The following is a 57,671-nucleotide window of genomic DNA, read 5'->3' as shown; positions in this document are numbered from 1 at the left end:
AGCACCGCAGCCAACAACAGCATTGGAATCTTGCCAAATCGCAGCAAGTCCCCACCAATAACACCGGGTAAGCTGTGGCGCTCGTTGCCAATCATGACGCCGTTCGCTCCGCGATACGCAACACCGAACTACGCGCTCGTGGGTTTTCATTCACTTCGGCTTCACCAGGAATCAGCTTGCCCAGCGTTTTCAGTTCACGTCCGCCTAAAGCTTTAAGCTGCGACTCGGTCATCGGAATCCCTGCTGGCACCTGCGGACCGCGGCTCTGATCGCGCATAAAGCGCTTCACTAAGCGATCCTCCAGTGAGTGGAAGCTGATAATCGACAATCTGCCGCCGGATGCGAGAACCGATAATGCCCCTTTCAGCGCAGTATCAATCTCTTCCAGCTCGCTGTTGATCCAGATACGAATCGCCTGGAAAGTACGCGTTGCCGGATGCTTAAATTTGTCTTTGACGGGCATCGCGGCGGCAATCACCGTAGCCAGCTCTTTGGTGCGCGTCATCGGCTGTTCGCGGTTGCGCTCAACGATGGCGCGCGCAATACGCTTACCGAAACGCTCTTCACCGTAGGTTTTGATCACGAAAGCAATATCCGCCTCTTCCGCACTCATCAGCCATTCAGCGGCTGATTGCCCGCGCGTTGGGTCCATACGCATATCCAGCGGCCCATCACGCATAAAGGAGAAGCCGCGCTCGGCATCATCCAGCTGCGGTGAAGAGACGCCCAGATCGAGAAGAACGCCATCGATCTTGCCGGTCAGCCCGCGCTCTTCGACGTATTCCGCTAATGCCGAAAACGGCCCGTGGACGATCGAGAAACGCGGATCGTTTATCTCAGCGGCTGCGGCTATCGCTTGCGGATCGCGATCAATCGCTATCAGTTGCCCTTTCTCGCCAAGCTGAGAAAGGATTAAGCGCGAGTGACCGCCGCGACCAAAAGTGCCATCGATATAAATGCCGTCTTCCCTGATATTAAGGCCGTTTACCGCCTCATCCAGCAGCACTGTGGTGTGTTTGAAATTTTCCTGCATAGCTATAGCGACAAATCCTGCAACCGCTCAGATAAAGGCTCCTGAGCCGACTGTTCTGTGTCAATATCATCCTTAACTTGTTGATACCAGGTCTGTTCATCCCACAGCTCAAACTTGTTGAACTGTCCAACCAGCATCACTTCTTTGGTCAGGCCGGCGTGTTGGCGTAACGTGTTCGCCAACAACAAACGACCCGCATTATCCATCTGGCATTCACTGGCATGTCCTAACAGCAGTCGCTGCACGCGACGCTCGGCTGGATTCATGCTGGATAAGCGAGACAGCTTTTTCTCAATGATTTCCCATTCGGGCAGGGTATAAAGCAGTAGGCATGGCTGGTGGAGGTCAATGGTGCATACCATTTGCCCCTGAGACTCTGCGACAAGCAATTCACGATAGCGCGTTGGTACTGCTAATCGCCCTTTGCTGTCGAGATTGACTAACGTTGCTCCACGGAACATGCCAGCCTCACCCCTCAATCACCCGTTTTCACCACTTTATCCCACTTTTTACCACGAAACGAGTTTACGGAGCCGATGAAATCCTTGTCAAGCCGCAACGGCAAGTGAATATCACTATTTACATCGGGTGAAATTAATCAGAGAGGGAATTAATCGACATGGATTTGCAAAATAAAAAATTAACCTGATGAATAATTGAATAAAAATTTTCGCACAATGAAAAATGGTGAAAAATAAAGCGCTTTTAAGCAGAATTATATTTGCCCTGCAAACTGCGACGACGGCGGCATTTTAGGGGATTTCTGAAAGGAAGCCCAGCATCATCGCGCCAGCTCTGCCAAGACACGCTGCTGAAGATGTAAACAGTTAAGAAAAGTCAGCAGGGTTAAATTGTTAGCTGGAGTGGCGATTATTTACGCTTATTTACGCCGTAAGGTTTGCAGGAAATAGCTGCAGATTAAATTAACACTGGGCAGTGAACTGCCCAGCATTTCATTTAACGCGGCGGCTTAATTGTCCGCGGCGGAATAAATTACGACGAATGCGGGTTAAACCCGGTTTCGGTTTACGCGGTTCATCCAGCGAGGCCAAAACCAGTTCCAGCACGCGCTCAGCCACGTCGCGATGACGCTGACCCACCGCCAGCACCGGACACTCAAGGAAGTCCAGCAATTCGTGGTCGCCAAAAGTGGCAATCGCCAGATCGGTTGGCAAGCGGCCATCACGCTTCAAGGTAACGTCCATTACGCCCTGCAGCAGCCCAAACGACGTTGTAAACAGCGCCTCCGGCATCGGATGATCGTCGAGGTACTTCTCAAACAGCGTGGCAGCGGCGGCACGATCAAAACTGTTGCAGTAGATATAATCAATGGGCCGCTCGTCGTCTTTCCACGCATCGCGGAAGCCGAGTTCACGCAGGAAACTCACCGACAATTCCGGCAGCGCCCCAAGGAACAGCACGTTTTTCACCGATAGCTGACGCAATTCAGCCGCCAATGCCTGCGCATCATCCTGATCGGCACCCACCACGCTGGTAAAGTGTTCACGATCCAGCGCACGGTCCAGCGCGATAATCGGTAAGGGATCGTTGATCCAACGCTGATAGAACGGATGCTCTGGCGGCAGTGAAGTCGAAACGATGATGGCATCAACCTGACGCTGCAACAGATGCTCGATGCAGCGCATTTCATTGTCCGGCTGATCTTCCGAGCAGGCAATGAGTAGCTGATAACCGCGCTGACGCGCCTGACGTTCCAGATAGTTGGCAATGCGCGTGTAGCTGGTGTTTTCCAAATCAGGGATCACCAGACCAATTGAACGCGTGCGTCCGGCACGCAGCCCTGCCGCGACGGCATTCGGGTGATAGTTGTGTTCACGCACCACCGCCATCACTTTCTCGACGGTTTTCTCGCTGACACGATACTGCCGCGCTTTGCCATTGATTACATAGCTGGCCGTGGTGCGCGACACGCCTGCCAGGCGCGCAATTTCATCCAGTTTCACGGTGACACCTTAATTCTGATAAGCCAGCGCTGGCGAAAATATCCGCAGAGTAGCTATGGGTAAAACATTTGTAACATCTAACCGCAGAACACTACGCCGAGCAACCGCTTTTCTCTCTCATCCTGGATAAGCGCATAAAATAAAAAAACCCGGCTTTTCGCCGGGTTAGAATCAGATAAAATCGTTACTTAAGGTGATTAACGCATTACGCGATCGCCACGCGACACACCCACGATTCCTGAACGAGCTACTTCAACAATTTCTGCTACGTCGCGAACGGTGTTAAGAAACGCGTCGAGTTTATCACTGGTGCCTGCCAGCTGAACCGTGTAAAGCGTTGGCGTGACATCGATAATCTGACCACGGAAAATTTCCGCACTGCGCTTCACTTCTTCACGGCCGTAACCGCTGGCCTGGATTTTCACCAGCATGATTTCACGCTCAACGTAAGCGCCCTGCCCCAGCTCGCTGACACGTAACACGTCCACCAGCTTGTGCAACTGCTTCTCGATCTGCTCCAGCACTTTCTCATCGCCGACCGTTTGAATCGTCATGCGTGACAAGGTCGGATCATCGGTTGGCGCGACAGTAAGGCTTTCGATGTTGTAACCACGTTGAGAGAACAGTCCCACTACGCGGGACAATGCGCCGGATTCGTTTTCCAGCAGAACCGATAAAATACGACGCATAATTAAGTCCTCTCCGTTTTGCTCAACCACATCTCATCCATCGAACCACCACGAATTTGCATCGGGTAAACGTGCTCGCTGCCGTCAATATTCACATCCACAAACACCAGACGGCCTTTCGCCAGCGTATCTAGTGCCAGCTGCAGCTTCTCTTCCAGTTCCGCAGGATGCGCAATGGAGATCCCCACATGACCATAAGCTTCGGCCAGACGCACGAAGTCAGGCAGCGATTGCATGTAAGACTGCGAGTGGCGACCGGAGTAAATCATGTCCTGCCACTGCTTAACCATGCCGAGGAAGCCGTTGTTGAGGTTCAATACCAGCACCGGTAAATCGTACTGCAGCGCGGTCGATAGCTCCTGAATGTTCATCTGGATACTGCCATCGCCGGTCACGCAAATAACCGTTTCATCCGGCAGAGCCATCTTCACACCCAGCGCAGCAGGCAAGCCGAAGCCCATGGTGCCCAAGCCGCCGGAGTTGATCCAGCGACGCGGCTTGTCGAACTGGTAATAAAGTGCGGCAAACATCTGATGCTGACCGACGTCAGAGGTGACGTAAGCTTCGCCTTTGGTCAAACGACAGATGGTTTCGATGACAGCCTGCGGCTTGATTTTGTCAGTGGTGCGATCGAATTCCAGACACTTGCGGCCACGCCAGCCTTCAATGGTCTGCCACCAGTCGCGCAGGCTATCAAGCTCCTGCTTCGCATCGCTTTGCGCCAGCAGCTCTAACATCTGCGCCAGCGTCTGCTTCGCATCGCCGACAATCGGAATGTCCGCGCTGACGGTTTTGGAGATCGACGTCGGATCGACATCGATATGCATAATGGTGGCGTTCGGGCAGTACTTCGCCAGATTGTTGGTGGTGCGGTCGTCGAAGCGCACACCAATACCGAAAATCAGATCGGCATTGTGCATGGTCATGTTGGCTTCGTAAGTGCCGTGCATACCCAGCATGCCGATGCACTGACGATGCGTGCCAGGGAACACGCCCAGGCCCATCAGCGAGGTTGTCACCGGAATATTCAGTTGCTCAGCCAGCTGCAGCAATTCTGCTTCGCAGCCCGACATAATCGCCCCGCCGCCGGCGTAAATCACCGGCTTGTGCGCAGCCAGTAACGTTTGCAGCGCGCGCTTGATCTGTCCTTTGTGGCCCTGAATGGTCGGATTGTATGAGCGCATGCTCACCGTTTCCGGCCAGACGTACGGCAGTTTGTTCGCTGGGTTCAGGATATCTTTTGGTAGATCGATAACCACCGGCCCAGGGCGACCGCTGGCAGCCAGCCAGAAGGCCTTTTTCAGCACGGTTGGGATCTCTTCGGCGTTTTTCACCAGGAAGCTGTGCTTCACCACCGGGCGAGAGATACCGACCATGTCGCACTCCTGGAACGCATCGTAACCAATCAGTGACGAAGGCACCTGACCCGACAGAATCACCATCGGGATTGAATCCATGTAGGCGGTTGCAATACCGGTAATCGCGTTGGTGGCGCCCGGACCGGAAGTCACCAGCACCACACCCACTTCACCGGTAGCACGCGCAAGGCCATCGGCCATGTGTACCGCGCCTTGTTCATGGCGGACCAATACGTGGTCAATACCACCGACCGTTTGCAGCGCATCGTAAATATCGAGCACCGCTCCGCCCGGATAACCGAATACCTGCTTAACGCCCTGATCGATTAACGAACGGACGACCATTTCGGCTCCTGACAACATCTCCATTTTCTGCCTCCAGGCTTGAGGGACTGAATCCACTGACGTTCGCGTTTCCCGCACGCCACTGATATCCGGCCCCCGATCGCCAATTAAGATCAAAACCTTATGTTTATGCTCAGAAGGCGGCGTTCTTTCCGCCTTCCAGGTACAGGGAATCTACTTGAGTTAATTATATGAGAGTAGGTCGATTACCATAACCGCAGACAACCCGGCCTGCAAACGCCAGGACGCCGCGTCGCGCCCGAACCGGCAATAAAGGCACTGATGCGTGATTATTGCCTGCGAGGATTAAACTAATGCTTCGTCATAACCACAGAGGAAAATGCTGGTTTAGAGATTATTTGCAGCGTGTTCTAAGAAATATGATTTTCATATTGCCTGACCACTCAGTCCACAATCTTTTGTGATAATTACTTTCTGGCGTGATTATCTATAAAACGGTCTAATCACATCATATTCTTCTTAACAACAAGCTTAATCTTGTTTTACCAGCAATGTGTATTGTTGACATAAGACAATAATTATCAATAAGTTAAAATAAATTCTATTTTCTAAACGATTTTTTAAGTGGATGGAATCACTTATCCTGTTACTAATTAATGCCATTGCTCTGCGCAGCTGAATAATCACAGCACATCGCCCTTTTTACCTCTCAGAAATACCCTTGCACTTAAGGTTGACTTCACACGTCAATTCCAGTACCAATATGTGCATCCAAAAATTTACGAGGTTTGAATCATGTTTCATTCTTTCCGCCTACTCGGTCTACTACTAAACGCATCCAGTTTGCGCGGTAGACTCGTGGGCGGAATCAATAACTGATTCGAACCTGCTGAAGTTTAAGAAACCCGCGCCAATGCGCGGGTTTTTTTATGCTCGTAGCACCGGCAAAAATGCATAAGGAAGATTACGATGAGCCAGCAAGTTATTATTTTCGATACCACTCTGCGTGATGGCGAACAGGCTTTACAGGCCAGCCTGAGTGTTAAAGAAAAACTGCAAATCGCTCTGGCGTTGGAACGTATGGGCGTGGATGTGATGGAAGTGGGCTTCCCCGTTTCCTCTCCAGGCGATTTTGAATCCGTACAAACCATCGCTCGTACCATTAAAAACAGCCGCGTCTGCGGACTGGCACGCTGCGTTGAGAAGGACATTGACGCCGCATACGAATCGCTGCGTGTGGCTGAAGCGTTCCGTATTCACACCTTCATCGCGACTTCGCCGATGCACATCGCCACCAAATTGCGCAGCACGCTGCCGGAAGTGATTGAACGCGCGGTGCACATGATCAAACGCGCCCGCAACTACACCGACGACGTTGAGTTCTCCTGTGAAGATGGCGGTCGTACGCCAATCGACGATTTGTGTCGCATGGTTGAAGCCGCGATTAATGCCGGTGCAACCACCATCAACATCCCGGACACCGTCGGCTACACCTTGCCAGGCGAATACGCCAACATCATTGGCCAATTGGTGGCTCGCGTTCCTAACATCGATAAAGCCATCTTGTCCGTTCATACCCATGACGATTTGGGTATGGCGACCGGCAACGCCATCGCCGCAGTATTGGCCGGTGCGCGTCAGGTTGAAGGTACGCTGAACGGTTTAGGCGAGCGCGCCGGTAACTGTGCGCTGGAAGAAGTGATCATGGCGATCAAAACCCGCCAGCAGATCATGAACGTCCACACCAACATTAATCATCAGGAAATCTACCGCACCAGCCAAACCGTGAGCCAAATCTGCAACATGCCGATTCCAGCCAACAAAGCGGTGGTCGGTTCTAACGCCTTCGCCCACTCTTCCGGTATTCACCAGGATGGCGTGCTGAAGAACCGCGAAAACTACGAAATCCTGACGCCAGAATCTATCGGCCTGCACAAAATCCAGCTGAACCTGACTTCCCGTTCTGGCCGCGCAGCGGTGAAACACCGCATGGAAGAGATGGGCTACAAAGAGTCTGATTACAACCTCGACACCTTGTACGACGCCTTCCTGAAGCTGGCCGACAAGAAAGGTCAAGTCTTCGACTACGACCTGGAAGCGTTGGCCTTCATCAACAAGCAGAACGAAGAGCCAGAATATTTCCAGCTGAACGAATTCAACGTGCAGACCGGCTCCAGCGTGACAGCAACGGCTTCCGTGCAGTTGGGCTGCGGTGAAGAGACCAAAGCGGACGCCGCAACCGGTAACGGTCCGGTTGATGCGGTTTATCAGGCGATCAACCGCATCACCGGCTTTGAAGCCGAACTGATCAACTACAAGTTGACGGCAAAAGGCCACGGCGAGAACGCGCTGGGTCAGGTCGATATCGTGGTCAACTACAACGGTCGTAAATTCCACGGCGTTGGCCTGGCGACCGATATCGTCGAATCATCGGCGAAAGCGATGGTGAACGCGTTGAACAACATTTGGCGTGCTAAGCAGGTGGAAAAAGAACTGCAGCGTAAATTTAAAGATCAGAAGGAAACGGTGTAACTATGTCTAAGTCTTCTCATATCGCGGTATTGCCAGGCGACGGAATTGGTCCGGAAGTGATGGCGCAGGCCATGAAAGTTCTCGATGCAATTCGTACGCGTTTCGACATGCGTATCACCACCAGCGAATATGATGTTGGCGGTATCGCCATCGATCGTCATGGCGAACCGCTGCCACCGGCTACCGTTACCGGCGCAGAGCAAGCGGATGCGATTCTGTTTGGCTCGGTAGGTGGCCCGAAATGGGAACATCTGCCGCCTGCGCAACAACCTGAGCGTGGCGCGCTGTTGCCGCTGCGTAAGCACTTCAAGCTGTTCAGCAACTTGCGCCCTGCGGCACTGTATAAAGGTCTGGAAGCGTTCTGCCCGCTGCGCAGCGATATCGCCGAGCGCGGTTTCGACATCCTGTGCGTGCGTGAATTGACCGGCGGCATCTACTTCGGTCAGCCGAAAGGCCGCGAAGGCAGCGGCCCACATGAGCGCGCGTTCGATACTGAGGTTTATCACCGTTTCGAAATCGAGCGCATCGCGCGTATCGCCTTTGAATCAGCGCGTAAACGCCGCAACATCGTCACCTCAATCGACAAAGCCAACGTGTTGCAGACTTCCGTGATGTGGCGCGAGATTGTCAACGAAGTGGCAAAAGATTATCCGGATGTGCAGTTGAGCCACATGTACATCGATAACGCCACCATGCAGCTGATTAAAGATCCATCACAGTTTGACGTGCTGCTGTGTTCTAACCTGTTTGGCGACATCCTGTCAGACGAATGCGCGATGATTACCGGTTCGATGGGCTTGCTGCCTTCTGCCAGCCTGAACGAAGAAGGTTTTGGCCTGTTTGAGCCAGCGGGCGGTTCCGCACCGGATATCGCCGGTCAGAACATTGCCAACCCGATTGCGCAGATTCTGTCGCTGTCACTGCTGCTGCGTTACAGCCTGAATGCGGATGAAGCAGCCGCAAGCATTGAACGCGCTGTCAGCCGCGCGTTGGAAGCGGGTTATCGTACCCGTGATTTGGCCGGTGACGGCAAGGCCGTGAGCACAGATGAGATGGGCAGCATCATTGCCGGTTTCATCGCCGAGGAAAAATAATAAAATGAAAAGCTTATACCAGAAGTTATTTGATGCACATGTCGTCCACGAAACGCCTAACGAAACCCCGTTGCTCTACATCGATCGCCATCTGATCCATGAAGTGACGTCACCTCAGGCCTTTGATGGCCTGCGCGCGCACGGCCGCAAAGTGCGCCAGCCGTCGAAAACCTTCGCCACCATGGATCACAACGTTTCGACGCAGACCAAAGATATTAACGCGTCTGGCGAGATGGCGCGTATTCAGATGCAAGAGCTGATCAAGAACTGTGCTGAGTTCGGCATTCAGCTGTATGACCTGAATCACCCATTCCAGGGCATCGTGCACGTGATTGGGCCAGAGCAAGGCATGACCTTGCCGGGCATGACCATTGTGTGCGGCGATTCCCACACCGCTACCCATGGCGCGTTTGGTTCACTGGCTTTCGGTATCGGTACTTCCGAAGTTGAGCATGTGTTTGCCACGCAAACCCTGAAACAGGGCCGAGCGAAAACCATGAAGATAGAAGTGCTGGGCGAAGCTGCGCCGGGTATTACTGCCAAAGACATCGTGTTGGCGATCATCGGTAAAACCGGCAGCGCTGGCGGTACCGGTCACGTTGTCGAATTCTGTGGCCCAGCGATCGAAGCGCTGAGCATGGAAGGCCGCATGACGCTGTGTAACATGGCGATTGAAATGGGTGCCAAAGCGGGCCTGGTTGCGCCGGATGACACCACTTTCGCTTACCTCAAAGACAAGCAGTTCGCGCCGAAGGGCGAGCAGTGGGAACAAGCGGTCGCTTACTGGCGCACGCTGAAGTCCGACAGCGATGCCAAATTTGACAGCATCGTCACGCTGCACGCCGAAGATATCGCCCCGCAAGTGACCTGGGGCACCAATCCAGGCCAGGTAATGGCGGTCGATCAAGCGATCCCGAACCCACAATCCTTTGCCGACCCGGTCGAGCGCGCTTCTGCAGAGAAAGCGCTGGCGTATATGGATCTGCAGCCAGGCATCAAACTGACTGACGTGGCGATCGATAAAGTGTTTATCGGTTCCTGCACCAACTCACGTATTGAAGATCTGCGCGCCGCTGCCGCGATTGCCAAAGGCCGCAAAGTGGCGCCGGGCGTGGTAGCGATGGTGGTGCCGGGTTCCGGTCCGGTGAAAGCACAAGCCGAAGCCGAAGGCCTGGACAAAATCTTCCTCGAAGCCGGTTTTGAATGGCGTTTGCCGGGTTGCTCGATGTGTCTGGCAATGAACAATGACCGCCTGAATCCAGGCGAACGTTGCGCATCAACCAGCAACCGTAACTTTGAAGGCCGTCAGGGCCGCGGTGGACGTACGCACCTGGTGAGCCCGGCGATGGCCGCTGCGGCTGCCGTGACCGGTCGTTTTGCCGATATTCGTGAATTGACTCAGGGAGCGTAAACCATGGCGAACAAATTTACTCAACACAGCGGAATTGTGGCGCCATTGGATGCGGCCAACGTCGACACTGATGCCATCATTCCTAAGCAGTTCCTGCAGAAAGTGACGCGCACCGGTTTTGGCGCGCACCTGTTCCACGACTGGCGTTTTGAAGATGATGCGGGCACTGTGCCAACGGCCAGCTTTGTGCTGAACAAACCCGAGTTCAAAGGCACCAGTATTTTGCTGGCGCGTGAGAACTTTGGCTGCGGCTCATCGCGCGAGCATGCGCCGTGGGCGCTGACCGATTTCGGTTTCCACGTGGTGATCGCGCCAAGCTTCGCCGACATCTTCTATGGCAACAGCTTTAACAACCAGCTGCTGCCGGTGAAGTTGAGCGATGAAGAAGTGGATGAGATGTTCAAACTGGTTGCCGCGCAGCCGGGCGTGAGCTTCACCGTGGATCTGGAAGCGCAAACTGTTACGGCAGGCGATAAGACGTATAGCTTCGAAATCGACAGCTTCCGCCGTCACTGCATGATCAACGGTCTCGACAGCATTGGCCTGACGCTGCAACACGAAGCGTCAATCTCCAGCTACGAAACCAATCAGCCCGCGTTCTTACGCTAAGGCAACAAGGGCGACGTGATGTCGCCCTTCTCCTTTATACATCCCGCACGCGCGACGCCAATCCCAAGGCCAGCACCGCCAGCCCCAACGCCAGCCAGTAAACCGACTCATGACCAAAGCGCTCGCTCATGGTGCCCTGAATGATGCCGGCGATAATCATGCCGGTGGAAATCGAGGTGGTGAACAGCGTCGTCGCCGCACCCGCGCGGCCCGGCATTAAATCCTGGAACCACAACATGCCAATTCCGGCGATGATGCCGATAAAGGCAGCGTTAAACAGTTGCAACACCATCAACGCAGTACGCGACTGGAACATCACCAATCCGAGATAAAACACAATCGCCGCCACCAGCGCCAGCAGCATCAGTTTGCGTTTGCCGGTGCGCCGCGCGTAATGCCCGGCCAGTAGCATGATTGGAATCTCCAGCCCGGCGGCGGTGCCCATTAGCAGTCCCGCCAGCTTCTCCGGCAGGCCAAGCGTGGCGCTGATATACAGCGGCATATCAATGATATACATGGTGTTGCACGCCCACATGGTGACGGAGGCGATAAACAGCAACCGCACCTGGCTGTCTTTCCACGGGCTCAGCTGCGTCAGCACCGCTTCAGGCGATGCCACCACGCGCGGCACCGACGGCAAGGTGCGCCAGATCAGCAGCATGCTCAGCAGGAAAATCCCCGCCGCCACGCAAAACAGCGTCACAAAGCCGTAGTTGAGTGCCAGCGCAAACGACAGCGGCGGCCCAATCACCCACGCCAGCGACAGCTGCGCGCGCATCACCGAGCTGAACATCACCACTTCACGCGCCGACTGATCGGCATATTCGCGCGCGAGCGCAAACACCTGCGGAATCGACACGCTGGCCAGCGCCGACAAAAACACGCCCAGCGTCACCAGCGTTAAATAGTGGCGATTGAAGGCAAACAGCAGCGCATTCAGCGTCGCCATCAGGCAGCAAAACAGAATCAGGTTGCGGCGATCACCCTGGTTATCGGAGCGTTTCGCCATCAGCAGGCTAATCACAATCCCGGCGATCGCATTGATGGTAAAGAACAAGCCGACCCAGAACGGACTTACCTGCACTTCACGCGTCAGAAACAGGCTCAGCGTCGGCGCCTGCAGCGCACCGGCCACGCCAGTCATAAACGACACCGCCATAAACGAGAGATAGACCGGATTGATGCGACGTTGACGCGTTAACAGCGATTTCATGCAGAAATCCCTTTGCGAATAAAAAAATAGGTAGAGAAATGAGGGTAGAAGATTCTACAGCAAAACGAAAAAAGCCAGCAGATAAAGCGCTGCTGGCGGTGAAAATGCACCCTACTCAGAAAGAGGTTCCACGTCGGTGGAACCGCTGGCAGAGCGCCATTCATTGCTGAATGCCTCCCGCTCTTCCATTGCCGGGCAGTATGCCTCTAATATGAGGCAGGAAAAACTGAGCGATTCTGACAAGGAGTTCCCCTTTTATGTCCTCTTCACGTTTGCAGCAGCAATTCATCCGCTTATGGCAAAGCTGTCAGGGGCAGGATCAGGAAACCACGCTCAACGAGCTGGCCGATCTGCTGCACTGCTCGCGTCGCCATATGCGCAACCTGCTCAATGCCATGCAGAGCGAAGGCTGGCTGATTTGGCAGGCGGAAGCGGGACGCGGCAAGCGCTCGATGCTGAGTTTCTGCTATACCGGCCTGGCGCTTCAGCAGCAGCGTGCTGAGGATCTACTTGAGCAGGATCGCATCGAACAGTTAGTGCAACTGGTGGGCGATAAAAATCAGGTGCGCCAGATGATCGCGGCACATTTAGGTCGTAGCTTCCGCCAGGGCAAACATATCCTGCGCGTGCTCTATTATCGCCCGCTGCCCAATCTGCTGCCCGGTTCACCGCTGCGCCGTTCGGAAACCCATCTGGCGCGGCAAATTTTCAACGGCCTGATGCGCATAAATGAGGAAAAGGGGGAAATCGAACCGGATATCGCCCATCACTGGCAGCAAACCTCGCCGCTGCAGTGGCGCTTCTTCCTGCGCCCGGCGATACGTTTTCATCATGGCCGTGAACTGGAAATGGCGGATGTGATTGCTTCGCTGGAACGCGTGCGCAGCCAGCCGCTGTTTTCTCACATCAGTAAACTGGATTCGCCCGCGCCCTGGACGCTGGATATCCATCTGAGCCAGCCGGACGATTGGTTACCGTGGCTGCTGGCCAGCGTCAGCGCGATGATTCTGCCGCGCGAATGGCCAACACTGCGCCAGTTTGCGCGACAGCCAATTGGCACCGGCCCGTACAGCGTGGTGCGCAATCAGCAAACGCAGCTGAAGATCGCCGCCTTCGATGATTACTTTGGCTATCGCGCGCTGATTGACGATGTGTCGATTTGGGTGCTGCCGGAGATCAGTGATGAATTGGTGTATGCTGGAGTCAAACTGCAGGGCGAAACCGCCGACGAAAAATCGGAAGAGAGCCGTCTGGAGGAAGGCTGCTACTTTCTGCTTTACGATCAGCGCTCCGAGCTGGGCCGCGATGCGCATTTTCGCCGCTGGGTGAGTTATCTGTTTAATCCGATCGCCTTATTGAATCATGCTGGCGTCGGCTATCAGCGTTACTGGTTCCCCGCTTATGGCTTGCTGCCGCGCTGGCACCATCGCCGCGATCTCACGTCCGCCGACAAGCCAGCAGGTTTAACCCAGCTGACGCTGAGCTGGTACAGCCATCACGTTGAGCATGAAGGTATCGCCAACGCGCTGCGACCGCTGCTGGCGCAGCAAGGTGTTGAGCTGATCACCCGCGTTGTGAGCTACGAAGAGTGGTTCGAGGGCGAAGGTGAAAGTGACATCTGGCTCGGCAGCGTTAACTTTACCCTGCCGCTCGAGTACGCGCTGTTCGCCCAACTGTTTGAGCTGCCGTTGATGCATCACTGCATCCCCATTGACTGGCAAGCCGATGCCGCACGCTGGCGGCAGAAAAATTTACCATTGGCAGAATGGAGCAAACAGCTAATCGACAGCGACTATCTGCATCCGCTGTTCCATCACTGGCTGCTGCTGGAAGGACAGCGCAGTATGCGCGGCGTGCGCCTCAATACGCTTGGCTGGTTTGACTTCAAATCGGCCTGGTTTGCGCCCCCGGAGCTGTGATGCGCAGCAAAATCTGTAGGGTCGCCATTTATGGTGACCAGGTGCGCAACTCGGATACGTTAAGACTTCCATCCAGTGATCCTTTCGCGCTGTCATATAAATGTCTAGAATGAGCCGTTCTCAACGGGGTGCCTTGAAATCAGGGCTGAGAGAAACCCGTCGAACCTGATCCGGCTAATACCGGCGTAGGGATTTGAGATGCCTCACTCCTCAGATCCTTTGCGACTCGACCTTATCTTCTCCTCAAGGAGCGCAAAGTGTTAAACAAAGTTCTGCCTGTGTTGATGCTGGTTGCGGCACCGGCTTTCGCTGCCAAACCGGTTCTCACCGTTTACACCTACGATTCGTTTTCTGCCGATTGGGGCCCCGGTCCGGCGGTAAAAAAAGCCTTTGAAGCGCAGTGCGGCTGCGAACTGAAGTACGTAGCGCTGGAAGATGGCGTATCGCTGCTCAATCGTGTGCGCATGGAAGGCAAAAACAGCAAAGCCGATGTGGTGCTGGGGCTGGATAACAATCTGGTGCAGGCAGCGGAGAAAACCGGGCTGTTTGCCAAAAGCAGCGTTGATACCAAACCATTAACGTTGCCAGATGGCTGGCACAGCGACACCTTCATTCCGTTCGATTATGGCTATTTCGCCTTCGTCTACGATAAAAACAAACTGAAGAATCCGCCGAAGAGCCTGAAAGAACTGGTCGAAAGCCCGGAAAAATGGCGCGTGATTTATGAAGATCCGCGCACCAGCACGCCAGGTCTTGGCCTGCTGCTGTGGATGCAAAAAGTTTATGGCGACAACGCGCCTGAAGCGTGGCAGAAGCTGGCACAAAAAACCGTTACCGTCACCAAAGGCTGGAGTGAAGCTTACGGCCTGTTCCTGAAGGGCGAAGGCGATCTGGTGTTGAGCTACACCACTTCTCCGGCTTATCACATTATCGAAGAGAAGAAAGAGAACTACGCTGCGGCCGAATTTAGCGAAGGCCACTATTTGCAGGTGGAAGTGGCCGCGCAGCTCGCCAGCAGCAAACAGCCTAGGCTGGCGCAGCAGTTCATGCAGTTTATGGTTTCTCCGGCTTTCCAGCAGAACATTCCCACTGGCAACTGGATGTATCCGGTGATCAAAAGCGATCTGCCAGCCGGTTATCAAGCTTTGCAGGTGCCCGCCAAGGCGTTGCAATACACGCCAGCCGAAGTGGCCGACCATCGCGCCGCGTGGATCAGCGCATGGCAAAGCGCCGTTAGCCGTTAATGTCCGGCTGGTTAATTCCCGGTAGCGCCGTCGCGCTGTTGCTGTGCGCGGTGGCGCTGCTGGCGTTTGGCGCATTGGTGATGGTTGCGCCGGCCACCGACTGGCGCGCGCTGCTCAACGACAGTTATCTGCATCATGTGCTGCTGTTCTCGTTCGAGCAGGCGCTACTGTCGGCGTTGCTCTCAGTGCTGCCCGCAATCTTGCTGGCGCGCGCGCTCTATCGCCGCCGTTTTCCCGGTCGCAACCTGTTGCTGCGCCTGTGCGCCATGACGCTGGTGCTGCCGGTGCTGGTGGCGGTATTTGGCTTGCTCAGCGTGTACGGTCGCAGCGGCTGGCTGGCGCAACTGTGCGCGGCCATTGGCTTTGACTACCACTTTTCGCCGTATGGCCTGCAGGGCATTCTGCTGGCGCACGTCTTCTTTAACCTGCCGCTGGCGACGCGCCTGCTGTTACAGGCGCTGGAGAGTATTCCCGGCGAGCAGCGGCAAGTCGCCGCCCAGCTCGGCCTGCGCGGCTGGAATCTGTTTCGCTGGCTGGAATGGCCGTGGCTGCGCCGTCAGATTCTGCCAACGGCGGCGCTGATCTTTATGCTCTGCTTCGCCAGCTTCGCCACGGTGCTGGCACTGGGCGGCGGACCGCAGGCCACTACGCTGGAACTGGCGATCTATCAGGCGCTGAATTTCGACTACGATCCGGGCCGCGCGGCGCTGCTGGCGCTGTTACAGCTGGGTTGTTGCTTGCTGCTGGTGTTGCTGAGCCAGCGCTTCAGTAAAGCCATTCCCACCGGCAGCCAGAGCATTCGCGGCTGGCGCGATCCGCAGGATTCATGGCAGGCGCGCATCAGCGATACTGTATTGATTGGCCTGGCGCTGCTGCTGCTGTTACCGCCGCTGGCGGCGGTAATCGTCGATGGTTTGCGCGGCGGCGTCGCCGGTGCACTGCAACAAGCGGCGCTGTGGCAAGCCACCTTTACCTCGCTGCGCATCGCTATCGGTGCTGGCCTGCTTTGCGTGGTGCTGACCATGATGCTGCTGTGGAGCAGCCGCGAACTGCGACAGCGCCAGAACATGATAGCGGCGCAGGCGATGGAGATGAGCGGCATGCTGATTCTGGCGATGCCGGGCATTGTGCTGGCGAGCGGTTTCTTCCTGCTGTTCAACGCCACCGTAGGTCTGCCGCAGCGCGCCGATGGTTTGGTGATCTTCACTAACGCCCTGATCGCCATCCCATACGCCATGAAAGTGCTGGAGAATCCGATGCGCGATATCAGCGCCCGTTACAGCCAGCTTTGCGCTTCACTCGGCATCTCCGGTTTCAACCGCTTGCGACTGATTGAGCTGCGCGCGCTGAAACGTCCCATTGCTCAGGCGCTGGCGTTTGCCTGCGTGCTGTCGATTGGCGATTTCGGCGTGGTCGCGCTGTTTGGCAGCGCCGATTTCCGCACGCTGCCTTTCTATCTATTCCAGCAGATTGGCGCCTATCGCGGTGCGGACGGCGCCGTCACCGCATTGCTATTGCTGCTCCTCTGCTTGTTACTCTTTACTCTGATGGAAAAATTACCGGGTCGCCATGCTGACACTGAATAACCTCACTTACCTTTATCAGCATCTGCCGATGCGCTTCAGTTTTGCGGCGCAGGCAGGTGAACGTTTGGCGATCCTCGGTCCGAGCGGCGCGGGGAAAAGTACCTTGCTGAGTCTGATTGGCGGCTTTTTGCCAATCAATCAAGGCGCGCTGGTGATGAACGGCATCGATCATACTCACAGCGTGCCGTCGGCGCGTCCGGTTTCCATGCTGTTCCAGGAGAACAACCTTTTTCCGCATCTCACGGTGCAGCAAAACATGGCGTTGGGTTTACATCCGGGCCTAAAGCTGACGCGTGAACAGCAGCAGCAAGTCGTGGATATCGCCGAGCAAACTGGCCTGCAGGCAATGCTGACGCGTTTGCCTGGCGAGCTTTCCGGCGGCCAGCGTCAGCGCGTGGCACTGGCGCGTTGCCTGTTGCGCAATCAGCCAATTTTGCTGCTGGACGAACCCTTCTCAGCGCTGGATCCGGCGCTGCGCAACGAGATGCTGCAGCTGGTTCGTTCGGTATGCGAAAGCCGCAACATCACCTTGTTGATGGTGTCCCACAGTCTGGAAGATGCTCAGCAAATTGCGCCGCGCAGTTTGGTGATCGTCGATGGGCGCATCTATTGGGATGGCAGTACTGAAAGTTTGGTGCGTGGTGAAAGTGAGGCGGCCGCCATCCTTGGCGTGACATCGCGTTAAGCGAAGAAGACTTTCCATAGCAGGTGGCGGAAGATCGGCATCATTGGATGGAACTGGATCGCAATAAACGCGCCCAGGCCAATTGCCGCCATTAGCGGAGCCAGCCAGCGCAGGCGCGCAGTCGGCAGATATTTCGTTGCCCAATCGACGGTTTTTCCGCTGCGCCACCAGCGCCACAGTAGCCAGCCACCGATCCACAGCAGCAGCGCCACCAGCAACAGCAACCACTTAAAGCTGCCGCCCTGCGCGGCCTGCGGCACGTCAATCGCCACGCCCGCCAGAATGCCCGGCATCAAATAAGCGGGTGGCCAGAGAATACAGCCAATCAGGTTAGGCGGCAGGAACTTGCGTACCGGCAGTTCCAGCATGCCGGCCGCCAGCGGAATCAGCGGACGCGTCGGCCCAACAAAACGCCCTACCAAAATGGTAAGCATGCTGTGCTGATGCAGCGCATGTTCAGTTTTATCGAGCAAGCCTTTGTATTTTTGTATGTATTTCCAACGATGCAGCGGCCCCTGAAACTTCCAGCCGATGCCATACGAAACCCAATCCCCGATCAGGCAGCCAGCAAAACCTGCCGCCCACGCCGGGTAAAGCCCAATTTGTCCACTGCCGACCAGCGCCCCAAGGCTGGCCATTAATACCGTGCCCGGCAACAGCAATCCCACGAAGGCCAGCGACTCAAGGAAAGTCACCAGCGCAACGGCGATCAGCGCGTACTCCAGCGATTGCGAAAACAGGTGTTGAATCCAGGCTTCCATAAATATCCTCTGCGGAATATAGAGGCTGGATTGTCCAGAGCCATTGCGCCACCGTCAAGGCAAGAATTGTAGAACGATGTTGACAAAGTGGTGACAATTTCGCCTGCAGGGACACTGTATAAACATCCATGTTATACTTCATGCAATTCATTCTCTGGAGTTCACGTGACCGATCCACGCGCAGGTTTTCTGCTTACCCGACATTGGCGAGATACGCCGACCGGCAGCGAAGTGGTGCTATGGCTGGCAACCGACAGCGGCCCGCAGCGGCTGGTGCTGCCTGCTCAGGAATCCGTGGCGTTTGTTCCAGAGGAGTTTCGCACGCAAACCGAAGCGCTGATCCGCGATGAGCGACACACACGCCTGCAAACGCTGGCGCTGAAGGATTTCCGCCGCCGCCCGGTGTTTGGCCTCTATTGTCGCAGCAATCGCCAGCTGCAAAATCTGGAAAAGCGCCTGCGTGAAAACGGTATTCCGGTGTATGAAGCGGATATTCGTCCACCCGAACGCTATTTGATGGAGCGCTTTATCACTGCGCCGGTGTGGTTTAGCGGTGAAACGCGCGGCGACAGCGTTGTCAACGCGCGCCTGAAGCCGCATCCTGATTACCGTCCGCAGCTGCAATGGGTATCGCTGGATATCGAAACGACCCAGCACGGCGAGCTGTACTGCATCGGGCTGGAAGGCTGCGGTCAGCGCCAGGTATATATGCTTGGACCGCCCAATGGCGATGCCAGCACACTCGATTTTGAGCTGATCTATGTCGATAGCCGCCCGCAGCTGCTTGAGCAGCTCAACGCATGGTTTGAGCGGCATGAACCAGATGTGATTATCGGCTGGAACGTGGTGCAGTTCGACTTGCGCGTATTGCAGAAACACGCCGATCGCTACGGCATTCCGCTGCGTTTAGGACGTCAGAAGCAGGCGCTGGAGTGGGGCGAGCACGGCTTCAAACCCGGCGTGTTCTTCGCACAGGCAACGGGCCGCTTGATTATTGATGGCATCGACGCGCTCAAATCTGCCTTCTGGGATTTCCCCTCTTTCAGCCTGGAAGCGGTGTCGCGCCAGCTGCTGGGCGAAGGCAAAGCCATCGACAATCCGTGGGATCGCATGGAGGAGATCAACTGGCGCTTTGCTAACGATAAGCCGGCGCTGGCGAAATATAACCTCAAAGATTGCGAGCTGGTGACGCGCATTTTCCAGCACACGGCCATCATGCCGTTCCTGCTGGAACGCGCCACGGTGAACGGTTTAGCGGTGGATCGTCACGGCGGTTCGGTGGCGGCCTTCGGCCATCTCTACATCCCGCGTATGCACCGCGCCGGTTTCGTGGCGCCGAATCTCGGCGAAGTGGCGCCGGAAGCCAGCCCCGGCGGCTACGTGATGGATTCGCGGCCCGGCCTGTACGATTCGGTGCTGGTGCTGGATTACAAAAGCCTCTATCCCTCAATTATTCGCACCTTCCTCATCGATCCCGTTGGGCTGGTTGAAGGCCTGGCGCATCCGGATGACGCCGATTCCGTGCCTGGCTTCCGCAACGCGCGCTTCTCCCGCCAAACGCACTGCTTACCGGCGATTGTGGAACAGATTTGGCAAGGCCGTGAAGCTGCCAAGCGCGACAACAACAAACCGCTGTCGCAGGCGCTGAAAATCATCATGAATGCTTTTTATGGCGTGCTCGGCACCAGCGCCTGTCGCTTCTTCGATCCGCGCCTCGCGTCATCCATTACCCTGCGCGGCCACGCTATCATGCAACAAACGCGCGAACTGATTGAAGCGGAAGGCTTTAATGTGATTTACGGCGATACCGATTCCACCTTCGTCTGGCTGAAAGGCGCGCGCAGTGAAGCGGAGGCGACGGCGATTGGTCGTCACTTGGCTGAACAGGTTAATGGCTGGTGGCAGCAGCACCTGCAATCGACTTATGGGCTGGATAGCGCGCTGGAGCTGGAGTATGAAACCCACTTCAGCCGTTTTCTGATGCCGACCATTCGCGGCGCCGAACAGGGCAGTAAAAAGCGTTATGCCGGCATGATTCGCAGCGATAGCGGCGAGCGGCTGGTATTTAAAGGCCTCGAATCGGTGCGCACCGACTGGACGCCGCTGGCGCAGCAGTTCCAGCAAAATCTCTACGGCCGCATTTTCCGTGGCGAGCCGTGGCAGGATTACATTCGCGAAACGGTGGCGCAGCTGCTGGCCGGTGAACTCGACGATCAGCTGGTGTATAAAAAACGCCTGCGCCGTGCGCTGAAAGATTACGAGCGTAATGTGCCGCCACACGTGCGCGCTGCTCGCCTCGCCGACGAGCATAACCGTAAGCTGCAGCGCCCGTTGCAGTATCAAAATGGCGGCTCTATTCGCTATGTAATGGCAACAGCCGGCCCTGAACCGCTTGAGGCGCGGAATACGCCTCTCGACTACGATCATTACGTCACCAAACAGCTGCAACCGGTGGCTGACGGCATTTTACCGTTCGTCGGTGATGACTTTGCTACACTGATTACTGGGCAGCTGGGGCTTTTTTGACAGGTGACGAATGCCTTGCCATCCAGTACCATAGCGCCCTTCCTGATTCTCACCGCACACACAATCTGACCAAACACCCGTTTGGCGGTTGGGTATTGCCTGAGTACAGGTGAACTTCTTTATGGCATGTCAGAGAGTCGAGCAAAAAATATATGGTTTTTACACTGGGTCAGCGCTGGATTAGTGATACGGAAAGTGAACTGGGATTGGGCACGGTGGTCGCGATCGATACGCGCATGATCACCATGCTTTTTCCGGCAACCGGCGAAAACCGCCTGTATGCCCGAAATGATTCTCCGGTTACTCGTGTGATTTTCAATCCGGGTGACACCATCACCAGCTACGAAGGCTGGCAGATGTGCGTCGATGAAGTCCGCAACGAAAACGATTTAATGACTTACATCGGCACGCGTCTCGACACCGAAGAAACCGGCGTCGTCATGCGCGAAGTGATGCTGGACAGCAAGCTGGTGTTCAGCAAGCCGCAGGATCGCCTGTTCGCCGGTCAGCTCGACCGCATGGACCGCTTTGCGCTGCGTTTCCGCGCACGTAAATATCACAGCGAGCAATACCGCCTGCCGATCAGCGGCCTGCGCGGTATGCGCACCAACCTGATTCCGCATCAGCTGCATATCGCCCACGATGTTGGCCGTCGTCACGCGCCGCGCGTATTGCTGGCGGATGAGGTGGGCTTGGGTAAAACCATTGAAGCCGGGATGATCATCCAGCAACAGCTGTTGGCCGGTCGTGCCGAGCGCGTGCTGATTGTGGTGCCGGAAACGCTGCAACATCAGTGGCTGGTGGAAATGCTGCGTCGCTTCAACCTGCGCTTTGCGCTGTTTGATGACGATCGCTACACCGAAGCGCAGCACGACAGCGACAACGCCTTTGAAACCGAGCAGCTGATTATCTGTTCGCTCGATTTTGTGCGCCGTAACAAGCAGCGTCTTGAACTGCTGGCCGATGCCGAGTGGGATCTGCTGGTGGTCGATGAAGCGCACCATCTGGCATGGAGCGAAGACGCACCGAGCCGAGAATATCAGGTTATCGAGCAGCTGGCAGAGAAAACTGCGGGCGTACTGCTGCTGACTGCAACGCCAGAGCAACTGGGCTTAGAGAGCCACTTTGCGCGTCTGCGCCTGCTTGACCCGAACCGTTTCCACGATTTCGGCCAGTTTGTCGAAGAGCAGCAACATTATCGTCCGGTGGCCGATGCGGTGAGCTCGCTGCTGGCCGATCACGCCATCAGCAAAGATGAGATGAACCTGATTAACGATCTGATCGGTGAACAGGATATCGAGCCGCTGCTGCAGGTGGCGAACAGCGATCGCGATGGCAAAGAAGACGCGCGTAAAGAGCTGGTCTCAATGCTGATGGATCGCCACGGCACCAGCCGCGTACTGTTCCGTAATACCCGTAACGGTGTGAAAGGCTTCCCGAAACGTGAGCTGCACCAGATTCGTCTGCCGCTGCCCGCGCAGTATCAAACCGCGATTAAAGTCTCCGGCATCATGGGCACACGCAAAAGCGCAGAAGAGCGCGCGCGTGACATGCTGTATCCCGAGCAGATTTATCAGGAATTTGAAGGCGATAGCGGCACGTGGTGGAACTTCGATCCGCGCGTTGAGTGGCTGATGGGTTACCTCACCAGCAACCGCAAAGAGAAGGTGCTGGTGATCTGCGCCAAAGCGGCGACCGCGCTGCAGCTGGAACAGGTCTTACGTGAGCGCGAAGGCATCCGCGCCGCCGTGTTCCACGAAGGTTTGTCGATTATCGAACGCGACCGCGCAGCGGCCTTCTTCGCCTCCGAAGAGGATGGCGCGCAGGTGTTACTGTGTTCCGAAATCGGTTCTGAAGGCCGTAACTTCCAGTTTGCCAGCCGTTTGGTGATGTTCGATCTACCGTTCAATCCGGATCTGCTGGAGCAGCGTATCGGTCGTCTCGATCGTATCGGCCAGATGCATGACATCCAGATTCTGGTGCCGTGGCTGGAGAAAACCGCGCAGGCGGTGCTGCTGCGTTGGTATCACGAAGGGCTGGATGCGTTTGAACACACCTGCCCAACCGGCCGCGCCATTTATGACAAAGAGTACAATCAGCTGATTGAATATCTTGCCGCGCCGGAAAATCCGCAGGGACTCGATGAGTTCGTCAGCGAAAGCCGCAAGCAGCACGATGCGCTGAAATCGCAGCTGGAACAGGGCCGCGATCGCCTGCTGGAACTGAACTCCAACGGCGGAGATGCGGCTCAGGAACTGGCGAATGCCATCGGCGAGCAGGACAACAATACCGATCTGGTTAACTTCGCGCTGAACCTGTTCGATATCGTCGGTATCAATCAGGAAGACCGCAGCGATAGCCTGATCGTGCTGACGCCATCCGATCACATGCTGGTGCCTGATTTCCCTGGCCTGCCGGAAGAGGGTTGCACCGTGACCTTTAACCGCAACCAGGCGCTGTCGCGCGAAGATACTCAGTTTATTACCTGGGAACATCCGCTGATTCTCAACGGTCTTGACCTGATTCTTTCGGGCGATACTGGCAGCTGTGCGCTGTCGCTGCTGAAGAACAAGGCGCTGCCGGTCGGTACGCTGCTGGTCGAGATGATCTATGTGGTTGAAGCACAAGCGCCGAAAAGCCTGCAGCTTACCCGCTTCCTGCCGCCAACGCCGGTGCGTTTGCTGATGGATCGTGCGGGCAATAATCTGGCGGGCAAAGTGGAGTTCGAAAGCTTTAACCGTCAGCTGAATGCGGTGAATCGCCATACCGGCAGCAAGCTGGTGAATGCAGTGCAGCAAGATGTGCATGAGATTCTGACCCAGGCGGAGAAAGCGATCGTGCCGGAAGCGCAGGCGATTATCGCGGCAGCGAAAGTGGAAGCCGAAGAGAAGCTCGGCGCTGAGCTGTCACGTCTCGAAGCGCTGCGCGCGGTTAACCCCAACATCCGTGATGATGAGGTTGAAGCGCTGGAAAGCAATCGCGAACAGGTATTGGAAAGCCTGGGCGATGCCGGCTGGCGTCTTGATGCGCTGCGCCTGATCGTTGTCACGCACCAATAATGTTCAGGACCGCGACATCATGCTGATGGAAGCTTACAACCCGCCGCTCGAACCCTGGCTGCATATTCTGTATCAGGACGAGCACATTATGGTGGTGAATAAACCGAGCGGGTTGCTGTCGGTGCCGGGCCGTCTGGAGGAGCACAAGGATAGCGTGATGACGCGTATCCAGCGTGATTTCCCGCAGGCGGAATCGGTGCATCGTCTTGATATGGCCACCAGCGGCGTGATCGTCGTGGCCCTGAATAAAGCGGCTGAGCGTGAGCTCAAGCGCCAGTTCCGTGAACGCGAGCCCTCTAAATACTATGTGGCCCGCGTGTGGGGCCATCCAGCGGCAGAGGAGGGTTTAATCGATCTGCCGCTGATTTGCGACTGGCCGAATCGGCCTAAGCAGATGGTGTGTTTTGAGAACGGCAAAGCGGCGCAAACCGAGTATCAGGTGCTGGAGTATGAAGCGACGAACAGTGCGCGCGTCAAGCTCAAGCCCATTACCGGACGCTCACACCAGCTGCGCGTGCATCTGCTGGCGCTGGGGCATCCGATTCTTGGCGACCGCTTTTATGCGCATGAACAGGCGCTGGCAATGGCGCCGCGTTTGCAGCTGCATGCGGAGTCGCTGACGATCACACATCCGGCGTTTGGCAACAGCATGACGTTCAGGCAGCCGGCGGAATTTTAGTGATGTAGCTTGCCGTCCCCCTCCTCGGTCCTCCCCCATAAATGGGGGAGGAAGATGCTGCAATATATCAGTGTTGGAACTACATGTGGCAGCATCTCCTTCCCCCGTTTACGGGGGAAGGCCGGGATGGGGGACAACAATAAAATTACTTAAACCCCTTCTCCTTACGAATCAAATCGTAAGCCGCCTGAATCTCCTGCGCTTTTTGCTTCGCCATCTCCATCATCTCCGGCGGTAAACCTTTCGCTACCAGCTTGTCAGGGTGATGCTCGCTCATCAACTTGCGGTATGCGCGCTTGATGGTGGTGCCATCATCGCTGCTTTTCACGCCCAGCACGCTGCAGGCATCTTCCAGCGTAGGACCGCGTTGCGCCTGCTGATAGGCGCCGCCACGTGAAGAACCGCCGCCGCCAAATTGCTGACCGCCTTCCATCATGCGCAGGAATTGATCGAACTGCGCGCGTGAAATGCCGAGCTCTTCGGCGATCACATACAACACCTGACGTTCGTTGGGATGCAGTGAACCATCGGCAAAGGCGGCCTGGATTTGGATTTCCAGAAACATCCGAATCAGATCAAATCGGCCAAAGCAGGCGCTGCGCAGTTCGCGCAATTTACTACGCAGCGGATAGTCGCTCTGCTTGCCTTCACGGAACGCACGTTGCGCAGCAGTGCGTGCATCGCCATGCAGCTGCATACGATCCATAAATAAGGAAGCAATCTGGATATCCGCTTCGGTGACGCGCCCTTTTGACTTGGTCAAATGGCCCATTACCTGGAAGGTGGTACTGAAAAACAGCGTTTGGCGCGCTTGGTTATTGGCGAAGTAGCCCTGTCCTTTTACGCTGCGCACTTTGTCAAACATGTGACCAATGATCAGACCCAGTACAATGCCCCAAAAGCCTGCCCCGGAAAATATCCCGAGCGCCAGACCAATTACTTTTCCCCAGTAGCGCATAAACTCCTCAATTCGCCATGCTTGCGGCTGAAAATTGCATTATCATACCTGTCATTTATCTCAGCGCCTAACGGCAACGCGGACAGACAAGGATTAACACTGGCGCAACGCCGGGCAGTAAGTTAGTCTCTGACCGGATTGTCGGCATGATGCCAGTTTTCATGGAATTATCGAAACCGCGTATGAAAAAACGTATACCTACCTTGCTGGCTACCATGATTGGTGCAGCGCTTTATAGCCAGTCATCACTCGCCGACGATCTGATGTCGCAGTGCATGCTGGGCGTGCCGAGTTACAACCGCCCGCTGGTCAATGGCGACGCCAACTCGCTGCCGGTCACCATCCATTCTGATTCGGCTAAAGGCAACTATCCGAATGATGCGGTGTTCACCGGTAATGTCGACGTGCAGCAGGGCAACAGCCGCCTGCGCGCCGACGAAATGCAGTTGCATCAGCGTCAGCAAGATGGCCAAACCACGCCGGTTCGTACCGTGGATGCGCTGGGTAATGTGCACTATGACGACAATCAGGTCATCCTCAAAGGTCCGAAAGCCTGGTCGAATCTGAACACCAAAGACACTAACGTGTGGAACGGTGATTATCAGATGGTTGGCCGCCAGGGCCGCGGCGATGCCGATCAGATGAAGCTGCGCGGTAATAATCGCTACACGATTCTGGAAAACGGCAGCTTTACCTCCTGTTTGCCGGGGTCCAACAGCTGGAGCGTGGTCGGCTCCGAAGTGATTCAGGACCGCGAAGAAGAAGTCGCGGAGATCTGGAACGCCCGCTTTAAGCTCGGCAATGTGCCGGTATTCTACAGCCCTTATCTGCAGTTACCGATTGGCGATCGTCGCCGCTCGGGCTTCCTGATCCCGAATGCGAAATACGGCAGTAATAATGGCTTCGAATTCATGCTGCCGTATTACTGGAACATCGCGCCGCAGGCCGATGCCACTATCACGCCGCACTATATGGAAAAGCGTGGTCTGCAGTTGCAGAACGAATTCCGCTATTTAACGGTGTTTGGTGCGGGCTTGATGGAGTTGGATTATCTGCAGTCAGATAAGCAGTACGACAACGATAAAGCGGTACGTGGCATCGCACAAAACGACAGCTCCGATCGCTGGCTGTTCTACTGGCGCCATTCTGGTGTATACGACCAGCACTGGCGCTTCAACGCTGACTACACCAAGGTAAGCGATCCTTATTACTTCAACGATCTTGAGTCGAAGTATTACAGCTCAACCGACGGTTACGCCACGCAGAAATTCAGCCTGGGCTACGCGGATACCAATTGGGACGCGACACTGTCGACCAAAGACTTCCAGGTATTTGGTAATACCAGTAACAGCAACGTCTATCGTGCGATGCCGCAGCTCGATCTGAACTTCTATCAGAACGATATGGGACCGTTTGATGGTCGTATCTTTGCGCAGGCGGTGAAATTTACCAACGTGAATAGCCAGATGCCTGAAACCACGCGTCTGCATGTTGAGCCAACCCTGAATCTGCCGCTGTCAAACGGCTGGGCAAGCCTGGATACCGAAGCAAAATTCCTGGCGACGCACTATCAACAAGACGACGTTGAGTACTACAACACGTCAATTAATACTACCGGCGATAACCAGCTGAAAAACTCGGTTAACCGTACGCTGCCACAGTTCAAAGTGGATGGTCGTTTAGTGTTTGACCGCGCGATGGATTGGGAACCAGGCTACACGCAAACGCTGGAACCGCGTGTTCAGTATCTTTACGTCCCGTACCGTAATCAGAGCGATATCTATCCGTACGACTCTACGCTGCTGCAAACTGACTATACCGGCCTTTTCCGCGATCGTACCTACAGCGGTCTGGATCGTATTGCTTCGGCTAACGAAGTGGCGACTGGCGTGACCACGCGTATTTATGATAACGATCTGGTTGAACGTTTTAACGTTTCTGTGGGTCAAATCTACTCGTTTACCCCGTCTCGTACCGGTGTAAACCAGACGAACAAAGAAGATGACACTGGCAGCCTGGTTTGGGCCGGTGACACTTACTGGAAAATCAGCGATCGCTGGGGGGCGCGTGGCGGTCTGCAGTATGACACCCGCCTTGATAACGTCGCGCAAGGTAATGCCGTGCTTGAGTATCGTCAGGATGCCGATCGTATGGTGCAGCTGAGCTATCGCTACAGCAGCCCGGAATACGTGGCGCAGGCGCTGAACAACTCAAGCCTGGTGACTAACCCGATCTACAAAAACGGGATTTCACAAGTGGGCGGCACTGCCAGCTGGCCAATTGCGGACGCATGGTCACTGGTGGGCGGTTATTACTACGATACTCGCAACAGTCGCCCGGCTGAACAGCTGGTCGGCCTGCAGTACAGCTCCTGCTGCTATGCCATTCGTCTGGGTTACGAACGCAAGATCAACGGTTGGGAAAACAACGACAGTAAGTATGACAACCAAATCTCATTCAACATTGAGCTGCGTGGTCTGAGTTCTAACTATGGCTTAGGCACCAATGAAATGCTGCGTCAGGGCATCATTCCTTACCAGCGCGCTTTCTGATGTTGTGATGTTTGACAGGCTCTCCCGCAGTGCGGAAACAACAATGGATAAAGTATGAAGAACTGGAGAATGCTGATTCTTGGTGTAGCGATTACCGCTAACACTGCGTTCGCAGCCCCACAAGTGGTTGATAAAGTTGCCGCCGTCGTGAACAACGGCGTGGTACTGGAAAGTGACGTTGATAACATGATGCGCACCGTGAAATCACAGGCGCAGCAGGCAAACCAGCAACTCCCGGATGACAAAACTTTGCGTCATCAAATCCTTGAGCGCCAGGTCATGGATGCCATCATTCTGCAAATGGGTGAAAGAGCGGGCGTGCAGATTAACGATCAGCAACTGGATCAGGCGATTCAGAACATTGCCGCACAAAACCGCATGAGTCTCGATCAACTGCGTAGCCGTCTGGCCTACGACGGTATGAACTACAACGTCTACCGTGCGCAGATCCGTAAAGAGATGACGATTGCCGAGGTGCGTAACAACGAAGTGCGTCGCCGCGTCACTATCCTGCCGCAGGAAGTGGATACGTTGGCTTCGCAGGTCGGCGCGCAGAACACGCAAGGTACTGAACTGAATATCAGCCAGATTTTGCTGCCGCTGTCAGAAAACCCGACGCAGCAGCAGGTTGACGACCAGGAAACGCTGGCTCGCCAACTGGTTGGTCAGCTGAAAGGCGGCGCCGACTTCGGCAAGCTGGCAGTGACTTACTCAGCCGATCCTCAGGCGCTGAAAGGCGGCAACATGGGTTGGGGCAAAATCGAAGAGCTGCCAACACTGTTCTCGCAGGCGCTGAGCACCGCGAAGAAAGGCGATATCGTTGGTCCAATCCGTTCAGGTGTCGGCTTCCATATCCTGAAGGTGAACGACCTGCGCGGCGAAAGCAAAAGCATCTCTGTAACGGAAGTGCATGCGCGTCACATTCTGCTGAAGCCGTCACCGATCCTGACTGACGCGCAGGCGCAGGCGAAGATCGAACAGATCGCGGCCGACATTAAAAGTGGTAAAACCACTTTCGCCGCAGCGGCCAAAGAGTTCTCAGACGATCCGGGTTCGGCGAACCAGGGTGGCGATCTTGGCTGGGCATCTCCGGAGATTTACGATCCCGCATTCCGCGATGCCTTGCTGAAACTGCAGAAAGGCCAGGTTAGCCAGCCGGTTCACTCTTCCTTTGGCTGGCACTTGATTCAGTTGATGGATACGCGCCAGGTTGATAAGACCGATGCCGCGCAGAAAGAGCGCGCCTATCGCATGCTGTTTAATCGTAAATTCGCGGAAGAAGCGCAAACCTGGATGCAGGAACAGCGCGCCAGTGCTTACGTGAAGATTCTCGATAACAATGGTCAGTAATTATCGTGTGGTGATCACGCCCGGCGAACCCGCCGGGATTGGTCCCGACCTCACCGTTCAACTGGCGCAGCAAAACTGGCCAGTTGAATTGGTGGTCTGCGGCGACGGCGAGCTTTTGCGCCGTCGCGCTGCTTTATTGGGTTTGCCGCTGACGCTGCGTGATTATCAACCTGCAGTAGCACAACCGCAGCAGGCCGGCACGCTAACGCTGCTGCAGGTCGATACCGCTAAACCGGTGACTGCCGGTGAACTCAACGTTGCGAACAGCCACTATGTACTGGAAACGCTGGCGCGCGCCTGTGACGGCTGTCTGAACGGCGAATTTGCCGCGCTGATTACCGGTCCGGTGCACAAAGGCGTGATCAATGATGCCGGCATTCCGTTTACCGGTCATACTGAGTTTTTTGCCGATCGCGCCGGTGGCGATTTAGTAGTGATGATGCTGGCAACGGAAGAGTTGCGCGTAGCATTGGCCACCACGCATCTGCCGCTGAAAGATGTTTCTGCCGCGATTACCCGCGACACGCTGCATGAAGTTATCACCATTTTACATCGTGATCTGCAGCAGAAATTTGGTTTACCCAATCCCCATATCTTCGTCTGCGGCCTCAATCCGCATGCCGGCGAAAGCGGCCATATGGGCCGCGAAGAGATTGATACCATCATTCCGGCTCTCAACGAACTGCGCCAGCAAGGCATCCAGCTCACCGGACCTCTGCCAGCCGATACGCTGTTCCAGCCGAAATACCTGCAACATGCCGATGCGGTTCTGGCGATGTATCACGACCAGGGCTTACCGGTGCTAAAATTTCAGGGGTTTGGCCGCGCGGTGAATATCACACTTGGCCTGCCCTTTATCCGGACTTCTGTCGATCACGGCACCGCGCTTGAATTAGCCGGTCTCGGCCAGGCAGAACCGGGCAGCTTTATCACGGCGCTTAATCTCGCCATCACTATGATCAAGAGCAGTAATGAATAATCGCGTCCATCAGGGGCATTACGCCCGTAAACGTTTCGGGCAGAACTTCCTGAACGATCAGTACATTATCGATAGCATTGTCTCCGCCATTCACCCGCAAAAAGGTGAAGCTATCGTGGAAATCGGCCCCGGCCTTGGCGCATTAACTGAGCCGGTAGGCGAACGTCTGGATGAGCTGACCGTAGTCGAGCTGGACCGCGACCTTGCCGCGCGTCTGCAAACGCACCCGTTCCTCGGTCCGAAGCTGACCATTTTCCAGCAGGATGCGATGACCTTTGATTTCTCTGCGCTGGCGCAAGAGAAAGGCCAGCCGCTGCGCGTGTTCGGCAACCTGCCGTACAACATCTCGACGCCGCTGATGTTCCACCTTTTCAGCTATACTGGTTCGATTAAAGATATGCACTTCATGCTGCAGAAAGAAGTGGTGAATCGTTTAGTCGCCGGTCCGGGCAGCAAAGCTTATGGTCGTTTGAGCGTGATGGCGCAGTACTATTGCCAGGTGATTCCTGTGCTCGAAGTGCCACCAGAATCGTTCACGCCGGCACCGAAAGTGGAGTCGGCCGTGGTGCGTTTAGTGCCGTATATGCAACCGCAGCATCCGGTTAGCGATATTCGTCTGCTGAGCCGCATTACCACTGAAGCCTTTGGTAAACGCCGTAAAACGCTGCGCAACAGCCTGGCTCATATGTTTGCGGCTGGTGCGCTGGATCAATTAGAAATCGATGCCTCGCTGCGTGCAGAGAACGTCTCTGTGGCGCAATATTGCCAACTTGCAAACTGGTTGAGCAAGCATCAGGCTGAAACTCCGGAGAGTTGAGTGCATGAGTGAACTGGCCCGCGTCTGTATCCATGTGCATAGTCAGTATGTGGAGTCGCAATCCTTGCCCGACGAGGATCGCTACGTGTTTGCCTACACCATCACCATTCGCAATTTGGGGCGCAGCAACGTACAGCTGCGCAGCCGCTATTGGCTGATCACCAACGGCAACGGTCGCGAGACTGAAGTGCAAGGTGAAGGCGTGGTCGGCGAACAGCCGCACATTGCGGCCGGCGGCGAGTATCAGTACACCAGCGGCGCGATTCTGGAGACGCCGATGGGCACCATGCAAGGTCACTATGTGATGATCGATGATGCGGGCGAAGAGTTCCACGTCGAGATTCCGGTGTTCCGACTCGCGGTGCAAACCCACATTCACTAATCCCTTCCGCCCGGCCCGTCCGGGCGGCGCGTTTTAATCGGACTGACAATGAGTACATACCTGATTGGCGATGTTCATGGCTGTTATGACGAGCTTCGTGCGCTATTAGCGCAGGTTGATTTCGATCCGCAGCAGGACACCTTATGGCTTACCGGCGATTTGGTGGCGCGTGGCCCCGGCTCGCTCGATGTGCTGCGCTATGTGAAATCGCTGGGTGATTGCGTGCGCCTGGTGCTGGGTAATCACGACCTGCATTTGCTGGCGGTATTTGCCGGTATCAGCCGCAATAAACCGAAAGATCGCCTGACGCCGCTGCTGGAAGCCGATGATGCCGACGAGTTGATCAACTGGTTACGTCGTCAGCCGCTGTTGCAGGTGGATGAAGAGAAGAAACTGTTGATGGCGCATGCAGGCATTACGCCACAGTGGGATCTGGAGACAGCGCAGCTGTGCGCTCGTGAAGTGGAAGCGGTGCTTTCCAGTGACAGCTATCCGCTGTTTCTCGATGCGATGTACGGCGACATGCCGAACAACTGGACGCCGGAGCTCAGTGGCCTGGCGCGACTGCGCTTTAGCACCAATGCGCTGACGCGCATGCGCTTCTGCTTCCCGAATGGCCAGCTGGATATGATCTGCAAAGAGTCGCCAGAATCGGCTCCGCCACCGCTTAAGCCGTGGTTTAACGTGCCGGGCAAAATCGACAGCGACTATACGCAGATCTTTGGTCACTGGGCATCGCTGGAAGGTAAAGGCACGCCGGAACATGTGATTGGGCTGGATACTGGCTGCTGCTGGGGCGGAACATTGACGCTGCTGCATTGGGAAACCAGGCAGTATTACGTGCAGGCATCCAACCGCGAACAGGCGATGGCCGAGAGCGCGGTCAGTGCGCATCCGCCGTTAAGTGACACGCCGTAAATAAAAAACCCCGCTTCAGCGGGGTTTTTTATTGGTCGCGATAAATGGCAATTCTAGGTGCGGCGATCGAGGATCTCGAAGCAGTAGCTGTGCGAGTTCTGCTCATCGGCATCGTGGAATTCGCTGAAGGTTGACTGCCACTCGTCCGGCTCGTAATCCGGGAACTGCGTATCCCCTTCCACTTCCGCATCGATATGCGTCAGATAAAGACGATCCGCGCGAGCCAGCATCTGCTCGTAAACGCGTCCACCACCAATCACCATCATTTCTTCAACATCACCTGCCGCTTTTACCGCCTCTTCCAGCGATGTCACCCAGGTAACGCCTTCGTGATTGCCCGGCTGGCTGCTGACCACAATGTTCAAGCGGCCAGGAAGCGGACGGCCAATCGATTCAAAGGTCAGACGACCCATAATCACCGGCTTATTCAAGGTATTACGTTTGAACCACGCCAAATCTGCTGGCAGGTTCCATGGCATGGCGTTTTCCATACCAATAATGCGGTCCGCTGCCAGTGCCGCGATCAGACTAATCATGTTAAAAGACCTACTGGAAAAAATTGGCGCCATCATACGTAAAGGCGAAACTTTCGTCGATAGGCCGACCCCGCTATTTGCGTAAAGCTCCGATGCCACCGCACTTTTGTTATTGGACAGAGTTTTACACCGACTTTCCCGGCAATAGCGGGGCGAGGAGCCAGAAATTGCTGACGAGGCGGCACAACTCCGCGCGAAACGTCGCATTATCGGTATCGCAGTGTAAAGAAAAGCGCACTCTGTGCGACAAAAGAAAACGGCCCCCGCAGGAGCCGTTGAGACGCTTTAGAAATCGTAGCGCAGACGCACCAGGTTCACGTTGCCCAGTGACTTGTCTGTGCTGGAGGTGATGACATATTCGTAATCGACACGGAAGCCGTAATCCAGCTGTGCACTCACGCCAACGCCGTTATCGATACGTTTGTAGTCACGTCCGTTGACGAACTCCAGACGGTCGCCCATGAAGTAAGGCTGGATGGATTTCACCGCATACTGACCAATTGGGAATTTGTAGCCAGCAAAGTATTCGATGCCCCACGCGTCATCCGCGAAGTAGTTGTTAACGGTGTTGCGTTTGGTTGGTGAGAAGTTCTCATACCAACCGGCACCGGCTGACAGCGTCCAGTTATCCGGTGTCCAGCTGAGCGCGGTACCGTAGATATTCTGGTCATAGCGTTTGCTGTCGCCATTGTTTGGATTGCGGATATCGGCGCGGGTGTAGTTCCACGCGGTGCCCCATGCCAAATCTTTGGTGATGTGGTAGTTCACGCCTAGCGAACCGCCGCCTTTACGCTTATAGCGCAGGCCGTTGCCTGGCAGGAATTCGTTATCTTCAAACAGGTAAGATGCATACACATCCGCATCGCCGAAGGTGTTTTTGTACTTCAGCATTTTGCGCGAACGGTACGAGCCGTCGTAGTCGCCATTGATACCGTTGCCCGGTGCCTGGGCCAGCATGTCGTAATCCCAGATATCGGTTTTCGCACCCACTACATCGTAGTAAACGCTGTTCTGCTGTCCAAAGTAGAGTTCACCCAGGGTGGCGCTTTTGAAGCCGGTATAGAGTTGGCGACGCGAGGTGTTGTTCGCACCATCCGCATGATGATTGTCCCAACCCCACCAGGCTGGGAAGTTAACGCCCAGCTCGTAGTAACCCACCCAGCTTACGTCGTCGAACAGGTAATAATTGGCGGTGAAACGGAAACGCGATCCGCCGTCATAGCCATTACGTTTGTACGACTTGTCGTTGACGCCATTCTGATGCAGGTATTGCGGACGAATACTGCCGCCCACTTTGAAGTCGAGACGGCTTAGCGCATCGCCCGCCTGTGGATCCTGCTTGAGTAAAGTAATTTCCGCCTGGCTGGCGAGTGGCGCCGCTGCGAGTAACGCAGCAATAGCGCTGAGAGTGAAAGCACGCATTTGCATTTTTTATATCCCAGTTAAGGTGAGCGCTCTATTGATGAGCGAGCGAAATAGTACGGTGCGCTCACTGGAATCTTATTTATAAATTTGTGCGGATATTCCGAGGTGTAAGCCTTTCCGCATCAACTGATAAAACATATGTCAAATCAATAGGATTTTTACAGATAAGGATATTCAGCTGCGGGTAAAAGGCCAAAAAAAACGGCTCCAGCAGGAGCCGCTTTATTACTATCAAACCAATGATTATTTAATTTGCGCGTGCATTTCCTGCACCGAAATCACTTGCTCAGTCGGATCCGCGTTCAGCGCCATCGCCGTGGCAAAGCCGCCGTTCAGCGTGGTGTCGTAATGCACTTTGTACTGCAGCGCGCTACGACGAATCAGCTTGGAGTCTTCAATTGCCTGACGTCCCGCCGTGGTGTTGACGATGTAGGTATATTCGCCGTTCTTGAGACGATCCTGAATGTGCGGACGACCTTCATGCACCTTGTTCACCAGACGTGGATTGATGCCCGCTTCACCCAGCACCACTGCGGTACCGTGTGTCGCATCCAGCTCGAAACCAAACTTCTGCAGTTTTGCCGCCAGGTCGACGATACGTTTCTTATCGCCTTCACGCACTGACAGCAACGCGCGACCGGTTTTCTTCATGTTGCTCTGCGCACCCAGCATCGCTTTGGCGAAGGCTTCAGCGAAGGTGCGACCGACGCCCATCACTTCACCGGTAGAGCGCATTTCTGGGCCGAGAATCGGGTCAACGCCTGGGAACTTGTTGAACGGCAGCACCACTTCTTTCACCGAGTAATACGGTGGAATCACTTCTTTAGTGACGCCCTGCTCAGCCAGCGTTTTACCTGCCATCACGCGCGCGGCAACCTTCGCCAGCGCCACGCCCGTGGCTTTCGACACGAACGGCACGGTACGCGCGGCACGTGGATTCACCTCAATCAGGTAAACTTCATTGTCCTTCACCGCGAACTGCACGTTCATCAGGCCACGTACGTTCAGCTCGAAGGCCAGTTTTTCCACCTGCTGACGCATCACGTTCTGGATTTCAGTGCTCAGCGTGTAGGCCGGCAGTGAACACGCGGAGTCCCCGGAGTGCACGCCCGCCTGCTCGATGTGCTCCATGATGCCGCCAATCAGCACGCGCTCGCCGTCGCAAATCGCATCGACATCCACTTCAACCGCGTCGTCGAGGAAGCGATCCAGCAGCACTGGCGCATCGTTAGAGACCGATACCGCCGTCTGGAAGTAACGCTTCAGGTCGATTTCGTCGTAGACGATTTCCATCGCGCGGCCGCCCAGCACATAAGAAGGACGCACCACCAGCGGATAGCCGATACCAGCCGCTTTCTCAACGGCCTGCTCCAGCGTGGCAACGGTGGCGTTCGCCGGTTGCTTCAGGCTCAGGCGATCAACCGCCTGCTGGAAACGCTCGCGGTCTTCTGCACGGTCAATCGAGTCCGGGCTGGTACCAATCACCGGAACGCCAGCCGCTTCCAGCGCGCGTGCCAGTTTCAGCGGCGTCTGGCCGCCGTACTGTACGATGACGCCTTTCGGCTTCTCGATACGTACGATTTCCAGCACGTCTTCCAGCGTGACCGGCTCGAAGTAGAGGCGATCCGAAGTGTCGTAATCGGTTGATACGGTCTCCGGGTTACAGTTGACCATGATGGTCTCATAACCGTCTTCACGCAGCGCCAGCGCCGCATGCACGCAGCAGTAATCAAACTCGATGCCCTGGCCGATACGGTTTGGACCACCACCCAGAATCATGATTTTTTCACGATCCTGGTTTGGATTGGCTTCGCACTCTTCCTCGTAGGTTGAGTACATATAAGCGGTGTCGGTGGCGAACTCAGCCGCACAGGTATCAACGCGCTTATAAACCGGATGCAGGTTAAATTGCTGACGCAGCTTACGGATTTCGCCTTCAGAAACACCCGCCAGCGCGGCCAGACGTACATCAGCAAAACCTTTACGCTTCAGCGCACGCAGGAATTCCGCATTCAGCGAGTTCACACCTTCGCGCTCAACCTGCTCTTCCAGACGCACCAGCTCTTCAATCTGCACCAGGAACCAGCGATCGATGTTGGTGAGGTTGAACACGCCATCAACCGACATACCTGCACGGAATGCATCAGCGATGTACCAGATACGGTCAGAACCAGCATCTTTCAGTTCGCGACGAATGCGCGTTAACGCTTCGGGATCGTCAAGGCTGACTTTCGGATCGAAACCGTTGGCACCGACTTCCAGACCGCGCAGCGCTTTCTGCATCGATTCCTGGAAGGTACGGCCAATCGCCATCACTTCGCCCACTGATTTCATCTGCGTTGTCAGACGATCGTTGGCACCGGCGAACTTCTCGAAGTTGAAGCGAGGAATCTTGGTAACGACGTAGTCGATAGAAGGTTCGAACGACGCTGGCGTTAAGCCGCCGGTAATGTCGTTCATCAGCTCATCGAGGGTGAAGCCCACCGCCAGTTTCGCCGCCACTTTGGCAATCGGGAAGCCGGTCGCTTTCGAAGCCAGCGCTGACGAACGCGATACGCGCGGGTTCATTTCGATGACGATCATGCGGCCATCTTTCGGGTTCACCGAGAACTGGACGTTCGAACCGCCAGTTTCGACACCGATTTCACGCAGCACCGCCAGCGAGGCGTTACGCATGATTTGGTATTCTTTGTCAGTCAGGGTTTGCGCCGGCGCTACGGTGATGGAGTCACCGGTGTGAATACCCATCGCATCGAAGTTTTCGATCGAGCAGACGATGATGCAGTTGTCGTTTTTATCACGCACCACTTCCATCTCGTACTCTTTCCAGCCAATCAGCGACTCATCAATCAGCAGCTCATTGGTTGGCGACAAGTCGAGACCGCGTTCGCAAATCTCTTCGAACTCTTCACGGTTATAAGCGATACCGCCGCCGGTGCCGCCCATGGTAAAGGAAGGGCGAATGATGCACGGGAAGCCAACGTCTTCGGCCACCGCCAGCGCTTCTTCCATGGTGTGCGCGATACCGGAACGTGCGGTGCCCAGACCAATGCTCTTCATCGCCACGTCGAAGCGACGACGATCTTCAGCTTTATCGATGGCATCGGCAGTTGCACCAATCATGGTGACGCCGAACTCAGCCAGCACGCCCTGACGCTCCAGCTCCAGCGCACAGTTCAGCGCTGTCTGACCACCCATGGTTGGCAGCACCGCATCCGGACGCTCTTTTTCGATAATCTTGCGTACCACTTCCCAGTGAATCGGCTCGATGTAAGTCGCATCAGCCATTTCCGGGTCGGTCATAATGGTTGCCGGGTTGGAGTTAACCAGAATGACGCGGTAGCCCTCTTCGCGCAGCGCTTTACACGCCTGCGCACCGGAGTAGTCAAATTCACATGCCTGGCCGATAACGATCGGGCCAGCACCAAGAATCAGGATGGATTTTATGTCTGTACGTTTTGGCATCGTGGGCTCCTGATTACTTCGCGTTAGAACGGTATGCTTCGATCAGTTCGATAAAGTGATCGAACAGTGGCGCCGCATCGTGCGGGCCTGGGCTCGCTTCCGGGTGTCCCTGGAAGCTGAAGGCCGGTTTGTCAGTGCGATGAATGCCCTGCACGGTTTGGTCGAACAGCGACACATGCGTCACGCGCAGATTGGCCGGCAACTGGCTGTCATCCACCGCAAAACCGTGGTTCTGCGCGGTGATCATCACGGTATTGTTGTCGAGATCTTTCACCGGATGGTTGCCGCCGTGGTGGCCGAGTTTCATCTTGATGGTTTTGGCACCGCTCGCCAGCGCTAACAGCTGATGGCCAAGGCAGATACCGAATACCGGAACATCGGTTTTCAGGAACGCCTGAATGGCGTTAATCGCGTAGTCGCACGGCTCCGGGTCGCCAGGACCGTTCGACAGGAAAATACCGTCTGGATTGAGTGCAAGAACCTCTTCCGCCGGGGTTTGCGCCGGTACTACCGTCAGGCGGCAGCCGCGATCCACCAGCATGCGCAGGATGTTGCGCTTAGCGCCGTAATCGTACGCCACCACATGGAACGGCAGCTCTTCCGCCGTTTTCTGTTCCGGCAGGTCACCTTCCAGTGTCCAGCTACCTTGCTGCCACGCGTAGGTTTCAGCGGTGGTCACTTCTTTCGCCAAGTCCATGCCTTTCAAGCCCGGGAACGCCTGCGCTTTCTGCAGCGCCAGTGCGGCATCCGGATTATCACCCGCAATAATGCAGCCGCTCTGTGCGCCCTTCTCGCGCAGCAAACGGGTCAATTTGCGCGTGTCGATATCGGCGATGCCAACGATGTTATTGCGCTGCAGGTAAGCTGACAGACTTTCTTCACTGCGGAAGTTGCTGGTAATCAGCGGCAGATCGCGAATAACGAGGCCTTGAGCATGGATTTGGCTGGATTCTTCATCGGCGGCGTTAACGCCAACATTGCCGATATGGGGATAAGTGAGGGTAACGATTTGGCGGGAATAGGAAGGATCAGTGAGGATTTCTTGATAACCGGTCATTGAAGTGTTGAAAACAACTTCTCCCACTGCCGACCCCGTAGCCCCGATGGCCCGACCGTGGAATTGGGTTCCGTCTTCCAGAACCAAGAGCGCTGACTTAATCAAAACATCCTCCAGGGAATAAACAGTCACAATATTTGCATATTAATTCAAAACCAGTGGCAGAATCAATGCAAAACCCGCCTGAGTACTCGAATTTTGGCAAATTGCGCGCATTCTAATGATCGCCCCGCACCTTGTCTACAACATGTGGTTATTTTTTTGTATATTTCGGGCAACTGAATGTTAAAAACGGTGAAAGGCGACAAAAGAGTGAGATAACTCGGAAAAATAATCGGTTGCCTGACAGCAATAATGGCAAAGTGATGCTAACACGCATAAATTTTTGACCAAATGGTCAAAACTAGCCATTGCAAGCCTGATAAACGCTCACCAATCACGACAAATAAGCACTTCGAAGTGAAAAAAAGACAAAACACCTATTTATAGATAAAATAAAGGGCAATGATCACATTACCCTCGTCAATCAAGGTCTTACCGATTGAAATAACCACATCACGATGGTTCACAACACTCACAACATCGATAAATCCAGCACATCACGCATATCATAAAGGCCAGATTTCTTGTTCTTTAACCAACTTGCCGCCTTAACTGCACCATTTGCAAAGGTCATACGGCTGGAAGCCTTGTGGGTAATCTCTACACGCTCACCAATATCTGCAAACATCGCCGTGTGTTCACCCACGATATCGCCGGCGCGCACGGTAGCAAATCCGATGGTTTGCGCTTTACGCTCACCGGTATGACCTTCACGGGCATATACCGCGTGCTCATTCAGATTCCACTTCATGGCATCGGCAATCGCCTCGCCCATCGCCAGCGCTGTACCTGATGGTGCATCAACTTTATGACGATGGTGCGCTTCAACGATTTCAATATCCGCGTAGTCGCCCATTACCTTCGCCGCCTGCTGCAGCAGATTCAGCACCAGATTGACGCCCACGCTGAAATTGGCAGCGAACACGATGCCAATCTCTTCAGCTGCCGCGCGAATCGCCGCTTTACCGGCTTCATCAAAACCGGTGGTGCCGATCACCATCGCTTTGTTGTGCTGGCGACAAAACGCCAGATACTCCAGCGTGCCTTCCGGACGGGTGAAATCGATCAGGATATCGAAGTCGTTAACCACCTTTTGCAGATCGTCAGAGACAATCACGCCCGTTTTGCCGATGCCCGCCAGTTCGCCAGCATCAACGCCCAGCAATGACGAACCGCTACGCGCCAGTGCCGCGCCGAGCGCGACACCTTCCGCCTGCTGTGCGGCCTGAATCAAATTGCGTCCCATGCGACCCGGCGCACCAACGATAGCAATGCGGATTTCACTCATAATTATTCATTCCTGATACAAATCTATGCATGTAAAGCGTAAACAGGTTAACGGTCAGATAACAGTCACGCCACAATAATAAAGGGATATAAGAATTTTATGCCAGCCGCGAAACATTATCAGTAAAAGCAATCCCGCATGCTGGAAGTGGGATTTCTGGCTGCGACAGGCAAAGAAAAGGCCGAACAATGTCGGCCTGATTTTACTGCGGTGTGAACCGCTTACTGCACGTTACGCACGTCAACGCGAAGCTCTTTCGGTACTTCAAACACAATGTTCTCTTCACGGCCAATCAGCTCAATCGCCGCTTCACCGCCGAGCTCACGCAGACGCTGAATCACCTGCTGCACCAGAATATCTGGAGCAGATGCGCCCGCAGTGACGCCGATGATCTGCTTATCTTTGACCCACTCTTCCTGAATGTCATCAGCCGAATCGATCAGCTTCGCCAGCTTACCAGCACGCTGCGCCAGTTCGGCCAGACGGTTCGAGTTAGAGGAGTTTTTCGATCCCACTACCAGTACCACTTCAGCATCTCGCGCCAGCACGCGAACGGCTTCCTGACGATTGGTGGTGGCGTAGCAGATGTCATCTTTACGTGGACCGATAATCGCCGGGAAGCGCTGACGCAGTGCATCAATCACGTCCGAAGTATCATCGACTGACAGCGTGGTCTGCGTCATAAAGCACAGGTTGCTCTCATCTTTGACGTTCAGCTTGAACACATCTTCCGGTGATTCCACCAGATACATGCCGCCGTTGGGATTGCTGTACTGGCCCATGGTGCCTTCCACTTCCGGATGCCCCGCGTGACCAATGAGAATCGCTTCGACACCTTTACGGCTGGCGCGCGCCACTTCCATATGCACTTTGGTCACCAGCGGACAGGTAGCATCAAACAGCATGGTGAGGTTACGCGCTTTGGCTTCGGCGCGAACCGCTTGCGATACGCCGTGTGCGGAGAAGATCAGAATGGCGTTATCCGGCACTTCAGCGATCTCCTCAATAAAGATCGCTCCACGTTCGCGCAAGCTGCTCACCACGTAGCGGTTATGCACCACTTCATGACGCACGTAGATGGGCGCGCCGTACATCTCCAGCGCGCGCTCGACGATGCTGATGGCGCGATCAACGCCTGCGCAGAAACCGCGTGGGTTAGCTAACAGGATTTGCATCGTTGGCCTCCAGCGCCGGATCAATCTCCAGCACTTCAATATCAAACTGAATGCGCTGACCCGCCAGCGGATGGTTGAAATCTACGGTGATGGAGTCGCCGGAAACTTCACGGATCACGCCAGGCATTTCGCTGCCGCCACGGCCGCTGAACAGCATGATGGCACCGACTTCCGGCTCGCCCGCGTCGTTAAAGTCACGACGCGAAAAGTACTGAACCAGATCCGGGCTGGTGCCGCCGAAGGCATCCTCCGGCTCGAGGGTAAAGGCGTGCTTGTCGCCCACTTTACGCCCCAGAAGTTGCTGTTCCAGCGCGGCTGAAAGGCTGCCATCGCCCAGACAGAACAGCGCAGGTTTGCCGTTGGCGCGCGTGGATTCGGCCGTCGAGCCATCTTCCAGCTTCAGCGTAAAATGCACCAGCAACGCGCTATCGCGCTGAACAGACTCACTCATTTTTTTACCCTTTGTCTTTTGCCGGTTTGCCGTTCGGGCTGAGAAAACCTTCCAGCACCACCAGCGCCGCGCCGATACAGATGGCACAGTCGGCGATGTTGAAGGTCGCGAAGTGCCAGTCTCCGACATAGAAGTCGATAAAATCGACCACAAAGCCGTGATACGAACGGTCAAACAGGTTACCCAACGCCCCGCCGATAATCAGCGCGTAGGCAATATTGGTTAATTTGTTGCTGGCAGCATTGCGATACATCATCACCAACAGCGCCACGACGATAGCAATGGCGATGCCGGCAAAGAACCAGCGCTGCCAGCCGCCTTTGTCCGCCAGGAAGCTGAACGCCGCGCCATAGTTGTGCGCGTAGAACAGATTCAGGAACGGCATCAGCGGCTGCGTTTCATGCAGCATCATGTTATCCATGACCCACATTTTGCTGCCAAAATCGATGGCGATCACCACCAGCACCAGCCAAAGCCAGCGCAAACCGGTCGAAGAAATAGCTTTACTCATCAGGCAAATTTCCGCTGCTCGCCGTTTCCGGACACGTTAGTGTAGCAACGGCCACATACCGCAGCGTGCTCAGGATTCTGGCCAACGTCAGTAGTGTAATGCCAGCAGCGCGGACATTTCTCGCCTTCTGCTTTGTGCAGCGCGATTTTCAGACCTTTGAACAGTTCGCTCTGCTGCGCTTCATCGCTGGCAGTGGCGTAATCCGCCACGGTTGCGCCTGAAGTTAACAGCACGAAACGCAGCTCATCGCCCAACGCCTGCAGCTTAGCGGCCAGCTCGGCATCCGCATACAGCGTAACCGTGGCTTCCAGCGCGCCACCGATGCGTTTGTCACTTCGCGCTTGCTCGATGACCTTGTTCACTTCGCCGCGCACTTTCAGCAGATCATCCCAATAGGCGTCGTTCAGCGCTTCGTTATCCGCCAGACCAAACAGACCCTGGTACCACTCTTCAGTGAACACGTATTTCGCGCGCTCGCCCGGCAGGTAGCCCCAGATTTCGTCTGCGGTGAAGGACATGATTGGCGCCATCCAGCGCACCAGCGCTTCAACGATATGCCACAGCGCGGTTTGGCAGCTGCGACGCGCCAGGCTGTCGCCTTTCGCGGTGTACTGACGATCTTTGATCACATCGAGATAGAACGAGCCCATTTCGATAGAGCAGAAGTGCATCAGACGCTGCACCACTTCGTGGAAATCGTAGTTTTCGTAGGAGTGCACGATATCCTGCTGCGCTGCCAGCGCACGGCCAACCGCCCAGCGATCCACCACCACCATTTCTTCCGGCTTGACGCAATCGGTCGCCGGGTTGAAGCCAGCAAGGTTAGCCAGCAGGAAACGCGCGGTGTTACGGATACGACGATAGCTGTCTGCGGCACGCTTGAGGATTTCGTCGGAGACCGCCATCTCACCGGAGTAATCGGTAGAGGCGACCCACAGACGCAGAATATCCGCGCCCAGCTTATCCATCACATCCTGTGGCGCCACGGTGTTGCCGATTGATTTCGACATCTTGCGGCCCTGACCATCCACGGTAAAACCGTGCGTCAGTACCTGACGATAAGGCGCTTTGCCTTTCATCGCGGTGGAGATCATCAGAGAAGACATGAACCAGCCGCGATGCTGATCAGAACCTTCCAGATACATATCCGGCGTATGACCACCGAATTCCGGACGCGCATCGACTACCGCGTAGCTGGTTGATCCGGAGTCGAACCACACGTCTAAGGTGTCTGGCACTTTAACGTAGTGGTCAGCGTCGTCGCCCATCAGGTCGCGCGGATCGAGATCCCACCACGCCTGAATGCCGTCCTGCTCAACCAGCTTGGCGACTTTCTCCATCAGCTCCAGCGTATCCGGATGCAGCTGCTCACTCTCTTTGTGCACGAACAGCGCCATCGGCACGCCCCACGTACGCTGACGTGAGATACACCAGTCTGGACGGTTCGCCACCATCGCTTCGATACGCGCCTGGCCCCAATCCGGGATCCACTGCACGCCTTTGATCTCTTTCAGCGACTGTGCACGCAGGCCTTTCTGATCCATGCTGATGAACCATTGTGGCGTAGCACGGAAGATGATCGGCGTTTTGTGACGCCAGCAGTGCGGGTAGCTGTGCAGCAGTTTCTCAACGTGCAGCAGCGCGCCCTTCTCTTTCAGCAGCTCAACGATCATGTCGTTGGCCTTAAAGACGTTTACCCCATCCAGCGTGGGATAGGTGCCTGGCAGATACGCGCCATCTGGCCCCACCGGATTGGCGGTTTCCAGACCGTATTTCTGACCGATAACATAGTCATCCGGACCATGGCCTGGCGCGGTATGTACCGCACCGGTACCGGCTTCCAGCGTCACGTGCTCACCCAGCACCACTTTGGATTGGATTTGCTCGAGGAACGGATGCTGGAACAGTTGCAGCTCCAGCGCCGCGCCGTTGCATTCGCCCAGCACTTTCCAGTCACTGATGCCGGCGCGCTTCATCACGCTCTCAACCATCTCTTTGGCGAGGATCAGGCTGCGACCTTCGATCTGCAGCAGCTGATATTCAAATTCCGGATGCAGCGAGATACCGCGGTTGGCTGGCATGGTCCACGGCGTGGTGGTCCAGATCACCAGTGAAACCGGGCCTTCTGACGCGGCAACACCAAACTTCGCGCGCACTGCATCAGCATCAACGGCATTGAACATCACGTCGATGGATGGTGAAGTTTTGTCGTAATACTCCACTTCCGCTTCAGCCAGCGCCGAGCGGCAATCCATGCACCAGTGCACCGGCTTCGCGCCTTTGTGCAGATGGCCGTTGCCGATGATTTTACCCAGCGCACGAATGATGTTGGCTTCGGTCTGGAAGTTCATCGTCAGGTAAGGACGATCCCAGTCGCCCAGCACGCCGAGACGGATGAAGTCATTTTTCTGACCTTCAACCTGCTCCGCCGCGTATTGGCGGCAAGCGGCACGGAATTCAGCCGCGCTGACTTTCTCGCCCGGCTTACCAATCATCTGCTCAACTTTGTGCTCAATCGGCAAACCGTGGCAGTCCCAACCGGGAACGTACGGCGAGTCATAGCCCGCCATGCCTTTCGACTTAACGATAATGTCTTTCAGAATCTTGTTAACTGAGTGACCAATATGAATGCTGCCGTTCGCATAAGGAGGGCCATCATGCAAAATAAAGGTTTTTTTCCCTTTCTTGGCTTCGCGGATGATGCCGTACAGGTTGTCATCATACCAACGTTGCAGCATTCCCGGTTCACGCTTGGCCAGATCGCCACGCATCGGGAACCCCGTTTCCGGCAAATTCAGGGTAGATTTATAGTCACTCATCAGATTCTCGATTCCGTATTTCGGTCATTAAACCGGTGTTTTTAGCCCAAAGAATTGGCGGGCCGTCACCACATCTTTCGCAATTTGTTCTTTCAGCGCGTCCAGCGAAGCGAAACGCTGTTCATCGCGAATCTTCTGTTTCAGCACCACTTCAATGTGACGCCCATAGAGATTCATATTTGTGTCGAGCAGGTGAACTTCAAGCTGCTGACGTAAACCTTTTACCGTTGGGCGCGTACCAATATTGGCCACGCCAGGCAGCGGCTGATCGCCGAGGCCCAACACTTCCACTGCAAACACGCCTTTAACCGGCGTAACAGTGCGACGCAAAGGGAGATTAGCCGTTGGGAAACCGATGGTGCGCCCGAGTGCATCGCCATGCACTACGCGACCTGAGATGCTGAACGGATGGCCCAGCAGCGCTTCGGCTTGCGCAAAATCATCCTGCGCCAGCGCCTGACGAACGGCGGTGCTGCTGATGCGCTTGCCGCTATCGCAATAAGTTTGGGTGCTGATGACCTCAAAGCCATACTCCGCACCGGCCTTCTGTAATAACAGGAAATCCCCCTGGCGACCAGCGCCGAAGCGGAAATCATCGCCGACGGCCAGGAACTTGACGTTGAGCTTGTCCACCAGCAATTCGGAAATAAAACTCTGCGCCGAATGCGCAGCGAAGCGACGATCAAAACGTAGGCAAAGTACGGCATCAACGCCCGCTTGTTCGAGGTATTTCAGTTTTTCACGCAAACGCGTAAGGCGCGCCGGGGCTTTATCGCCTGCAAACAGTTCAAGCGGTTGTGGCTCAAAGACCATCACCACCACCGGCAGATTGCGTTTTCGTCCCTCAGCAATTAATTCAGCCATCAAAGCCTGGTGGCCGCGATGTACGCCGTCGAAATTACCAATGGTCAGGACGCAGCCGCGATGCTGCTCTTTCAGATTATAAATACCGCGGATAAACTTCATGGCTGACTCAAACCGGTGGAAATCGGCGGATTATACCCTTGAATGGCGTTTAGGTTAACCCGTATACGTGCCTTTCCTGCTTCTGGCGCGGCTTATTCCACGCGTAGCCAGTTGCTTAGCAAGGATCTGAAGATTTTTGCTGCGAAATACTGTATTCAACGCCGCGTTGCTGGTAGAATCCTGCGCCATCAATTACGTAATCGAGTGTTGTTTTTAAAACGACGCTTATTTGCACAAATCCATTGACATAAGAAGGCGCAAAAGGCATAGTCCTCGGCCTTTGATTTGTCCATATAGATCACATTTGGGAGTTGGACCTTGGCTAATATCAAATCAGCTAAGAAACGCGCCGTAACATCTGAGAAACGTCGCAAGCATAACGCAAGCAACCGTTCAATGATGCGTACTTTCATCAAGAAAGTATACGCGGCTATCGCAACAGGCGACAAAGCTGCTGCGCAGAACGCATTCAACGAAATGCAACCACTCGTGGACCGTCAGGCTGCTAAAGGTCTGATCCACAAAAACAAAGCTGCACGTCATAAAGCAAACCTGACTGCACAGATCAACAAACTGGCTTAATCGCCTGTCTGTTTATCGCTTTGTAAAAAAGAACCGGCGCTTAGCCGGTTTTTTTATGCCTGCAATTCAGGGGTAAACAGCGCACTGAAGTCGCGATGGCAGATCCGCTGTACCGCCGGATGCTGAATCATCCGTTCGGCAAAAATCACGTGATACTCCTCCATCACCGCATCCAACCGTCCAATCTCTTTGATGGCGTCATCCCGGTAAATCTCGTCACCATACAGTGTGGGAGCCACAAATATCGCGTTGTTCAGCGCACCAAATGCCTTCATTAAGGCCGCATCATCAAACTCACCCAGAATCTCCACCTGCAAGCCCTGGCTGTGGATCCAGTTCAGCAGTTTGCGGCCCAGCATTGAGCGACGACCAGGAATCAGCAAGCGCCGCTCTTCCAGACAAGCGGGAAACGGCAGCTTAGGTAACGGCGTGTTGCACCAGAAGCTGATCGGACACTCGCCCAGCTTGACCGAAAACAGCCCTTCCTGCTGAGTGGAATCAATCGGGCAATCGGAAAGGATCATATCCAGCTTGTGTTGGCTCAGCTGTTCCAGCAGCATCTCATGCGTTGATTCAAAACAGCGTAAATGGATTCTCTCTTCAGCCACCACTGCCGCCTCCAGCACCTTACTCACCAGTTGCTTTGACAGCGCATCCGCCACGCCTACATCAAACAGCAGATGCGACTCTTTGCGGTAGTTAACGATATCGAGCATCTCCTGACTCAGCATGAACATGCGATCGGCATAGCGGAACACCAGTTGCCCAAGCTCATTGGGCACCAAACCGCGTCCCTGACGGCGAAACAGCACGCCGCCGAGTTGCTCTTCCAGCGATTTAATCTGGCCAGTAACCGTCTGTGGCGCCAGGCACAGCACATCCGCCGCACGCACCACCGAGCCGGTTTTACACACCTGCCAGAAATAGTAGAGATGATTAAAATTGAGCTGATTCATCGGCAAAAAAAGGAGGCTTTCGCCTCCTTCCTCTTTTAACGCAGTTTGATGCGCAGCAGCGTGTAACCAATGATCGCCGAAAGCAGCGAGCCACTGAGAATCCCCAGTTTGGAGAAGGTCACCAGTTGCTCGTGGGCGGCATCAAACGCCAGCGAACTAATAAAGATCGACATAGTAAAGCCGATACCGCACAGCACACCAATCGCCATGATATCGCGTAGGGTGGTGCCTCCCGGTAGTACCGCCAGCCGCCACTTCACTGCCAGCCAGCAGAACAACGTGATGCCCAACGGTTTACCAATCAGTAAGCCGAGAATGATGCCCAGCGGCTCTGGCGACAGCGCATCCATAAAGGTAATGCCGCTCAGCGAGATGCCGGCGTTAGCGAAAGCGAACAGCGGCAGAATCAGCCAGTTGACCCACGGCATCAAACCATGCGCCAGATGCTCGGCCGGAGAATGACCATTCTTCTCTTCCAGCGGCACAAAGAAGCCAACAATCACGCCCGCTAACGTTGCGTGCACACCCGATTTGAGCACCGCCGTCCACAGCACAATGCCGACCAACATATAGATGGCAATGTTACGCACGCCGCAACGATTGAGAATCGCCAGCAGCACAATCGCACCCGCCGCCACGCTCAACGACAACACCGAAAGATCGCTGGTGTAGAACAGCGCGATGATCACGATAGCGCCAAGATCATCAATAATCGCCAGCGCCATCAGGAACACTTTCAGCGCGGTCGGCACGCGGCTGCCTAGCAGCGCCAGCACGCCCAAAGCAAAGGCGATATCGGTCGCGGTAGGAATTGCCCAGCCGTTACGTGCAATAGGATCGCCATGATTGAGCATCAGGAAAATCAGTCCTGGCATAACCATGCCGCCAATTGCCGCAATCACCGGGAAAATAGCGCGATCGCGGCTAGCGAGTTCACCGGTGATCAGCTCACGTTTCACTTCCAAACCAATCACCAGGAAAAACAGCGCCATCATGGCATCGTTGATCCACAGCAGCAGGTTTTTGCTGATGTCTAATGCGCCAAAGCGAATTTGCACCGGCTCGGCAAGAAACGATTGATAACCTTGAGCGGTTTCTGCGCTGTTCGCCAAAATCATCGCCGCAACGGCCGCCAAAATCAGCACCATGCCGTTGCTGGCGTCACTGGCGATAAAGCTTTTCAGCAAGCTTCGAATAGAACGGGGTTTGTTCACAACTCCTCCTGAGTAGAGACATTTTGGCTGAGAAGTGTAGCGATTCAGACACCTCGTTAAAAGCAGCTTATATCTCGTTAATTGCTCGGCAATGCCGATGCATTATGAGGGCATTTCAGCTCATATCACACGCAAGGCAGGTTGAGCTTACATCAGGAGCGACCGTTTAGCGGCAAAACATAAAAAAAGCGGAGAGTTTCCTCTCCGCTTTGTGACTGCATAACTGATGGAATTAACGCGTTAAATCGTCAAAGAACTTCTTCACACCGTCGAGGAAGCTTTTGGAGCGCGGACTGTTTTTCTCGCCGCTCGGGCCACCAAAACTCTCTTCCAGTTCGCGCAGCAACGCTTTCTGTTTGTCGTTGAGGCTGACTGGCGTTTCCACCACCACACGACACAGCAAATCACCCACCGCACCGCCACGCACCGATTTCACGCCTTTACCGCGCATGCGGAACAGCTTGCCGGTTTGCGTTTCAGAAGGCACTTTCAGGTTCACGCGGCCATCAAGCGTTGGCACTTCAATCTCGCCACCCAATGCTGCCATCGCGAAATTAATCGGCACTTCGCAATACAGGTTGTTATCTTCACGCTCGAAGATCGGGTGTTTTTTCACCGAAACCTGAACGTACAGATCGCCCGCTGGTGCGCCGTGTTCGCCCGCTTCACCTTCGCCGGTCAGACGAATGCGATCGCCGGTATCCACGCCTGCAGGGATTTTCACCGACAGGGTTTTACTGCGCTCAACACGACCGTGTCCATGACAAGCATTGCACGGATCCTTGATCACTGAACCGCGACCGTGACAGGTCGGACACGCCTGCTGCACGGTGAAGAAGCCCTGACGCATCTGCACCTGGCCTGCGCCATGACAAGTATGACAGGTCTGCGGTTTGGTCCCCGCTTTCGCGCCGCTGCCGTGGCAGACATCGCACTCTTCCAGAGTTGGAATGCGGATCTCTTTGGTCACGCCGCGTACCGCTTCTTCCAGCGTTAGCTCCATGTTGTAGCGTAAATCGGCGCCACGTGAGGCACGCTGACGGCGGCCACCACCAAAAATATCGCCAAATACGTCGCCAAAGATATCGCTGAAGTCAGCACCGCCGCCGCCGAAGCCGCCACCGCCGCCCATGCCACCTTGTTCAAAGGCTGCATGACCATATTGGTCGTAAGCCGCACGCTTCTGTGCGTCGGTCAGAATTTCGTAGGCTTCCTTAATTTCTTTAAACTTTGCTTCGGCTTCTTTATTGTCCGGATTACGGTCCGGATGGTATTTCATCGCCAGGCGCTTGTAAGCCTTTTTGATTTCACGCTCATCTGCGGATTTAGAGACGCCTAAGATCTCGTATAAATCACTCTTAGCCATATTTGTTCTGCCCTTAACATGATCGCACGGGCGTGGAGAGATCTCCTACGCCCGTGCTGGTTTCAACGGCTGTCAGGCCAGCCATCGCGCCCGGTCAGGGGCAATTATTTTTTGTCTTTAACTTCTTCAAACTCAGCGTCGACAACGTCGTCTTCTTTCTGTGCAGAAGCATCGCCTGCATCTGCTGCCTGACCCTGCTGCTGTGCCAGCTCCATCAGTTTGCTGGACACTTCCATCAATGCCTGCATTTTGGCTTCGATTTCCGCTTTGTCTTCGCCTTTCAGCGCGGTGTTCAGCTCGGTCAACGCCGCTTCGATTGGTGCTTTGTCGTCTGCAGACAGTTTGTCGCCCGCTTCGTCCAGTTGCTTACGGGTGCTGTGCGAAATCTGATCGCCCTGGTTACGGGTCTGAACCAGCTCTTCGAACTTGCGGTCAGACTCGGCGTTCGCTTCCGCGTCACGCACCATTTTTTCGATCTCTTCTTCATTCAGACCAGAAGAAGCCTTGATGGTGATCTTCTGCTCTTTACCGCTGTTTTTGTCTTTCGCCGACACGTGCAGGATACCATCCGCATCAATATCGAAGGTGACTTCGATCTGCGGCATACCGCGCGGTGCAGCCTGGATACCGTCGAGGTTGAACTGGCCCAGTGATTTGTTATCGCCTGAACGCTTACGCTCACCCTGCAGCACGTGAATGGTCACGGCAGACTGGTTATCTTCAGCAGTCGAGAACACCTGGCTGTGCTTAGTTGGGATGGTGGTGTTCTTGCTGATCAGCGACGTCATCACGCCGCCCATGGTTTCGATACCCAGCGACAGCGGGGTAACGTCCAGCAGCAGAACGTCTTTCACTTCACCCGCCAACACGCCGCCCTGAACCGCAGCACCCACGGCTACCGCTTCATCCGGGTTCACGTCTTTACGTGGCTCTTTACCGAAGAACTCAGTCACTTTAGCCTGAACCATTGGCATACGCGTTTGACCGCCTACCAGGATCACGTCGTTGATGTCTGAAACAGACAGACCCGCATCTTGCAGAGCCACTTTCAACGGCTCGATTGAGCGAGATACCAAATCTTCAACCAGAGATTCCAGTTTCGCACGCGTTACTTTGATGTTCAGGTGCTTAGGACCGGTCGCATCCGCCGTGATGTACGGCAGGTTAACATCGGTCTGCTGCGCTGAAGAGAGCTCGATCTTAGCTTTCTCTGCCGCTTCTTTCAGACGCTGCATGGCCAGCGGATCGTTGTGCAGATCGATGCCCTGATCTTTCTTAAATTCGGCCACCAGATAGTTAATCAGACGGCTATCGAAGTCTTCACCACCAAGATGGGTATCACCGTTGGTTGCCAGAACTTCAAAGGTTTTCTCGCCATCAACGTCGTCGATCTCAATGATTGAGATATCGAAAGTACCGCCGCCCAGGTCGTATACCGCAATGGTGCGGTTGCCCTGACCTTTATCCAGACCGTAAGCCAGTGCAGCTGCGGTTGGTTCGTTGATGATACGTTTTACTTCCAGACCCGCGATACGGCCGGCGTCTTTGGTCGCCTGACGCTGCGCATCGTTGAAGTAAGCTGGAACGGTGATAACCGCTTCAGTGACTGCTTCACCGAGGAAATCTTCCGCGGTTTTCTTCATCTTTTTCAGCACTTCAGCAGAGATCTGCGGCGGTGCCATTTTCTGACCTTTCACGTCCAGCCATGCGTCGCCATTATCCGCGCCGATGATTTTGTAAGGCATGATTTTGATATCACGCTGTACTTCTTCGTCCTGGAAGCGACGGCCAATCAGGCGCTTAATCGCAAACAGGGTATTCTGCGGGTTGGTCACAGACTGACGTTTAGCCGGTGAACCAACCAGAGTTTCGCCATCCTGTGAATACGCAATGATCGACGGCGTGGTGCGGTCGCCTTCGGCGTTTTCCAGCACGCGTGCTTTACCACCATCCATAACTGCAACACATGAGTTGGTTGTACCCAAGTCAATACCAATAATCTTACCCATCTAAACATCTCCCACTTAAATTCTTTGCCAATTAGGGTTGTGAAACAGAGATGCGGTCAAACTGACCACTTTCAACTGCTGAAGCAGGCTTTTTTTGCTGCCTCACAACGCTCGATGACAAGTAAATGGGGCCGGTTCGATGCGCATCAAGGGTTAAAACTAAAAAAAATTTCATTCTCTGGTCGATTCAGATCAAAGTTGGCCAAAAAGAGGCCGCTTATTATGCAGCGCCTCGCGCCACCAGCGGTTTGCGCGGGGGTAAAACACTAACAACATCTTCAACGCTGCTTCTGAGGAATTATGAGCAATACCACGCTGGCGAATCCCGCCCCGTTGGGCTTGATGGGATTCGGTATGACCACCATCCTGCTCAACTTACACAACACTGGCCTATTTGCGATGGATGTGATCATCCTGGCGATGGGTATTTTCTACGGCGGCATCGCGCAAATTTTTGCCGGGCTGCTGGAGTATAAGAAAGGCAACACCTTCGGGCTGACCGCCTTTACCTCTTACGGCAGCTTCTGGTTAACGTTAGTGGCGATTCTGCTGCTGCCGAAACTGGGGCTGGCAGAGGCAGCCGACGGCCACTTCCTTGGCGCCTATCTCGCGCTGTGGGGCGTGTTCACCGCGTTCCTGTTCCTCGGTACGCTCAACTCACCGAAAATGTTGCAGTTCATCTTCGCCAGTCTGACGCTGCTGTTTGCGCTGCTGGCCATTGGCCACCTGACCGATAACGCGGTGCTGCTGCGCTTTGCTGGCTGGATTGGCATCATTTGCGGATCGAGCGCGTTCTATCTGGCGATGGGCGAAGTGTTGAATGAGAAGTTTGGCCGTACGGTATTGCCGATTGGCGAGTAACAAATGAAAAAGCGGAGCTGCTTGGCTCCGCTTTTTGCATTATGACGAGTGCAGCGACATATCCAACTGCGCATGCTGCTGACGGCTATCGCGCCACAGCCAGATGCCCACCATAAAGCCAATCACCGCCAGCGCCAGCACATACCAGGCCGGTGCCATTGGCGTCAGGCTCATCATTAACGTCACGCTTATTGGCGTCAGGCCACCAAAAATCGCGTAAGCAACATTGTAAGAGAACGAGATGCCGGTAAAGCGCACTGCCGCCGGAAACGCGCGCACCATCACAAACGGCACCACGCCTACCACGCCAACGCTCAGGCCCGCTAAGCCATACCAGATAAACAGCATTTCCGGCGTGCTGCCCAGTTGATGGAAGAAGTTCCAGCTGCCAATCGCCAGCAGTAATGAACCAACCATCAGCGATCGCGCCGCACCAAAACGATCCACCAGCCATCCGGCGATAACGCAACCCAGCAGCAGCATAATGGTGGCGAAGCTGTTGGCTTGCAGACTGAGCGCGGCAGGAATGCCGTGCTGTTTCTGCATCAGCGTTGGTGCCATCAAAATCACCACCACAATGCAGGCCGACAGCAGCCAGGTCAGCAGCATCGAAATCACAATGCCGCGCTTATGACTGGCGAGGATGGTTTGCAGCGGCATTTTTTCTGCCAGCGCTTTGCGCTGCTGCATCTGCTGGAACACCGGCGTTTCATGCAGCCAGCGACGCAGATACATCGCCAGCAGGCCAAACACCCCGCCGAGGAAGAAAGGAATGCGCCAGCCGTGATCGCGAATCGCAGCAGGCGATAGCGTGGTGTTCAGCACCGTTGCCACCAGTGAACCGAGCAGAATGCCGGCGGTTAAGCCCGCCGTCAGCGTGCCGCAGGCAAAACCGATGCGTTTTTCGGGCACATGTTCGGCGACAAACACCCACGCGCCTGGCACTTCACCGCCAATAGCCGCGCCTTGCAGCACGCGCATCAGCAACATCAACAGCGGCGCAGCGATGCCGATGCTGGCATAAGTGGGCAATGCACCCATTGCTAACGTCGGCAGCGCCATCAACAGAATGCTGAGGCTGAACATCTTCTTACGCCCAACCTTGTCACCAAAGTGCGCCATGATGATGCCGCCTAACGGACGCGCCAGATAACCGGCAGCAAAGATGGCGAAGGTCTGCACCTGACGCAGCCATTCGGGGATATCAGGCGGGAAGAACAGCTCGCCGATCACGGCGGCAAAGAAGACGAAGATAATGAAGTCGTAGAATTCCAGCGCCCCACCAAGGGCGGCCAGCGACAGGGTTTTGTAATCCTGTCCATTGAGTCGACGCGTTGCGTGCGTATCCATAATCCAGCGGTATCCAGAGGCAAAACAACTTATGTAAAGATTGGATTACTATACCGTCAATATTTTGCCACACCAGTGCCGCTAGATTTTATGCCTGAAAATGCCGATTTTTAGTCATTTGTCTCACGACGGGCGCTTTTGGGGCGAAAAGCTGCTACCACATCGGCATGTGTTTCCACATAGGGCCCTTCCAGCAGCTGTAAACAATAAGGTACAGCAGCAAAAATCCCCGGCACCTTCACCGTCCCATCTTCCGCTTTCAGTCCTTCCAGCGTCTCTTTAATGGATTTTGGCTGACCCGGCAGATTGAGGATCAATGACTGTTTGCGAATCACGCCAACCTGACGCGACAAAATGGCGGTCGGCACAAATTGCAGGCTGATTTGACGCATCTGCTCGCCGAAGCCTGGCATTTCACGGTCGGCGACCGCCAGCGTGGCATCTGGCGTTACATCACGTCGCGCAGGCCCGGTACCGCCGGTGGTGAGCACCAAATTGCAGAACAGCTCATCGACCAGCTCGCAGATCGTCTGCTCAATCATGGGTTGCTCATCCGGCACCAGACGCGTTTCGATTTCAAACGGCGTCGCCAGCGCGGCGGCGAGCCAGCTCTCTAACGCCGGAATGCCCTGATCCTGATAGATGCCGTTAGCAGCACGATCGGAAACGGAAATTAATCCAATTCGTAAAGTATCCATAGAGTTATCGCTGTGGTTGGCTGCAAGGCAGCAAATGACGTGGGAAGTAAAAGGATAATACAGGAAGTGCGGGAAAAACGTAAAACCGTGGCAGCCTGTCGCCGCCACGGCCAATCACCTTACAGCAGTTCGGCGATCATCTTCTCAAGTTTGCCCTGATCGATGGCAAAGTTGCGGATACCTTCAGCCAGTTTGGTCACCGCCATTGGATCCTGGTTATGCTGCCAGAAGAACTCAGCTTCAGTCATCTTCGCTGGACGCGCTTTCACTTCGCCGGTGTAGCTCAGTTTACGCTCAACGGTACCTTCGCTCTCAGCCAGCTCTTTCAGCAGGCCCGGAGAGATGGTCAGACGGTCGCAGCCCGCCAGCTCAATGATTTCGCCAACGTTACGGAAGCTCGCGCCCATCACCACGGTTTCATAGCCGTGTTGCTTGTAGTAGTTGTAGATTTCAGCCACAGATACCACGCCTGGATCTTCGTGTGCTGCGTACTCTTTCTTATCGGTGTTCTGCTTGTACCAGTCGAGGATACGGCCAACGAATGGAGAGATCAGGAACACGCCGGCTTCGGCACACGCACGCGCCTGCGCGAAGGAGAACAGCAGCGTCAGGTTACAGTTGATGCCTTCTTTTTCCAGCTGCTCAGCAGCACGGATACCCTGCCAGGTTGACGCCAGTTTGATCAGGATACGGTCATTGCTAATGCCCGCATCGTTATACAGTTTGATCAGGCTACGCGCTTTAGCGATGCTCGCTTCAGTGTCGTAAGAGAGGCGCGCATCCACTTCTGTCGAGATGCGACCTGGAATCAGTTTGAGAATTTCCAGACCAATGTTGACGGCCAGCTTGTCAGAAACCAGCGCCAGCTGATCTTCTTTGTTGCTGCTCTGCTGACGTGCCCAGGTAATGGCTTCGTCAATCAGTTTGCGGTATTCAGGGATTTGAGCGGCGTTGAGAATCAAAGAAGGGTTGGTGGTCGCATCTTGCGGCTGGTAAAGCTTCATTGCCGCGATATCACCGGTGTCGGCGACCACAGTAGTCAGCTGACGCAAGGAAGTAAGTTTGTCCGTCATGGTTCTCTTTCTCTTAGGTTGACTGTCAGGGTGTAAAAGGCTGTTACGATAATATCACGCACAAGTGACGGCGCAACACCACGAAGTGCCCTTTACGATAGCGCTAACAAATGGGAGCGATTTGCCGATCCATGCCGCTTTTTTGCTACACTCCTTGCGACATTTTCCCTTCAATTCCCTGATAAACCTGCGGGTCAAAGAGGACGTACACGATGCTGATGGTTATCTCACCAGCGAAGACACTGGACTATGAAAGCCCGCTGGCGACACAACGCTTTACCCAACCGGCGCTGTTAGAAAAATCACACCAATTAATTGACGTTGCGCGCGATCTTTCACCGGCGCAAATCAGCTCACTGATGGGCATTAGCGACAAGCTGGCGCACCTGAATGCCGATCGTTTTAACCAATGGCAGCCGCCCTTCTCGCTGGAGAATGCGCGTCAGGCGATTCTGGCGTTCAAAGGCGATGTGTATACCGGTTTGCAGGCCGAAACCTTTAGTGACAACGATTTCGATTTTGCCCAGCAGCACCTGCGCATGTTGTCCGGATTATACGGTCTGCTGCGCCCACTCGATTTGATGCAGCCTTATCGCCTGGAGATGGGCATCAAGCTGGCGAATCCGGCTGGCAAAGATCTTTACGGCTTCTGGGGCGATTTGCTGACTGAGAAGTTAAACGAGGCGATTGCTGAGCAAGGCGATGACGTGCTGATCAATCTGGCATCCGATGAGTATTTCAAAGCCATCAAGCCGAAGAAACTCAACGCCGAGTTGATCAAGCCGGTGTTCCTCGATGAGAAGAACGGCAAGTTCAAAGTCATCAGCTTCTACGCCAAGAAAGCGCGCGGTTTGATGAGCCGCTATGTGATTCAGAACCGCCTGACTAAGCCAGCGCAGCTGAAGAAGTTCGATGTGGATGGGTATTTTCTTGATGGGGCGGAAAGCAGCGAGAACGAATTGGTGTTTAAGCGCCGCGAGCAGAAATAGTTCAGCGAGCGCTGTCCCCTCCTCGGTCCGTGCTTGCTGCCCCCCTCCTCGGTCCTCCCCCATAAATGGGGGAGGAAGATGCTGCAATATGATAGTTGGGAAGTTGCATGTGGCAGCATCTCCTTCCCCCGCTTGCGGGGGAAGGCCGGGATGG

47 protein-coding genes and 1 riboswitch (1 of these 48 running past the window's edge) are annotated in these 57,671 nt (G+C 55.0%); of the genes, 21 read left to right on the top strand and 26 right to left on the bottom strand.

The features are described 5' to 3' along the window. The 6 genes from ftsL to ilvI all read right to left on the bottom strand — a co-directional run. Positions 1–95, bottom strand: partial view of a cell division protein FtsL gene (ftsL, locus tag RTM06_RS05885; RefSeq protein WP_256695601.1) — the 5' end (the start) only. The gene continues 226 nt to the left of window position 1, outside the view; the window shows 95 of its 321 coding nt (coding positions 1–95); its start codon is at positions 93–95; the stop codon falls past the left edge of the window. Continuing rightward, positions 92–1,033 (bottom strand): 16S rRNA (cytosine(1402)-N(4))-methyltransferase RsmH, encoded by a 942-nt coding sequence (gene rsmH, locus RTM06_RS05880; protein ID WP_312180637.1) that lies wholly within the window; start codon positions 1,031–1,033, stop codon positions 92–94. The genes ftsL and rsmH overlap by 4 nt, the downstream gene beginning before the upstream one ends. A 2-nt stretch (positions 1,034–1,035) precedes the next feature. After that, positions 1,036–1,494 carry a division/cell wall cluster transcriptional repressor MraZ gene (gene mraZ / locus RTM06_RS05875; protein WP_007885013.1) on the bottom strand — a complete coding sequence of 153 codons (459 nt, stop codon included), beginning with the start codon at positions 1,492–1,494 and terminating at the stop codon, positions 1,036–1,038. A gap of 492 nt (positions 1,495–1,986) precedes the next feature. Next, a complete protein-coding gene (cra, locus tag RTM06_RS05870) occupies positions 1,987–2,997 on the bottom strand; it encodes a catabolite repressor/activator (RefSeq protein WP_265301182.1) in 1,011 nt (336 codons plus the stop codon). A 197-nt stretch (positions 2,998–3,194) separates the two neighbouring features. Further along, a complete protein-coding gene (gene ilvN, locus RTM06_RS05865; protein ID WP_008108620.1) occupies positions 3,195–3,686 on the bottom strand; it encodes an acetolactate synthase small subunit in 492 nt (163 codons plus the stop codon). Positions 3,687–3,688: 2 nt separating this feature from the next. Continuing rightward, complete coding sequence (gene ilvI / locus RTM06_RS05860) at positions 3,689–5,413, bottom strand: acetolactate synthase 3 large subunit (protein ID WP_256695598.1); 1,725 nt, start codon at positions 5,411–5,413, stop codon at positions 3,689–3,691. 732 nt (positions 5,414–6,145) lie between these two features. Between ilvI and leuL the strand changes: the two genes are divergently transcribed. The 5 genes from leuL (at position 6,146) to leuD (ending at position 10,996) form a co-directional block, all read left to right on the top strand. Next, entirely contained in the window at positions 6,146–6,229 is an 84-nt protein-coding gene (gene leuL, locus RTM06_RS22760; protein WP_099686952.1) for a leu operon leader peptide, read from the top strand. 90 nt (positions 6,230–6,319) lie between these two features. After that, positions 6,320–7,882 carry a 2-isopropylmalate synthase gene (gene leuA / locus RTM06_RS05855; RefSeq protein WP_008108623.1) on the top strand — a complete coding sequence of 521 codons (1,563 nt, stop codon included), beginning with the start codon at positions 6,320–6,322 and terminating at the stop codon, positions 7,880–7,882. Between the two features lie 2 nt (positions 7,883–7,884). Beyond that, positions 7,885–8,976, top strand: a complete 1,092-nt coding sequence (leuB, locus tag RTM06_RS05850; RefSeq protein ID WP_312180630.1) for a 3-isopropylmalate dehydrogenase — start codon at positions 7,885–7,887, stop codon at positions 8,974–8,976. Positions 8,977–8,980: 4 nt separating this feature from the next. Then, complete coding sequence (leuC, locus tag RTM06_RS05845; RefSeq protein ID WP_008108626.1) at positions 8,981–10,387, top strand: 3-isopropylmalate dehydratase large subunit; 1,407 nt, start codon at positions 8,981–8,983, stop codon at positions 10,385–10,387. Positions 10,388–10,390: 3 nt separating this feature from the next. Next, positions 10,391–10,996, top strand: coding sequence for a 3-isopropylmalate dehydratase small subunit (gene leuD, locus RTM06_RS05840; RefSeq protein WP_008108627.1), 606 nt, complete (start codon positions 10,391–10,393; stop codon positions 10,994–10,996). Positions 10,997–11,030: 34 nt separating this feature from the next. Here the strand turns inward: leuD and RTM06_RS05835 are convergent, their stop codons facing one another. Continuing rightward, a complete protein-coding gene (locus RTM06_RS05835) occupies positions 11,031–12,209 on the bottom strand; it encodes an MFS transporter (RefSeq protein WP_256695591.1) in 1,179 nt (392 codons plus the stop codon). A gap of 257 nt (positions 12,210–12,466) precedes the next feature. Between RTM06_RS05835 and sgrR the strand changes: the two genes are divergently transcribed. The 4 genes from sgrR (at position 12,467) to thiQ (ending at position 17,643) form a co-directional block, all read left to right on the top strand. Continuing rightward, a complete protein-coding gene (sgrR, locus tag RTM06_RS05830; RefSeq protein WP_312180626.1) occupies positions 12,467–14,128 on the top strand; it encodes an HTH-type transcriptional regulator SgrR in 1,662 nt (553 codons plus the stop codon). A 114-nt stretch (positions 14,129–14,242) separates the two neighbouring features. After that, positions 14,243–14,338: riboswitch (TPP riboswitch) on the top strand. 47 nt (positions 14,339–14,385) lie between these two features. After that, positions 14,386–15,372, top strand: a complete 987-nt coding sequence (thiB, locus tag RTM06_RS05825) for a thiamine ABC transporter substrate binding subunit (RefSeq protein WP_312180624.1) — start codon at positions 14,386–14,388, stop codon at positions 15,370–15,372. Beyond that, complete coding sequence (gene thiP / locus RTM06_RS05820) at positions 15,372–16,958, top strand: thiamine/thiamine pyrophosphate ABC transporter permease ThiP (RefSeq protein ID WP_312180622.1); 1,587 nt, start codon at positions 15,372–15,374, stop codon at positions 16,956–16,958. Before thiB ends, thiP begins: the two co-directional genes overlap by 1 nt. Further along, complete coding sequence (thiQ, locus tag RTM06_RS05815) at positions 16,942–17,643, top strand: thiamine ABC transporter ATP-binding protein ThiQ (RefSeq protein ID WP_265301163.1); 702 nt, start codon at positions 16,942–16,944, stop codon at positions 17,641–17,643. The genes thiP and thiQ overlap by 17 nt, the downstream gene beginning before the upstream one ends. On the opposite strand, the gene RTM06_RS05810 is transcribed toward thiQ, so the two are convergent. Then, positions 17,640–18,404, bottom strand: coding sequence for a DedA family protein (locus RTM06_RS05810; protein WP_008108634.1), 765 nt, complete (start codon positions 18,402–18,404; stop codon positions 17,640–17,642). The two genes, thiQ and RTM06_RS05810, sit on opposite strands and share 4 nt — an antisense overlap. 165 nt (positions 18,405–18,569) lie before the next feature. On the opposite strand from RTM06_RS05810, the gene polB reads away from it, so the two are divergent. From polB to rluA, 3 genes are all read left to right on the top strand, one after another. Beyond that, a complete protein-coding gene (gene polB / locus RTM06_RS05805; protein WP_312180619.1) occupies positions 18,570–20,930 on the top strand; it encodes a DNA polymerase II in 2,361 nt (786 codons plus the stop codon). Between the two features lie 152 nt (positions 20,931–21,082). After that, a complete protein-coding gene (gene rapA / locus RTM06_RS05800; protein ID WP_312180617.1) occupies positions 21,083–23,989 on the top strand; it encodes an RNA polymerase-associated protein RapA in 2,907 nt (968 codons plus the stop codon). A 19-nt stretch (positions 23,990–24,008) separates the two neighbouring features. Then, positions 24,009–24,668, top strand: a complete 660-nt coding sequence (gene rluA / locus RTM06_RS05795) for a bifunctional tRNA pseudouridine(32) synthase/23S rRNA pseudouridine(746) synthase RluA (protein WP_312180615.1) — start codon at positions 24,009–24,011, stop codon at positions 24,666–24,668. A gap of 145 nt (positions 24,669–24,813) precedes the next feature. Here the strand turns inward: rluA and djlA are convergent, their stop codons facing one another. Continuing rightward, positions 24,814–25,626 (bottom strand): co-chaperone DjlA, encoded by an 813-nt coding sequence (djlA, locus tag RTM06_RS05790; RefSeq protein WP_061718138.1) that lies wholly within the window; start codon positions 25,624–25,626, stop codon positions 24,814–24,816. Between the two features lie 182 nt (positions 25,627–25,808). On the opposite strand from djlA, the gene lptD reads away from it, so the two are divergent. Genes lptD through apaH form a run of 6 tightly spaced genes read left to right on the top strand, consistent with a single transcriptional unit; the run spans position 25,809 to position 32,624 of the window. Continuing rightward, positions 25,809–28,178: an LPS assembly protein LptD gene (lptD, locus tag RTM06_RS05785; RefSeq protein WP_312180613.1), complete on the top strand. Its 2,370-nt coding sequence runs from the start codon at positions 25,809–25,811 to the stop codon at positions 28,176–28,178. Between the two features lie 54 nt (positions 28,179–28,232). Next, positions 28,233–29,528 carry a peptidylprolyl isomerase SurA gene (gene surA / locus RTM06_RS05780; RefSeq protein WP_312180611.1) on the top strand — a complete coding sequence of 432 codons (1,296 nt, stop codon included), beginning with the start codon at positions 28,233–28,235 and terminating at the stop codon, positions 29,526–29,528. Continuing rightward, a complete protein-coding gene (gene pdxA / locus RTM06_RS05775; protein WP_256695578.1) occupies positions 29,518–30,507 on the top strand; it encodes a 4-hydroxythreonine-4-phosphate dehydrogenase PdxA in 990 nt (329 codons plus the stop codon). The genes surA and pdxA overlap by 11 nt, the downstream gene beginning before the upstream one ends. Continuing rightward, positions 30,500–31,324, top strand: a complete 825-nt coding sequence (rsmA, locus tag RTM06_RS05770) for a 16S rRNA (adenine(1518)-N(6)/adenine(1519)-N(6))-dimethyltransferase RsmA (RefSeq protein ID WP_061718142.1) — start codon at positions 30,500–30,502, stop codon at positions 31,322–31,324. Before pdxA ends, rsmA begins: the two co-directional genes overlap by 8 nt. 4 nt (positions 31,325–31,328) lie before the next feature. Continuing rightward, on the top strand, positions 31,329–31,706 hold the full coding sequence (gene apaG / locus RTM06_RS05765; protein ID WP_265301150.1) for a Co2+/Mg2+ efflux protein ApaG: 378 nt from the start codon (positions 31,329–31,331) through the stop codon (positions 31,704–31,706). 48 nt (positions 31,707–31,754) lie between these two features. Beyond that, the gene (gene apaH, locus RTM06_RS05760; protein ID WP_312180606.1) at positions 31,755–32,624 is read left to right on the top strand and encodes a bis(5'-nucleosyl)-tetraphosphatase (symmetrical) ApaH; all 870 of its coding nucleotides are present in this window, start codon (positions 31,755–31,757) and stop codon (positions 32,622–32,624) included. 53 nt (positions 32,625–32,677) lie between these two features. Here apaH and folA read toward each other — a convergent pair whose 3' ends face one another. The 10 genes from folA to ribF all read right to left on the bottom strand — a co-directional run bounded on the left by folA (position 32,678) and on the right by ribF (position 46,419). Continuing rightward, entirely contained in the window at positions 32,678–33,160 is a 483-nt protein-coding gene (gene folA, locus RTM06_RS05755; protein ID WP_137385137.1) for a type 3 dihydrofolate reductase, read from the bottom strand. Positions 33,161–33,445: 285 nt separating this feature from the next. Then, positions 33,446–34,588: a porin gene (locus RTM06_RS05750; protein WP_265301143.1), complete on the bottom strand. Its 1,143-nt coding sequence runs from the start codon at positions 34,586–34,588 to the stop codon at positions 33,446–33,448. Between the two features lie 240 nt (positions 34,589–34,828). Next, on the bottom strand, positions 34,829–38,050 hold the full coding sequence (gene carB, locus RTM06_RS05745) for a carbamoyl-phosphate synthase large subunit (RefSeq protein ID WP_312180603.1): 3,222 nt from the start codon (positions 38,048–38,050) through the stop codon (positions 34,829–34,831). A 13-nt stretch (positions 38,051–38,063) separates the two neighbouring features. Further along, positions 38,064–39,212, bottom strand: coding sequence for a glutamine-hydrolyzing carbamoyl-phosphate synthase small subunit (carA, locus tag RTM06_RS05740; RefSeq protein ID WP_256695575.1), 1,149 nt, complete (start codon positions 39,210–39,212; stop codon positions 38,064–38,066). Between the two features lie 469 nt (positions 39,213–39,681). Beyond that, on the bottom strand, positions 39,682–40,497 hold the full coding sequence (gene dapB, locus RTM06_RS05735) for a 4-hydroxy-tetrahydrodipicolinate reductase (RefSeq protein WP_312180600.1): 816 nt from the start codon (positions 40,495–40,497) through the stop codon (positions 39,682–39,684). A 221-nt stretch (positions 40,498–40,718) separates the two neighbouring features. After that, entirely contained in the window at positions 40,719–41,672 is a 954-nt protein-coding gene (gene ispH / locus RTM06_RS05730; RefSeq protein WP_008108655.1) for a 4-hydroxy-3-methylbut-2-enyl diphosphate reductase, read from the bottom strand. Then, complete coding sequence (gene fkpB, locus RTM06_RS05725; protein ID WP_008108656.1) at positions 41,653–42,123, bottom strand: FKBP-type peptidyl-prolyl cis-trans isomerase; 471 nt, start codon at positions 42,121–42,123, stop codon at positions 41,653–41,655. Before fkpB ends, ispH begins: the two co-directional genes overlap by 20 nt. 4 nt (positions 42,124–42,127) lie before the next feature. Then, complete coding sequence (gene lspA / locus RTM06_RS05720) at positions 42,128–42,634, bottom strand: signal peptidase II (protein ID WP_008108657.1); 507 nt, start codon at positions 42,632–42,634, stop codon at positions 42,128–42,130. Beyond that, on the bottom strand, positions 42,634–45,453 hold the full coding sequence (gene ileS, locus RTM06_RS05715; RefSeq protein WP_312180597.1) for an isoleucine--tRNA ligase: 2,820 nt from the start codon (positions 45,451–45,453) through the stop codon (positions 42,634–42,636). The genes lspA and ileS overlap by 1 nt, the downstream gene beginning before the upstream one ends. 27 nt (positions 45,454–45,480) lie before the next feature. After that, positions 45,481–46,419: a bifunctional riboflavin kinase/FAD synthetase gene (gene ribF / locus RTM06_RS05710; protein WP_256695569.1), complete on the bottom strand. Its 939-nt coding sequence runs from the start codon at positions 46,417–46,419 to the stop codon at positions 45,481–45,483. A gap of 318 nt (positions 46,420–46,737) precedes the next feature. On the opposite strand from ribF, the gene rpsT reads away from it, so the two are divergent. Then, the gene (rpsT, locus tag RTM06_RS05705) at positions 46,738–47,001 is read left to right on the top strand and encodes a 30S ribosomal protein S20 (protein ID WP_036619798.1); all 264 of its coding nucleotides are present in this window, start codon (positions 46,738–46,740) and stop codon (positions 46,999–47,001) included. A 53-nt stretch (positions 47,002–47,054) separates the two neighbouring features. On the opposite strand, the gene nhaR is transcribed toward rpsT, so the two are convergent. The 4 genes from nhaR to dnaK form a co-directional block, all read right to left on the bottom strand. Beyond that, positions 47,055–47,957 (bottom strand): transcriptional activator NhaR, encoded by a 903-nt coding sequence (gene nhaR, locus RTM06_RS05700; RefSeq protein WP_293797864.1) that lies wholly within the window; start codon positions 47,955–47,957, stop codon positions 47,055–47,057. Between the two features lie 35 nt (positions 47,958–47,992). Next, the gene (gene nhaA / locus RTM06_RS05695; RefSeq protein ID WP_256695565.1) at positions 47,993–49,171 is read right to left on the bottom strand and encodes a Na+/H+ antiporter NhaA; all 1,179 of its coding nucleotides are present in this window, start codon (positions 49,169–49,171) and stop codon (positions 47,993–47,995) included. A gap of 232 nt (positions 49,172–49,403) precedes the next feature. Beyond that, complete coding sequence (dnaJ, locus tag RTM06_RS05690; protein ID WP_008108664.1) at positions 49,404–50,537, bottom strand: molecular chaperone DnaJ; 1,134 nt, start codon at positions 50,535–50,537, stop codon at positions 49,404–49,406. 104 nt (positions 50,538–50,641) lie between these two features. After that, positions 50,642–52,546, bottom strand: a complete 1,905-nt coding sequence (gene dnaK / locus RTM06_RS05685; protein ID WP_312180588.1) for a molecular chaperone DnaK — start codon at positions 52,544–52,546, stop codon at positions 50,642–50,644. Between the two features lie 300 nt (positions 52,547–52,846). On the opposite strand from dnaK, the gene satP reads away from it, so the two are divergent. Then, the gene (satP, locus tag RTM06_RS05680) at positions 52,847–53,407 is read left to right on the top strand and encodes an acetate uptake transporter (RefSeq protein WP_312180586.1); all 561 of its coding nucleotides are present in this window, start codon (positions 52,847–52,849) and stop codon (positions 53,405–53,407) included. Between the two features lie 39 nt (positions 53,408–53,446). Here satP and RTM06_RS05675 read toward each other — a convergent pair whose 3' ends face one another. The 3 genes from RTM06_RS05675 to tal all read right to left on the bottom strand — a co-directional run bounded on the left by RTM06_RS05675 (position 53,447) and on the right by tal (position 56,528). Beyond that, positions 53,447–54,757 (bottom strand): MFS transporter, encoded by a 1,311-nt coding sequence (locus tag RTM06_RS05675; protein ID WP_265301119.1) that lies wholly within the window; start codon positions 54,755–54,757, stop codon positions 53,447–53,449. A gap of 110 nt (positions 54,758–54,867) precedes the next feature. Beyond that, entirely contained in the window at positions 54,868–55,455 is a 588-nt protein-coding gene (mog, locus tag RTM06_RS05670; RefSeq protein ID WP_312180583.1) for a molybdopterin adenylyltransferase, read from the bottom strand. A 119-nt stretch (positions 55,456–55,574) separates the two neighbouring features. Continuing rightward, positions 55,575–56,528, bottom strand: a complete 954-nt coding sequence (gene tal, locus RTM06_RS05665; RefSeq protein ID WP_064737626.1) for a transaldolase — start codon at positions 56,526–56,528, stop codon at positions 55,575–55,577. 212 nt (positions 56,529–56,740) lie between these two features. On the opposite strand from tal, the gene yaaA reads away from it, so the two are divergent. Further along, complete coding sequence (gene yaaA, locus RTM06_RS05660; RefSeq protein ID WP_312180580.1) at positions 56,741–57,517, top strand: peroxide stress protein YaaA; 777 nt, start codon at positions 56,741–56,743, stop codon at positions 57,515–57,517. The last annotated feature ends 154 nt before the right edge of the window (positions 57,518–57,671 follow it).

The organism is Pantoea sp. CTOTU46764 (assembly GCF_031974595.1).
GTDB classification, from domain to species: Bacteria; Pseudomonadota; Gammaproteobacteria; order Enterobacterales; family Enterobacteriaceae; genus Pantoea; species Pantoea trifolii.
Note: the sequence above shows the minus strand (reverse complement) of the source record. Positions and strands in the feature narration are given on the sequence as shown.

Excerpts from the sequence above, each read along its gene's own strand:
- rsmH (WP_312180637.1), bottom strand. The coding sequence starts at position 1,033 with ATGCAGGAAAATTTCAAACACACCACAGTGCTGCTGGATGAGGCGGTA.
- mraZ (WP_007885013.1), bottom strand. The coding sequence starts at position 1,494 with ATGTTCCGTGGAGCAACGTTAGTCAATCTCGACAGCAAAGGGCGATTA.
- ilvN (WP_008108620.1), bottom strand. The coding sequence starts at position 3,686 with ATGCGTCGTATTTTATCGGTTCTGCTGGAAAACGAATCCGGCGCATTG.
- ilvI (WP_256695598.1), bottom strand. The coding sequence starts at position 5,413 with ATGGAGATGTTGTCAGGAGCCGAAATGGTCGTCCGTTCGTTAATCGAT.
- leuL (WP_099686952.1), top strand. The coding sequence starts at position 6,146 with ATGTTTCATTCTTTCCGCCTACTCGGTCTACTACTAAACGCATCCAGT.
- leuA (WP_008108623.1), top strand. The coding sequence starts at position 6,320 with ATGAGCCAGCAAGTTATTATTTTCGATACCACTCTGCGTGATGGCGAA.
- leuB (WP_312180630.1), top strand. The coding sequence starts at position 7,885 with ATGTCTAAGTCTTCTCATATCGCGGTATTGCCAGGCGACGGAATTGGT.
- leuC (WP_008108626.1), top strand. The coding sequence starts at position 8,981 with ATGAAAAGCTTATACCAGAAGTTATTTGATGCACATGTCGTCCACGAA.
- leuD (WP_008108627.1), top strand. The coding sequence starts at position 10,391 with ATGGCGAACAAATTTACTCAACACAGCGGAATTGTGGCGCCATTGGAT.
- RTM06_RS05835 (WP_256695591.1), bottom strand. The coding sequence starts at position 12,209 with ATGAAATCGCTGTTAACGCGTCAACGTCGCATCAATCCGGTCTATCTC.
- sgrR (WP_312180626.1), top strand. The coding sequence starts at position 12,467 with ATGTCCTCTTCACGTTTGCAGCAGCAATTCATCCGCTTATGGCAAAGC.
- thiP (WP_312180622.1), top strand. The coding sequence starts at position 15,372 with ATGTCCGGCTGGTTAATTCCCGGTAGCGCCGTCGCGCTGTTGCTGTGC.
- thiQ (WP_265301163.1), top strand. The coding sequence starts at position 16,942 with ATGCTGACACTGAATAACCTCACTTACCTTTATCAGCATCTGCCGATG.
- RTM06_RS05810 (WP_008108634.1), bottom strand. The coding sequence starts at position 18,404 with ATGGAAGCCTGGATTCAACACCTGTTTTCGCAATCGCTGGAGTACGCG.
- rapA (WP_312180617.1), top strand. The coding sequence starts at position 21,083 with ATGGTTTTTACACTGGGTCAGCGCTGGATTAGTGATACGGAAAGTGAA.
- rluA (WP_312180615.1), top strand. The coding sequence starts at position 24,009 with ATGCTGATGGAAGCTTACAACCCGCCGCTCGAACCCTGGCTGCATATT.
- djlA (WP_061718138.1), bottom strand. The coding sequence starts at position 25,626 with ATGCGCTACTGGGGAAAAGTAATTGGTCTGGCGCTCGGGATATTTTCC.
- lptD (WP_312180613.1), top strand. The coding sequence starts at position 25,809 with ATGAAAAAACGTATACCTACCTTGCTGGCTACCATGATTGGTGCAGCG.
- surA (WP_312180611.1), top strand. The coding sequence starts at position 28,233 with ATGAAGAACTGGAGAATGCTGATTCTTGGTGTAGCGATTACCGCTAAC.
- pdxA (WP_256695578.1), top strand. The coding sequence starts at position 29,518 with ATGGTCAGTAATTATCGTGTGGTGATCACGCCCGGCGAACCCGCCGGG.
- rsmA (WP_061718142.1), top strand. The coding sequence starts at position 30,500 with ATGAATAATCGCGTCCATCAGGGGCATTACGCCCGTAAACGTTTCGGG.
- apaG (WP_265301150.1), top strand. The coding sequence starts at position 31,329 with ATGAGTGAACTGGCCCGCGTCTGTATCCATGTGCATAGTCAGTATGTG.
- apaH (WP_312180606.1), top strand. The coding sequence starts at position 31,755 with ATGAGTACATACCTGATTGGCGATGTTCATGGCTGTTATGACGAGCTT.
- folA (WP_137385137.1), bottom strand. The coding sequence starts at position 33,160 with ATGATTAGTCTGATCGCGGCACTGGCAGCGGACCGCATTATTGGTATG.
- RTM06_RS05750 (WP_265301143.1), bottom strand. The coding sequence starts at position 34,588 with ATGCAAATGCGTGCTTTCACTCTCAGCGCTATTGCTGCGTTACTCGCA.
- carB (WP_312180603.1), bottom strand. The coding sequence starts at position 38,050 with ATGCCAAAACGTACAGACATAAAATCCATCCTGATTCTTGGTGCTGGC.
- dapB (WP_312180600.1), bottom strand. The coding sequence starts at position 40,497 with ATGAGTGAAATCCGCATTGCTATCGTTGGTGCGCCGGGTCGCATGGGA.
- ispH (WP_008108655.1), bottom strand. The coding sequence starts at position 41,672 with ATGCAAATCCTGTTAGCTAACCCACGCGGTTTCTGCGCAGGCGTTGAT.
- fkpB (WP_008108656.1), bottom strand. The coding sequence starts at position 42,123 with ATGAGTGAGTCTGTTCAGCGCGATAGCGCGTTGCTGGTGCATTTTACG.
- lspA (WP_008108657.1), bottom strand. The coding sequence starts at position 42,634 with ATGAGTAAAGCTATTTCTTCGACCGGTTTGCGCTGGCTTTGGCTGGTG.
- ileS (WP_312180597.1), bottom strand. The coding sequence starts at position 45,453 with ATGAGTGACTATAAATCTACCCTGAATTTGCCGGAAACGGGGTTCCCG.
- ribF (WP_256695569.1), bottom strand. The coding sequence starts at position 46,419 with ATGAAGTTTATCCGCGGTATTTATAATCTGAAAGAGCAGCATCGCGGC.
- nhaR (WP_293797864.1), bottom strand. The coding sequence starts at position 47,957 with ATGAATCAGCTCAATTTTAATCATCTCTACTATTTCTGGCAGGTGTGT.
- dnaJ (WP_008108664.1), bottom strand. The coding sequence starts at position 50,537 with ATGGCTAAGAGTGATTTATACGAGATCTTAGGCGTCTCTAAATCCGCA.
- dnaK (WP_312180588.1), bottom strand. The coding sequence starts at position 52,546 with ATGGGTAAGATTATTGGTATTGACTTGGGTACAACCAACTCATGTGTT.
- satP (WP_312180586.1), top strand. The coding sequence starts at position 52,847 with ATGAGCAATACCACGCTGGCGAATCCCGCCCCGTTGGGCTTGATGGGA.
- RTM06_RS05675 (WP_265301119.1), bottom strand. The coding sequence starts at position 54,757 with ATGGATACGCACGCAACGCGTCGACTCAATGGACAGGATTACAAAACC.
- mog (WP_312180583.1), bottom strand. The coding sequence starts at position 55,455 with ATGGATACTTTACGAATTGGATTAATTTCCGTTTCCGATCGTGCTGCT.
- tal (WP_064737626.1), bottom strand. The coding sequence starts at position 56,528 with ATGACGGACAAACTTACTTCCTTGCGTCAGCTGACTACTGTGGTCGCC.
- yaaA (WP_312180580.1), top strand. The coding sequence starts at position 56,741 with ATGCTGATGGTTATCTCACCAGCGAAGACACTGGACTATGAAAGCCCG.